The 57,671-nt window shown below is 44.2% G+C and carries 32 protein-coding genes (1 of these 32 only partly in view); 11 read left to right on the forward strand and 21 right to left on the reverse strand.

The window, feature by feature from the left end:
- The first annotated feature begins 193 nt into the window (after positions 1-193).
- Both AAFN85_RS12700 and AAFN85_RS12705 read left to right on the forward strand, forming a co-directional pair.
- The gene (locus AAFN85_RS12700; protein ID WP_347527699.1) at positions 194-1,804 is read left to right on the forward strand and encodes a Na+/H+ antiporter; all 1,611 of its coding nucleotides are present in this window, start codon (positions 194-196) and stop codon (positions 1,802-1,804) included.
- Positions 1,805-2,082: 278 nt separating this feature from the next.
- Positions 2,083-3,426 carry a deoxyguanosinetriphosphate triphosphohydrolase gene (locus AAFN85_RS12705; RefSeq protein ID WP_347527700.1) on the forward strand — a complete coding sequence of 448 codons (1,344 nt, stop codon included), beginning with the start codon at positions 2,083-2,085 and terminating at the stop codon, positions 3,424-3,426.
- Positions 3,427-3,615: 189 nt separating this feature from the next.
- Here AAFN85_RS12705 and rpiA read toward each other — a convergent pair whose 3' ends face one another.
- The 8 genes from rpiA to AAFN85_RS12745 all read right to left on the reverse strand — a co-directional run bounded on the left by rpiA (position 3,616) and on the right by AAFN85_RS12745 (position 14,531).
- Positions 3,616-4,305 (reverse strand): ribose 5-phosphate isomerase A, encoded by a 690-nt coding sequence (gene rpiA, locus AAFN85_RS12710; protein ID WP_347527701.1) that lies wholly within the window; start codon positions 4,303-4,305, stop codon positions 3,616-3,618.
- 308 nt (positions 4,306-4,613) lie between these two features.
- Positions 4,614-7,847, reverse strand: coding sequence for an error-prone DNA polymerase (locus AAFN85_RS12715; protein WP_347527702.1), 3,234 nt, complete (start codon positions 7,845-7,847; stop codon positions 4,614-4,616).
- 6 nt (positions 7,848-7,853) lie between these two features.
- Positions 7,854-9,353, reverse strand: a complete 1,500-nt coding sequence (locus tag AAFN85_RS12720) for a DNA polymerase Y family protein (RefSeq protein ID WP_347527703.1) — start codon at positions 9,351-9,353, stop codon at positions 7,854-7,856.
- A gap of 6 nt (positions 9,354-9,359) precedes the next feature.
- Positions 9,360-10,082, reverse strand: a complete 723-nt coding sequence (locus AAFN85_RS12725; RefSeq protein ID WP_347527704.1) for an Error-prone repair protein ImuA — start codon at positions 10,080-10,082, stop codon at positions 9,360-9,362.
- A 287-nt stretch (positions 10,083-10,369) separates the two neighbouring features.
- Positions 10,370-11,386, reverse strand: a complete 1,017-nt coding sequence (locus AAFN85_RS12730; RefSeq protein WP_347527705.1) for a DUF5050 domain-containing protein — start codon at positions 11,384-11,386, stop codon at positions 10,370-10,372.
- A 212-nt stretch (positions 11,387-11,598) separates the two neighbouring features.
- Positions 11,599-12,528 (reverse strand): hypothetical protein, encoded by a 930-nt coding sequence (locus AAFN85_RS12735; protein ID WP_347527706.1) that lies wholly within the window; start codon positions 12,526-12,528, stop codon positions 11,599-11,601.
- Between the two features lie 130 nt (positions 12,529-12,658).
- Complete coding sequence (locus AAFN85_RS12740) at positions 12,659-13,555, reverse strand: hypothetical protein (RefSeq protein WP_347527707.1); 897 nt, start codon at positions 13,553-13,555, stop codon at positions 12,659-12,661.
- A 46-nt stretch (positions 13,556-13,601) separates the two neighbouring features.
- Entirely contained in the window at positions 13,602-14,531 is a 930-nt protein-coding gene (locus AAFN85_RS12745; RefSeq protein WP_347527708.1) for a hypothetical protein, read from the reverse strand.
- Positions 14,532-14,733: 202 nt separating this feature from the next.
- Here AAFN85_RS12745 and AAFN85_RS12750 point away from each other — a divergent pair, with 202 nt between their 5' ends.
- The 3 genes from AAFN85_RS12750 (at position 14,734) to AAFN85_RS12760 (ending at position 19,616) form a co-directional block, all read left to right on the forward strand.
- Positions 14,734-16,875 (forward strand): TIM-barrel domain-containing protein, encoded by a 2,142-nt coding sequence (locus AAFN85_RS12750; RefSeq protein ID WP_347527709.1) that lies wholly within the window; start codon positions 14,734-14,736, stop codon positions 16,873-16,875.
- A gap of 266 nt (positions 16,876-17,141) precedes the next feature.
- Positions 17,142-18,581 (forward strand): sialate O-acetylesterase, encoded by a 1,440-nt coding sequence (locus AAFN85_RS12755; protein ID WP_347527710.1) that lies wholly within the window; start codon positions 17,142-17,144, stop codon positions 18,579-18,581.
- A 21-nt stretch (positions 18,582-18,602) separates the two neighbouring features.
- Complete coding sequence (locus AAFN85_RS12760) at positions 18,603-19,616, forward strand: hypothetical protein (protein ID WP_347527711.1); 1,014 nt, start codon at positions 18,603-18,605, stop codon at positions 19,614-19,616.
- Between the two features lie 239 nt (positions 19,617-19,855).
- Here AAFN85_RS12760 and AAFN85_RS12765 read toward each other — a convergent pair whose 3' ends face one another.
- The 5 genes from AAFN85_RS12765 to AAFN85_RS12785 form a co-directional block, all read right to left on the reverse strand.
- Positions 19,856-21,460 (reverse strand): RICIN domain-containing protein, encoded by a 1,605-nt coding sequence (locus AAFN85_RS12765; protein ID WP_347527712.1) that lies wholly within the window; start codon positions 21,458-21,460, stop codon positions 19,856-19,858.
- Positions 21,461-21,638: 178 nt separating this feature from the next.
- Positions 21,639-22,616, reverse strand: a complete 978-nt coding sequence (locus tag AAFN85_RS12770) for a DUF1735 domain-containing protein (RefSeq protein ID WP_347527713.1) — start codon at positions 22,614-22,616, stop codon at positions 21,639-21,641.
- Between the two features lie 30 nt (positions 22,617-22,646).
- Positions 22,647-24,437, reverse strand: a complete 1,791-nt coding sequence (locus AAFN85_RS12775; RefSeq protein ID WP_347527715.1) for a RagB/SusD family nutrient uptake outer membrane protein — start codon at positions 24,435-24,437, stop codon at positions 22,647-22,649.
- A 25-nt stretch (positions 24,438-24,462) separates the two neighbouring features.
- Positions 24,463-27,771 (reverse strand): TonB-dependent receptor, encoded by a 3,309-nt coding sequence (locus AAFN85_RS12780; protein ID WP_347527716.1) that lies wholly within the window; start codon positions 27,769-27,771, stop codon positions 24,463-24,465.
- A 213-nt stretch (positions 27,772-27,984) separates the two neighbouring features.
- The gene (locus AAFN85_RS12785; protein WP_347527717.1) at positions 27,985-29,142 is read right to left on the reverse strand and encodes a FecR domain-containing protein; all 1,158 of its coding nucleotides are present in this window, start codon (positions 29,140-29,142) and stop codon (positions 27,985-27,987) included.
- Between the two features lie 121 nt (positions 29,143-29,263).
- Between AAFN85_RS12785 and AAFN85_RS12790 the strand changes: the two genes are divergently transcribed.
- Positions 29,264-29,836, forward strand: a complete 573-nt coding sequence (locus AAFN85_RS12790; protein ID WP_347527719.1) for a sigma-70 family RNA polymerase sigma factor — start codon at positions 29,264-29,266, stop codon at positions 29,834-29,836.
- A 265-nt stretch (positions 29,837-30,101) separates the two neighbouring features.
- Here AAFN85_RS12790 and AAFN85_RS12795 read toward each other — a convergent pair whose 3' ends face one another.
- From AAFN85_RS12795 to AAFN85_RS12830, 8 genes are all read right to left on the reverse strand, one after another.
- Positions 30,102-31,343, reverse strand: coding sequence for a PQQ-dependent sugar dehydrogenase (locus AAFN85_RS12795; protein ID WP_347527720.1), 1,242 nt, complete (start codon positions 31,341-31,343; stop codon positions 30,102-30,104).
- Between the two features lie 35 nt (positions 31,344-31,378).
- Positions 31,379-34,135 carry a glycoside hydrolase family 2 TIM barrel-domain containing protein gene (locus AAFN85_RS12800; RefSeq protein ID WP_347527721.1) on the reverse strand — a complete coding sequence of 919 codons (2,757 nt, stop codon included), beginning with the start codon at positions 34,133-34,135 and terminating at the stop codon, positions 31,379-31,381.
- A 274-nt stretch (positions 34,136-34,409) separates the two neighbouring features.
- Complete coding sequence (locus AAFN85_RS12805) at positions 34,410-37,613, reverse strand: glycoside hydrolase family 2 TIM barrel-domain containing protein (protein ID WP_347527722.1); 3,204 nt, start codon at positions 37,611-37,613, stop codon at positions 34,410-34,412.
- A gap of 157 nt (positions 37,614-37,770) precedes the next feature.
- A complete protein-coding gene (locus AAFN85_RS12810) occupies positions 37,771-39,375 on the reverse strand; it encodes a VCBS repeat-containing protein (RefSeq protein ID WP_347527723.1) in 1,605 nt (534 codons plus the stop codon).
- A complete protein-coding gene (locus tag AAFN85_RS12815; RefSeq protein WP_347527724.1) occupies positions 39,375-40,697 on the reverse strand; it encodes a vanadium-dependent haloperoxidase in 1,323 nt (440 codons plus the stop codon). The genes AAFN85_RS12810 and AAFN85_RS12815 overlap by 1 nt, the downstream gene beginning before the upstream one ends.
- 8 nt (positions 40,698-40,705) lie before the next feature.
- Positions 40,706-44,059 carry a VCBS repeat-containing protein gene (locus tag AAFN85_RS12820; RefSeq protein WP_347527725.1) on the reverse strand — a complete coding sequence of 1,118 codons (3,354 nt, stop codon included), beginning with the start codon at positions 44,057-44,059 and terminating at the stop codon, positions 40,706-40,708.
- 458 nt (positions 44,060-44,517) lie between these two features.
- Positions 44,518-46,197, reverse strand: coding sequence for a RagB/SusD family nutrient uptake outer membrane protein (locus AAFN85_RS12825; RefSeq protein WP_347527727.1), 1,680 nt, complete (start codon positions 46,195-46,197; stop codon positions 44,518-44,520).
- An 11-nt stretch (positions 46,198-46,208) separates the two neighbouring features.
- Positions 46,209-49,415, reverse strand: coding sequence for a TonB-dependent receptor (locus tag AAFN85_RS12830; protein ID WP_347527729.1), 3,207 nt, complete (start codon positions 49,413-49,415; stop codon positions 46,209-46,211).
- A gap of 347 nt (positions 49,416-49,762) precedes the next feature.
- Between AAFN85_RS12830 and AAFN85_RS12835 the strand changes: the two genes are divergently transcribed.
- From AAFN85_RS12835 to AAFN85_RS12855, 5 genes are all read left to right on the forward strand, one after another.
- Positions 49,763-49,951, forward strand: coding sequence for a hypothetical protein (locus AAFN85_RS12835; protein WP_347527731.1), 189 nt, complete (start codon positions 49,763-49,765; stop codon positions 49,949-49,951).
- 583 nt (positions 49,952-50,534) lie between these two features.
- The gene (locus AAFN85_RS12840) at positions 50,535-54,704 is read left to right on the forward strand and encodes a two-component regulator propeller domain-containing protein (protein WP_347527732.1); all 4,170 of its coding nucleotides are present in this window, start codon (positions 50,535-50,537) and stop codon (positions 54,702-54,704) included.
- Positions 54,705-54,811: 107 nt separating this feature from the next.
- Entirely contained in the window at positions 54,812-56,968 is a 2,157-nt protein-coding gene (locus AAFN85_RS12845) for a GH92 family glycosyl hydrolase (RefSeq protein ID WP_347527734.1), read from the forward strand.
- Between the two features lie 248 nt (positions 56,969-57,216).
- On the forward strand, positions 57,217-57,456 hold the full coding sequence (locus AAFN85_RS12850; protein WP_347527735.1) for a hypothetical protein: 240 nt from the start codon (positions 57,217-57,219) through the stop codon (positions 57,454-57,456).
- 1 nt (position 57,457) lies between these two features.
- Positions 57,458-57,671 carry the start of a RibD family protein gene (locus AAFN85_RS12855; protein WP_347527736.1) on the forward strand. The gene runs 479 nt beyond the window's last position, so the window shows 214 of its 693 coding nt (coding positions 1-214); it begins with the start codon at positions 57,458-57,460; its stop codon lies beyond the right edge, outside the window.

Genomic DNA, 57,671 nt, shown 5'->3' on the forward strand with positions numbered 1-57,671 from the left:
TTTTCATCATTTAGTCCTGTTTTTTAGGATTTTAACTATTTGAATGTCATTTTTTGCTCCGAAACATTGCTGCATTCATTATAGCAACGACTAAATCGATTATTTGTTGAGTGAAAATGCAGGATACTGCAACAATTTTTTGTTCCGATTGCTTCCTAACCAATGCTTTAATTAATAATTGTATTTTAGCTATATGCACCACCTTATTATTCAATGCACCTGCCTGCTGGTTATTATCCTTTTTGTGGTAATGCTGGCGCAAAAAATTAAAATTGCTTATCCCATATTACTTGTACTGGTTGGTTTGCCATTGGGCTTTGTTCCGTTTTTAAAAGGCATCGAAATTCAACCCGATCTGATCTTTGTGATCTTTCTGCCACCACTGCTTTACGAAGCCGCCTGGTACACCTCATGGAAAGATTTTTGGAAGTGGCGACGGGTGATCTCGAGTTTCGCTTTCTTGATAGTGGTTTTAACGTCATGCGTTATTGCTTTTGTATCACATAGCTTAATACCTGGTTTTACTTTAGCATTGGGGTTTTTATTAGGCGGCATTATTTCACCTCCCGATGCGGTATCGGCAAGCGCTATCCTCAAAAATGTTAAAGTACCTAAAAGATTTGTTTCGATAGTAGAGGGTGAAAGTTTGCTTAATGACGCATCCAGTTTAGTGGTGTTCCGCTTTGCACTGGCGGCTGTTATTACCGGAAAATTTGCCCTTGGCGAGGCTACGTTAAGCTTTGTGTTGGTTATTGTGATGGGCGTGGTTATCGGCTTATTGGTGGCTTTGATCTTTTATGCCGTCCATCGATGGTTGCCTACTACCGCAAACATCGATATCATACTTACTTTTATCACGCCATATGTAATGTATATGGCTGCGGAAGAGTTTCATTTTTCGGGCGTGTTGGCCGTGGTGAGCGGCGGACTTTTCTTATCGTCGCAAAAGCATGTGATATTAAGTTATCGCAGCCGTTTGCAAGGTGTAAATGTTTGGGAAGCCGTCGCTTTTGTGCTGAATGGCTTTGTATTTATATTGATAGGACTGGAGTTTCCGGTAATCATTAAAGATCTTGGGCCAGATGGATTATCTACAGCAATTACCTACAGCTTGATCATTACCGGTGTACTGATATTAACCCGCTTAGCCAGTACTTTCGGAGCGTCTATCTTCACTGTATTCATTAGCAAATATATTACCACAGCCGACCCTAACCCCGGCTGGAAGGGGCCGCTGATGTTAGGTTGGGCAGGGATGCGTGGCGTAGTATCCCTCGCAGCGGCTTTAAGTATCCCCGAGTTATTGCCTTCAGGAGCGGCATTTCCGCAGCGTAATATGATCCTTTTTATTACCTTTTCGGTTATTATGGTTACGTTGGTTGTACAGGGATTAACTTTGCCATTGGTGGTCAGGTTGGTGAATATGCCCGATCCTGATTTCACCGTTTCGGCCGAGCAGCAACGGCAAATGGTTAGGAAAAAACTATCCAAACTGGCTTTACAATTACTTGATGATAAGTATGCCAATCATCTGGCTAACAATAATATGATCAAAGCACTTCAGTTGCGGCTTAGTGCTGATATGGAGTTGCTGAAAGATTGGGAAAAAGATTGCAGCGAACAACGCGCCGATAAATTTTATCATGATTACCGCATGATAATGGATGATGTAATGGCGCAGCAAAGGCAGCTATTGTTAACCCTCAATAAAAAAGAAAACATAAGCGATGAGATCATCAGGCACCAGTTGGAACTGCTTGACCTGGAGGAGGAGAAGTTTCGCCAGCATTTTGAGATAGGGTAAGCCTCAATGTCGTTCGGTTAAGGGAATCTCCCAGGGGGAGAACAGCTTTGTAGTAAAATATATTTAGCTTGATTAGCCGTGCCAGAGGTACGGAACATCGGCGTTGTGTACCTCTGGCACACAAAAATATCTTATTTAATTCCTACAAAGCTTTTGCACCTCAGTGCAGTTTGGGAAGCCTCATATGTAATGTTATTATGTAAGCCTCGCCTCCTAATGGAAAGTTTATTTATCCCACAAAATAGTTAGTTTTGCCGCCTATACATCATATGCCATCAATGAACTGGGATCAACTATTATCGGCCAAACGCTGGGGTTACGAACATAAATACATAGCCGATCATATTGATGCGCGCTCGGAGTTTCAGCGGGATTACGACCGGATAATATTTTCATCCCCCTTTAGGAGGCTACAGAACAAAACCCAGGTTTTCCCTTTGCCGGGCAGCGTGTTTGTGCATAACCGCCTTACCCATAGTTTGGAAGTAGCCAGCGTTGGCCGCTCATTAGGCCGGATGCATTTTAACAGGATGCTGAAAGAAGATGCCGAAGTAGAGCAAAAATATCCACTCATCAGCGAGATAGGGAATATGATAGCCGCGGCCTGCCTGGCGCATGATTTGGGCAACCCGGCATTTGGCCATTCCGGCGAATCTGCCATTTCCCATTATTTTGCTGAGGGCGATGGTAAGGTTTATAAGGACACGGTTACAGTTCAGCAATGGGAGGATCTAACTCATTTTGAAGGTAATGCCAACGCTTTGCGCATCCTAACCCACCAGTTTGCAGGCAAAGGTAAAGGCAGTTTGGCCTTAACCTATTCAACAATGGCTTCTATAGCCAAATATCCGTGCTCATCTGTAGCAGGGCACAACAAAAAGAATATCTACACCAAAAAATATGGCTTCTTCGCGTCAGAACAACAGGATTTTGAAAAGATAGCTAATGATCTTGGCCTAATTAAAGTAGAGGGCGATGAGCCTGTTTACAAAAGGCACCCTTTGGTGTACCTGGTCGAGGCTGCCGATGATATCTGCTACAACGTCGTCGACCTGGAAGATGCCCATCGCCTAAAAATACTCTCGTACCAGGAAGTAGAAGATTTGTTAATGCCATTGTGTAAGATCCCGAGAATGAACGAGCGCCTGGCCGAAATTGAGGATACAGATGCTAAAGTTGGTTATTTGAGGGCAATAGCGATCAATACTTTGGTAACGCAATGCTCAAATTTGTTTTATAGTGAACAGGAGCAGATATTAAACGGCGATTTTAATTCGGCTTTGATAGATAGGATAGAGGACGATTTTGTGGCAGCTATGAAAGCTATTGAAAAAGTATCGATAAAAAAGATCTACAACTATAGTTCAGTGGTACAAAAAGAAGTGGCTGGTTACAAAGTGATGGGTGGCTTGCTGGAAGAGTTTGTACCTGCTTACCTGAAAAATAATTCAAAGTATCACCAAAAGCTGATCGAGCTGATCCCTAAGCAGTTCCTCACCACGGCGACTGATGATTACTCGAAGATCCAAAGCATCCTTGATTTTGTTTCGGGGATGACCGATCTGTATGCGGTTGAGTTATTCAGGAAAATCAAGGGGATTTCATTCCCTTCGATGAGTTAAGAAATTCACTGACCATAAAATTATTCATTGCCGTTGGTTTTAACCAATGGTGGAAATTTTAATAGTTTCCGGGCTTTAGCCCAACTAAGCAAGTGGTATTTTGGCTAAAGCTCCTTTGTTGTGGCTCTGTATTCCGTTGGTTAAAACCAACGACAATGAATTATATAACACGCAAAAACACAATTCAATTTACCGCTTAGGTGTAATAGTACGGATTCCATTTTCGCCCGAAATGATCGCTTTTGTTGCCAGTTGATAAAACAGCGAATGCTCCACAACACCCGGTATCATTTTAACAAGCGTGTTTAGTTGTGCAGGGGGCGGCAACTCGGTGAACTGTACATCAACCAGCATATTGCCATTATCTGATATCAGGGCACAATCTTTTTGGGTGCTTATACGTTGGGTAAGCGTTGCTGATGGAAAAAGTTCCTTTAATTTAAAAAGAACTATTTGCAAAGCCTGTGGCAGAATCTCGATAACCAGAGGGTAAGTTTCATTAAGCTGATGTTCGAATTTGGCATCGTCACCAAGAATAATAAATTCTTTAGCCATCGAGGCTAATATCTTCTCGGTAGTATGGATACCTCCGCCGCTTTTCAATGCGTTTAACTCGCTGTCGAACTGGTCGCAGCCATCAAAGTAAATATCTAATTGATTGAGCAGGGCTGGTGATTGGATCCTTAAACCATGCTTGCTGAGCAGTTGGGTTGTTTTGAACGATGAAGAAGTAAATATCAGCGATGAGGCAAGCTCCGGGTTTTGAGCTATAATATTAACCAAATGTGCTATGGTGCTGCCTGCTCCTAAACCAATAGTTTGGCCAGAACTAATTAAGGTTGATGCCGCTTTTGCTGCTTCCAGTTTATGATCCGTCATGCGGCTAAGATACTGCAAGCCCCGTTAATATCCGGTCATTATTTTTTAGTCGTCGATGCCTTCCCAAGGTTGGCTGGCTGATTTTATTTGTGTGTTCATGTTATTTGATATTTTGATTGGTAGATGATCGCCTGTTTTATTGTCTCTTATTAATGCAGACGAATGAGAACTGAAAACATTTTAATATTTTTTCATTTTTTGTAGAGACGCATCACATGCGTCTCCCATAGGACAAGCGGCCTTGCAAGTTCTCTTGCCACCGTAAATTGCATGCGGGAGACGCAATTATGCGTCTCTACATTGATGATTTATTTGAAATTCCTTCCCTTATGAAACACTCCCGCAGCCGGTACATTTTCTGTTACTTTTTTTGCCGGATATGATGGTGGCGCTATGGTTTGATTAGGATAAGCTTCCGGCAAAAGCGACAACTGTTCGGGAGTAACTTCGGTAAGATCGCGAAGCAGGGGCGTTACATTAAAGCACTTGCGTACTACCACATGGATCACTTCCCGCTCAATTTGCAATTTACCCTCGGCCATAAACAGGCGCGATTGAATGATCTCTTTACGGTAACGATCAAACATCTTATCCCACACTACCAGGTTGGCTGCACCGGTTTCATCTTCAATGGTCATGAACAGCATGCCCTTGGCAGTGCCGGGTCGTTGGCGCACAGTGATCAAACCGGTAACCCTTACAAAATCGCCGTCCGTCATTTGTTTCAGGTTGCCGATTTGGGTGTTACGAAGTTGATTGAGCTTTTCGCGTACCAAGGCCACCGGGTGGTTTTTGAGCGAGAGGCCGGTAGATGCATAATCTTGTACCACGTGCTCGCCCTCCGTCATGAGTGGGAGCGATACCTGGATCTCTTTACTGGTTTCGGAGGGTTGACCGTTAAATAATTCTATTGGCCGATCACCCAAAGCGGATACTTCCCAAAGCGCCTTGCGACGGTCGGCTCCTAATGATCGGAATGCATCGGCATCTGTGAGATTTTCGAGCGCGGTTTCAGATATTCCAATAGCCCGTAGTTCATCAATATATTGGTAAGGTTTAATGCGGGAATTAACCAGTAGCAGCATTTCATCCTCCTTTAAACCTTTAACCTCCCTAAAGCCTAACCGAACGGCGAAATAGTTTCCTGTCTTTTCTTCCAGTACATTATCCCAATAAGAGTAATTTACATCCACAGGCAAAACAGTAACATCATGATCGCGGGCATCACGTACAATTTGCGCAGGTTGGTAAAAACCCATGGGCTGGCTGTTGAGTAATGCCGCGCAAAAAACATCAGGATAATAATATTTTAAGTACGAGGATATGTAAACCAGCAACGCGAATGAAGCCGCGTGGCTTTCAGGGAAACCATAACTTCCAAAACCTTCCAGCTGTTTAAATATCCTGTGGGCAAAATCTTCTTCATAACCCCTTGCTACCATGCCGTCAACCAGCTTTTGCCTGAAATTGCTCACTTTACCTACCGCTTTAAAGGTAGCCATGCTTCTTCGCAATTCATCTGCTTCCGATGGAGAAAATCCGGCTGCTTTTATTGCTATTTCCATAGCTTGTTCCTGAAATAAAGGAACGCCTAAAGTTCTTTTTAAAATTTCTTCTAATTCTGGTGATGGATAAGTAGGGGTTTCGATGTTATCCCGTCTTCTTAAATAAGGATGAACCATATCTCCCTGGATTGGCCCCGGCCTAACAATGGCCACTTCTATCACCAGATCATAAAATTCCTTTGGCCTTAACCGTGGAAGCATTGACATTTGCGCCCGACTCTCTATCTGGAAAACGCCGATAGTATCCGCCCGGCTTATCATTTCGTAAACTTCTTCATCTTTTTGCGGAATATTGGCTAATGTGAATTTCTTTCCGTAATGCTTATCAGCCATATCAAAAGCTTTACGGATCATGGTTAACATGCCTAAGCCCAGCACATCCACCTTCAAAATGCCCAATGCTTCCAGGTCATCTTTATTCCACTCCAAACAGGTGCGATTTTCCATGCGGGCATTCATTACAGGGCATAAGTCAGATAGTTTGCCATCGGTTATTACAAAGCCTCCTGTATGCTGGCCTAATTGGCGAGGAAAGCCGATAAGCAGCGAGGTTAACTCCAATACTTTAAACAGCATTGGTTCCTGCGGGTTTAGGCCCTGATCGCGTAAGCGTTTTTCGTCAAAACCTTCCTCGCTGAAACTCCAGATGGTGCCGCCGATGCGTTTGATGGTATCGTCGGATAAGCCCATGGCTTTGCCTATATCACGGATAGCTCCTTTATGTCGCTCCTGCGTTACGGTGGCTACAATGGCAGCCCGGTCGCGGCCATAATCTTCATAAATATATTGGATGATCTCTTCGCGGCGCTCGTGCTCAAAATCCACATCAATATCCGGCCATTCGTCCCGGGCGTCGGACATGAAGCGGGAAAATAGCAGCCTTGATTCCATCGGATCCACAGCTGTAATAGACAAGCAATAACAAACCGTTGAGTTAGCTGCCGAACCCCGGCCCTGGTACAATATGCCCAGTTCATATGCTTTACGGGTATATTTGTACACCCGCAAAAAGTATGGTGCCAGTTTACGCCGTTCTATAAAGGCCAGTTCAAAGTCAAGCTGATCAGAAACCTTATCGGGGATACCTGTAGGGTAGCGCTCGTGGGCACCCTGCCAGGTAAACTTGCTGAGGCGCTCTATAGGCGTTAGGCCATCGTAGTTTTTTTCTTCCGGTTCGATGTATTTGAGGGTGTCGAGCGAGAAATTGCAGGAAGCAGCAATGTGAAGTGAATTTGGTATTGCTTCGGGATAATCGCGCAGCAAGCGACCGAGTTCTTCAACCGGTTTTAGAAAGCGTTCGGCATTATGGTGAAGTTTGAAGCCTGCTGTATGGATGGTACATTTTTCGCGCACACAGGTCAATACATCCTGCAATTCGCGGCGGGCAGCTTCGTGGTAATGCACATCGTTGGTGGCGGCTAAAGGCACGCCTAAGCGCGAGAGGCGTTTTAATCGCTTAGCATCATCTCCATTGTAATAACGCGTGGCAGCCATGTAAAGGTTCCGGCCTAAAAAGTTTCGGTATTCAGCAACGTTGGTTTTAAAATCATCGTCAAAATCAAAGTTGCTATTCAAAGTATCGGGCGGTACAATGATAAAAATAATGCCTTCCTGGTGCTCATAAACATCAGCTTTGTATAAATGGCATTCGCCTTTTTCAGCACGCAGGTTACCTTTAGTAAGTAGAGCGGAAAGCCGCCCATATGCATCCCTATCGGTAGGGTAAGCCAGCAAACTTGGGCCATCTAACAGATCGAGGCGACAGGCGGGGATAAATTTGATTTTTGGGGTTCCATCATCGTACTTGGCTTTTTTAGCCACCAAATGCGCCCGCACAATACCCGCCAGCGTATTACGATCTGTTATGGCAACGGCCGTATAGCCGAGTTGGATGGCATGCGCTACCAACTCTTCGGGATGCGAACCGCCCCGTAAAAAGCTAAAATTGGATGTTACCTGTAATTCCGCGTATTCCATAATTCGTCAGGCAAAAAATCCATGAATAAACCATTCTACACCTTCGTTATCATAATGACCCGATCTGAACAACCAGTAGCGGCAACCATCGGTGTCTTCAACGGTATAATAATCGCGGTGGTCGCCCTGATCAAGCCACCATTCGCGTTCAATGCGTTCGGGGCCATCGGCCCTTTGTATAGTGTGGCGTTTGCCGCGGTACACAAATATTTTAGGGGGATAATCGGGTATGAGGGCCATTACCTCAACTTTTTCGGGCCGGGATAAAAGGCGTACAGGACGTTGCCTGTCGGTGCGCCACGAGGTTGGCGGTTGCTCTTGCAGAGATATGGCTTGCTTAACCGAGCGTTCGGGCCAGTAATGTTCAACAGGTAAATAACGACTGATAGTGTTTAGCCCAACTTTGCCCGCCAGTTTATCTAACAATTCGGCAAGCGTGGTATCTTCCAGGCCGGGTTGGTTGGCCCAAAGTTGTTCCGGTACCGGATCGATCTCCTCAACTTTGGGTGCTTCTAAAATAAAAAGCTCAATACCTAAAGCTGGCTCTATCTTATCAATTTGCAGGTTGAACAATTTAAATAAATGCGATACGCTGTGCGAGCCACGGTTAGTACTGATGCCCACCTGCACCATTTTACCATCTACCCGGTAACATTTTAATACAGCTTTCCGCACACCCATGCCCTCGCTTTGCAGGCGAGTGCAAAGCTGCTCTAAAAGTTGTTGGATAGCTACTTCAATACCTGTAGCCGTTTTGATAGGCTCCATGCAGGGAAGGCGTTCCTGGTAGGGTACAGGCGGAATTAGCGGCGTGATCACTTCTTTTTCAAAATCCAAAGCCTGCCTTAGCCTCACCAGTATTCCATTGCCAAAACGCCTGCGCAGTACCGAGCCGGGCATCGACATAAAACTACCTATAGTGCGGAACCCTAATTTCTTGAGGCGTTCCAATACATCCGCTTCCAGGCGCAATGCTTCAGGGGAGAGGGCGGTAATAGCAGCAGCCTGCATGCCTGCTGCAATAATAGGGCTTACCTTGCCGAAACGGGCTACAGCCCAGGCCGCACCAATTGTATCTGCAATGGCTCCGCGGGCATCAAAACCTTTAGCCCTTAGTTTGAGGATTATCTCTTTGAGATACTCCCGTTCGCCGCCCCACAAATGGGCGCATCCCGAAATATCGAGGATAAGCCCATCGGGCAGATCGATAGCTACGATGGGGGTGTAGCGGATGCAGCGTAAGCCCAGCAGGCGCAATAGTTTGGCGGCTTTACCGGGTTCATCATCCAGTACTTCTAAACCGGATGAGGCCGCGCGGGCATCGGCTACGGTAGTTCCTTTATAAATCCCCTGTTGCTCGGCTAATTGGTTCGCGGCAGTTATGATCATGCGGCCACGTTCGGGCGCTGCGATAACCAAAGCCGTATCCTTTAAATCGGGTTTACGGATAGTAACCCAATCGGTAAGCAAATGCCTGAACCATATGCACATAAAACGCTTTTGCATAACCCATTACCCCGCTTGTGTTAAAGTTTCATGATGCTGAATGGCCGGGTGCGTAATAAACTGTTCATTAGCCCATTCCATTACCCAGCTACCGGGTTTGCCGTTACGTACACGTAAAAGGTCTACCTGCCAGCGCGGGTGGCCGAGGCCTGGTAAATCATCTACCGGTTCGCTTGGCAGGGAGGTGACACGCCAACGTGCGGTGCATGCTGTGTTACCCAGCTGTCCGGCATCGCGCAGAATAAAACCTGTTACCCTGCTTTGTTCTACAGCCAGCTGTAAACGGCGCGATTGTTTAAAATCTATAGCTCGTACCTCGCCAATCACAGCTGCCAGTCCGCTGCATTTCAGTGCTTCTTCCATGGCCCATAGTACATCATGTTCGTGCATCAGGTTGATAAATATTACCCGGTGGGGCTGCACACCAAAAGCTTTTAAAGCAGGAGGGAACACGGTTTGCGCCATGCCTATCCACAAACAGGCCCCGCCATTACGCATCAACACCGAAAGCAATCCCGCGATGAACCCGCCCGAAGCTGCCGCCTGGCTTATATCTTCTGTTAAAAATTCATGAATATTACCCGTTGGGAAAACACCGTTAGGAAACGCCGCTTCAATCGGTCCCAGGCCAAAAGTTCCCCCCTCGTCTGCAGTCGGCGGCCTGAAGCCTTCCCATAGCAAAATATCTTTTTGCAACTGGCTAATGATATCTTTACGGGTATCGGGCATGGGCTAAAACTTATTTACATTAACAATAACAACCTTTATTACAGGGTATTCAATATACCCTTCAGTAATAACGTGCTACAAATTTAATGCTAAAAATATTAGTATTTTAAATCTTTTTGAAAAAAAGTTTAGAGCCTAATGTTTTGTTTATATGAAAGGTTGCTGTGTGTCCTGCTTCAGGATGTGGGTTTAGTTACGATCTGATGAATTGATCAAAAAACAAGGAGGCTGCCTTTTTCAGGACAGCCTCCTTGTTTTTGAAAATGTAATTAATAACCGGTTTTAACTTATTTCACAGTAATTGTTTTTACCGATTGTATGGCAATATAACTTCCGGTAGGAATTTGCTTTACTAAAGTTACACCGGTGCCATCAAGTTTTGATTTGTAAATAGCCTGGCTCGATCCATCTGAATTGGTGGTTGAAAAGATCAGGTTACCATCGCTGGTTGCTTTTGCCATTTCTTCATCTTGTAAAAACTGGCCAGATGGTAACGAAATATTGATTTTGTGTTTATCACTACCATCAAGCTTTACCGACCATAGTTCATCCGTATCATTTGTTTGTTTCCTGTATAGGGCCACACCATCGCTGGTTAAATCCTGTAATGCTATGCTTGCATCTGTAGCTTCATTAAGTACTAATTTTACACCGGTGCCATCAAGGTTACATTTGTAAATGGAGGGCGCTGAATTAGATGCGGTTTGAGTTAAAAAAACAATGCTTTTACCATCGGCCGTGATCTTTGCAAGTTCTTCATCGCCAAAAGTTTCGCCCGCAGGCAGGGCAATGTTGATCTTCTGTTTGTTTGAACCATCAAGATTTACCCTGTACAGTTCAAAATCATAGTTAGGTGTTGCCTGCCAAAATAAAACCGACGACTGATCAATAAAACCTTGCAAGGCTAAACCATCGCCACCCTGTGTTAAAACAGGTTGCACATGGGTTCCATCTGTAGTAGATGTATACATGCCGTACTTGCGCGGGTTTTCGGCAAAAACCAAAAAAGCAAGGTTTTTGCCATCTTTTGATACTTCGGCCATGTCTTCGTCATCAAGCTTCCAGCCGGATGGTAGCGAAATATTGATCTTATGATCATTAGTCCCACTGGCGTTTACAACCCATAATTCATCTTCAGCGGCATTGTTGGCACTTCGGCGATAATAGATCTGGGTACTTGAAGTTCCTCCGCCTTTTGGTGGGGTATTGGTGTTATCGTCCGATTTGGTGCAGCTGTTAAATGTTAATGCGCTGCTTAAAAAACATACCCCTAAAACTGATTTTGATAAGATGTTGGTTTTCATTTGTGTTATTATATGATTTAGATTACGCCGGTTGTTTTTCCTGTAGATACACCAAAAAAACTCCTTTTGCGGGGCGCAAGTTACATCATTGTTAAATATTAATCCCTACCCTGAATAAGGTATAATAAGCAAAACTGGTTTTGTAAAAAGGTTTAGCCGGTACATTAGGAGTTAAAGCATTATATCTCAGTAGCGTACTATAACAGCCTAAATTATTTATCATACCCCAAAAGCAACCCTTTGTAAATTTGAAGTTCTTTTTTCAAGGCTGCTTTTTGCAGGGGTGTAACGGTTACTACTTTGTAGTACTTATCGCCATTATATTTGGCCTGTATCTTTTTTGAAGTGGCTATTTTGATGAGCATGGGGAGCTGCGAATCGTCAAGTTGCTGATCGCTCCATTCCCATATCGCGCCCTTGCCGTTATCGGTTTTAAATATCGGTTGATAGTCAAAATTTTGGCCATCGGCATTGAAGGTTACGCTTTTTATAAACAGCCACTCATCGGCAGTGTATTGAATGCTGAACCGTAGTGAACTCCCCGCACTGCCTTTATCGATATAGGCATATATGGCGTTGTAATTTACATACTGGGGCGATGACCTATCGTAAATATAGGTACTACCCGAAAACTGGTCATGCTTTATGCGTGCGGCTTTGTAAAGGTTTTTAAACGTTGGTTTATCTACATTTATCGATGATAGTAATTTAATGTTGGCACCATTGGATGAATTGGTGATAGTACTGTCATGGCTTGAAGTATCATTTTTTGCCGACCGTGCAGAAGTATCAGCACTTGATGAACTGGTAGCAGATGAATGATCGTTATCAGTATTTCTTGTAAAATAATTTACAATCACCATAAATGAGATGACAATCAGTACAAATTTCCCGGCGGCGCGTGATCTCCTTTTACGTAGCTCCTCCACACTTGGGCCTCCACGGTTTAAGGAATCCATGTACCGTTTTTTAAATTCGGCCTCGCTGATATAGCCTGGTTGGGGCTCGGGGTGATACTCATCTTCTGTTTTAGTATCCAAATTAAATTTGCTGCCGCAGTAGGTACATTTAAGTGTATTGTTGTTTGCACGTTCAACCCCGGCACCGCAGTTAGGGCATTTGCTTAATATATTATTATCCATTTGACAGGAGTGTGTGTGAATTTAAATTAGGTATTGCCTGACCGAGGATAAACTATCGGCATAACCTCATATTTAAAGAATTGAAATATGATGCTTTTATTGTTGTTACATTAAGTGATGGAAATACGTTTTATTGATCATATCCCAAAAGAAGGCCTTTATAAATTCGCAATAGCCTTTTTAGTGCCGCTTTTGGGCGTGGGGGGACGGTTATTATTAAAGAGCGTTTTTTACCATTATACTGCATCGTTGTTTTTTTTGAGGTAGCGATATGGGCAAGCATCAGCAAATCGGCATTACCGGCTATCTCATCGCTTTTTTCCCAGGCTATAGTATCCTCATCCACAGTACTGAAGGTTGGAGCGTAGTTATAGATTTTGCCATCTACGTTAAATGTTATGCTTTTTATATACAGCAATTCTTGGGCAGTATAATCTATTTTAAGGTGAAATGATCTTTCGGTTTCACCTTTATAAATATAGTAATCGATCGCGTCAAAATTCCCTTTTTCAAACCTTGTCTGGTCGTAAATAAAGGTCTGATAGTTAACGTCTTTGTCTTTGTTTGCTGCTTTATAAAGTTTTTTAAATGTTAGGCTATCTACATTTATCAGCGATAGCTTTTTGATTTTGTCTTTTTTAACATTATCCAAAGCTAAGCTATCGGCCAGTCGTTCTTGTTTTGCCTTTGCGGCATTTAACGAATCGACAGCAGCTGCTTCTTTTTTTTCATCAGTACGGCGGTTTGCAATGCCTATCAGTACAGCTACCAATAAAATAGCAAATACAACAAATACTACAACGCAGCCCGATCCCGCTTCATCTGGCGGAGGAGTAGCTGATGAAGCAGGAGTATTGGCATCAGTGTTATTATTATCAGGAATTGCGCTTTCGGCACTATGTGTTTCTCCAACCGGGGAGTTTAAATTAACCAGGCTGCCACAGTAGGAACATTTAAGCGAATTATTTCCTGCAGGTACTAATCCTGCACCGCAATTGACACATTTACTTGGTATATTATTGTTCATTTGATGAGGCGCGATAGTTCTTTTTTAAGTTTAGCTTGAACGGTTTTTATTTATCATACCCCAAAAGCAATCCTTTATAAATTTGCAATTCCTTTTTTACCGCTGCTTTCTGTAGGGGAGTAACGGTTACGATTTTATAGTACTTATCGCCATTGTACTTGACCCGTACTTTTTTTGCGGAAGATATCTTAATCAACATTGGCAGGTATGAATCATCCAGTTCCTGGTCGCTCCATTCCCATATCGCTCCATTGCCATTATCTGTTTGAAATGTTGGTTGGTAATCAAAATTTTCACCATCGGCATTAAAGGTGACGCTTTTTATAAACAACCAATCATCTGCAGTATATTGAATGCTAAATCGGAGCGAACTTCCCACGCTTATTTTATCGATATAAGCGTATATGGCATTATAGTTTACATATTGAGGGGATGACCTATCATAAATATAGGTACTGCCCGAAAACTGGTCGCGCTTTTTACGGGCTGCTTTGTAAAGTTTGGCAAAAGTTACCTTATCTACGTTTATTTGTGATAGTTGCCTGATTAAACCTGCGTTTGTATGATCGGGGGCACTGGTGTCGGATTTTAAACTATCGGTTTGGGCAGCCTTAGTTGATGTATCTATAGCTAACGAATCGGCATAAGGTGAACTGCTGCTATCGCCGTGGTGATTTGCTATAATAACAATTGTTATTATCAATAAAGCAAAAAAGAAAAACAATGCAATGCCTGTGCCTTTTGCCTCATCCGATTGACCTGACTGATTTTCCTGTTCTCTGTTGCTTAACGAATCCTGGTGTCTTTTTTTTGCTTCGTCATCATTATTATTTACCGGTTCGGGGCGGTAGGGATCTTTGGGCGTAGAACTTAAATCGAATGTGCTGCCGCAATAAGTGCATTTAAATGCATCGTTGTTTGTTCGTTCTATCCCGGCACCACAGTTAGGGCATTGATTTGATAAGTTATAGCTCATTTGCTCAGATACCTCCGTGTAAATAAAAATTTGGAATGATAAAGTATCTGGTGTTTGGAGACTTAAGAGAGTTAAGTAACATGATAAAGTTTAAATCAACAGCAAATATTAATTAATTATTTGAAATGTACGTAGCAGGGATAAATAATGTTGCATTAAAAGCCGCTGATGTTAACTTTGAAATTTGCATCGCTAATTCAATATGAAAAGATCTTTTGCCTATACCATTGCCCTGATTGTTTTTAGTCAGTTACTTATTTTAAATGCCCATAGCCAAACCATACTACCGGCAGCAGGCGTACAAAAAATAACGGTAGGTACAGTTGACAAGTTTACGCCCTACAGCTTTTGTGCTGAGCAGCCCATGGTTAATGCCCTAAGCGCGTTGCCTGCCGGTAAGTTGCCTTTTAATACTGATGATATTAGGATCACCATCAACAACAGGGGAGTAGTGGTTGAAATTCCGTTAGATGATACCGAGCAATTATATGGCTTTGGGATGCAGATAGGCTCATTTAATCAACGTGGTTTAAAGAAACGGCCGATAGTTAATGATAACCCGCTTAATGATCTGGGCTACACCCACGGCCCAACAACTTTTTATGTATCAAATAAAGGTTATGGTGTTCTGATCAATACATCGCGGTACACTACTTTTTACTGTGGCAGCACCGAAAAGAATGCTAAAAGCAAAACGGAAGCGAAGAGCAATAATGGCGGAAGCTCTGTAGAAGAATTATATAAGAACGATGGAAAAGCCTCGGGCTATGTAACCGCTGATATTCCCGGAGCAAAAGGAATTGAGGTATTTGTATTTGCAGGCCCCGATCTTAAAACGGTTATGCAACGTTATAACCTGTTTTCGGGAGGCGGCGCTTTACCCGCCATTTGGGGGCTTGGTGTAAAATACCGGGTAAAGGCCGATTTTAACCAGTACCAGGTTGATAAAATGGCCGCCTATTTTCGCGATAATCATATCCCCTGCGATGTTTTGGGTTTAGAGCCGCGCTGGCAAACCGCCGCTTATTCCTGCTCATACGTATGGAACAAAAGCTTTTTCCCTACACCTAATGAGTTTATCGATTCGATGAAGAACAAAGGTTTCCATATCAATTTATGGGAGCATGCCTTTGTATCGCCTAAATCTCCTATATATCAGCCTTTACAAAATAAAGCCGGGAATTATTTGGTGTGGAATGGCTTAGTGCCGGATTTTGCCGATACCTCCGCGGCCAACATTTTTGCCAATTATCATCAGCAAACTTTTGTAAACGAGGGTATCTCAGGCTTTAAAATGGATGAGTGCGATAACTCGAATATCGCTTTCGGTAGTGATACCTGGAGTTTCCCGGAACTTAGCCAGTTTCCTTCGGGAATTGATGGCGAACAGATGCACCAGTTGTTCGGCCTGCTTTATCAAAAAACTATCTATGGTATTTATAAAAAACTGAACAGGCGTACTTATCTTGATGTACGGGCGTCAAACGCTTTCGCTTCATCATACCCCGCCGCTTTATACAGCGATACCTATTTGCATGAGGAGTATATCCGGATGATCCTGAACTCGGGTTTCGCGGGGATGATCTGGTCGCCGGAGGTAAGGGAATCCAATACCATTAAAGATTTTATGCGCCGTAGCCAAACGGCAGTGCTTTCAGCTCAAACGCTTTATAACTCGTGGTATTTGCAGAACCCGCCATGGCTGCAGATCAACAAAGAAAAAAATAATAAAGGCGAGTTGATGGAAAATGCCAAAGAAATAGAGGCCGATATCCGTAAGCTACTCAACTTCAGGATGAGCCTCATCCCATACCTGTACAACGCCTTTGCCGATTATCATTTTAAAGGTATCCCGCCATTCAGGGCTTTGGTGATGGATTATCCGCAGGATAAAAACACGTTTAACCTGTCGGATGAGTACATGATAGGTAACAGCATCCTCGCCGCGCCATTAACCGAAAAAGTAGATGAGCGCAAGGTTTATTTACCAGAGGGCTTATGGTATGATTATAACACCAATCAAAAATACGAAGGCGGTAAATACTACACTATTAAACCCGATCTGAACCAGTTACCCATATTTATCAAAGCCGGGACTATTTTACCGCTGGCCAAGCCTGTTGAGTTTGTAGCCTCAGATACCAGGTTTGAAATTACCTGTTACGTGTATGGCAATGCTAACAGGGCTACTTTATTTGAGGATGATGGGGTTACTTTTAACTACGATAGTGGCGCTTTCAATACCGTGAACTTGCTATGGAATAAAAACAAAGGCGATGTTAAGCGGGTAGGTAAGTTTAAGGGGAGCAGGTATGTTATTAAGAAGTGGCAGGTTGTTGATTAGAAGAAAAAATCGTCGTGCTGAATTTATTTTAGCATCCACAGGACAGGCAGACGATTTACTTAGCAGGCAGATTAGCGCGTGGGATGCTGAAACAAGTTCAGCACGACGGACTGAGTGTTAATTGAATAATCAACCTCATTAAATGCACGCAGGGTTAAAAAATATGTACACCCTGAAAAGGGCTAAAATTATAGTTTAAGGTTATTTGTAATACCATTTATCAATCACAAATAACCAAACGCTATAACCAATTTTACCCGCTATTAATGAGAAGATCGTTATTTATTTTAATTGCAATTGCTTTAGGGCAATGCGCGTTTTCGGTTGCGCCTTCCTCAAAAAAATCCCTTACCATTTCAAATCTTTTTTCGGATCATATGGTGATGCAGCAAAAACAAAAGGCTGCATTTTGGGGAGAGGCAGCGCCTGGAGCAAAGTTATTGATCTCTGCCTCATGGGGGCGACAAGTATCTATAATCGCCGATGATAAGGGTAAGTGGGCCGCTAAATTATCTACTCCCGGCGCCGGTGGTCCGTACAACATCAGCATAAAAACTGCGGATACAACTATCAGTATCACAGATGTATTTATTGGCGAAGTATGGCTGGCTTCCGGCCAATCAAATATGGATATCTCAGTAAGCGGATGGCCGCCGGGTGATACCATAGCAAACTCAAAACAGGAGATAGCTAACGCCAATTATCCTGAGATCCGTTTTTTTAAAGTACCGTTCGGGATTTCAGCAAAGCTTTCCGATTCTACCGGTGGAAAATGGATCGCGTCATCTCCCCAAACTGCAGGAAACTTTAGCGCCACCGCTTATTTTTATGCCCGGCAACTTTATCAAAAACTACACGTACCTATCGGCATCATTCAATCATCTATAGGAGGTACCCCGGCCGAGGCCTGGACAAGCAAAGCTGGACTGGAAAAATTGGGTGATTTTAATGAAGTGATAAACAACCTGGATACACTGCAGCGTGCTAAAAAACTAAACAGCAACACGCCAACCGTTTTATTTAACGCCATGATCAACCCGCTGATCCCATACACCATAAAAGGAGTGATCTGGTACCAGGGTGAATCGAATGTTGGCCGGGCCGAACAGTATAAAAAGCTGTTCCCGCTGATGATTGAAGACTGGCGAAATCAATGGGGTGATAAACTACCATTTTACTATGTACAAATAGCACCATATCTTTATCCTGCGGCTGATCAGAAAGAGCAATCGCAAAAGCTTCGCGATGCCCAGCGCTACGCTTTAAAGCTACCTAAAACCGGTATGGTAACCACATTGGATATTGGTTACCTGAAAACGGCCCATCCGCCATATAAACAGGAAGTGGGTAAACGCCTGGCAGCATTCGCGCTTAAAAATGAATATGGAGAGCGTGACCTTGTGGTATCTGGTCCGTTGTATAAAAAAACAACCGTAAAAGGCAATGAAATTATAATTGATTTTGAATCGACAGGGAGCGGGTTGCTTGCATCTGATAAGGGACTTTTTAACTTTGAAATAGCAGGTGCCGACAAGGTTTACCATAAAGCCAATGCAAAAATAAAGGACAATAAGGTGGTTGTTAGTAATGATGCTATTCCAAACCCGGTTTATGTGCGTTATGCCTGGAGTGATGGTAGCAGCGCCAGTTTATTTAATAAAGAAGGTTTGCCAGCCGCTACCTTTACCAGCGAGGGTGGTTTATAAATTATTGAACAATTATTACCTATGAAAGATATCAATTTAAATACCTGTAAACACCTCCGTTTGGCTTTGCTTGCCATATTGGTGTTAGGCAGCAGTGTGGGCAACACCGCCAAAGCACAACAAGCACCCGCCGCACCCGAAGTTTTACCGGGAAAAGGGCTTAAACAATACGACTTTTTTTATGCCGGAGAGGCAAAAGCCCGCAATATGTATATTGTAAAAGGAGGTAAAATAACTTGGCAATACATTGATACCACCGGCAAAGGCGAAATAAGTGATGCCATACTCATGAAAAACGGTAATATATTGTTTGCCCATCAATTTGGCGTCACGTTAATTAACCGCGATAAAAAAGTATTATGGCATTACGACGCACCCGAAGGTTTTGAAACCCATACCGCTCAGCTCATCGGCAAAAATCATGTTGTGATTGTGCAAAATGGTAACCCGGCCAAAGTAATGGTTATTAATATCACCACTAATAAGGTTGAAAGGGAATTTAAATTGCCATTTATAAGCGGTACCCACGGACAAATACGGCATGCCCGCCTTACACCTGCCGGAACGTTGCTTGTAGCCCATATGGATCTGGGCAAGGTTTGTGAGTACGATGTTAACGGTAAAGAGTTATCATCAATTGAAGTGCCTGGTATTTGGTCGGCAGTTCCATTAAAAAGCGGGAACATACTGGTTGCGAGTAATGGTAATTTTGTGCGGGAATATACGCGCGATGGTAAGCTGGTATGGGACTGTCCATTGGCTAATATTGCCGGGTATACAATAACTAATCCGCAATTGGCAGTGCGTTTACCTAATGGTAATACCCTGATCAATAATTGGTTTAACCAATGGAACGGAAAAGTAAATGCTAATAATCCGCCCATACAGGCTATTGAAATTACGCCTGGTAAAAAAGTTGTTTGGGCGCTGCGATCATGGGCTGAACCTGTTAACCTTGGGCCGTCAACAACAATTCAGCTGCTTGATGGATTGGATAGTAGTATAGAAAGCGCTCATTTCGGGGAGTTTAAGTAAGATTTTTAAAATAAGTAGGGTGCGTGCATTATAATGTACGCACCCTACTTATTTTACTACTCGCAAGTTCAAGCGTCTACGCTTGAATTATTTGAAATGAGAGCGTCTACGCTCCCGAATTATGGCAAGCGTCCACGCTTACCATAGTTAAAGTTCAAGCGTAGACGCTTAAACTTGCACAAAATAAATAAGGCGCATACACCAATCGGTACGCGCCTTACTTATTTAATTGAGTTGCCTTATTGCAATAACCAACGTTGCTGCGGGCCTCCGTTCCATCCCCATTGCACCAATTTGTAACCATTTACCGATTGGCTTGAGTTATCTAAAGCCCCACTGGTTGCCTGGCTCCAGATCTTGAAAGTACCGTCAGATTGCTTATCAACCCACCAGCGTTGATTGTTGGCGCGTGTTGGTGTCCACTGGTCCAGTTGCAGGCCGTTGGTTGTGGCTCCGCCCGGCACATCCAGTGCCAACCAGCTTGATTGACTTACAATGTTCCATGAGCTATCTTCATTCTGGGTGAAATTCCATTTTTGAGTTTGCCCATGGTTTAAGCCCCATTGCACCACGCCTGCGCCGTTGGTGGCGGTGTTATTGTTATCAACTGCTACACCGTTTTGATTGCTTACAATATAGTGCATACCGGCAATTTCGTCGGGTTGCGCACCTGGAGTATATTGAAGCCATGCTACCGCGCTGGCAAACTTGCTGGTGGTTAAAGTATTATCGGTAGGCGTGGCCTGGTTCCAGCCGTTCCAGGTAATGTTGTAATCGGTACGGCGGTTGGCCCAAATAGCATTGGCGTTTTGCACCATCCACGGGTAGTAGGTAGCCCACTGGCGGTTATCTCTAACAAAATGCCCCAGTCCGCGGGCAAATTCATCGGCCCAGGTATTCAGATAACCGGCGTTATTGGTAATAATGCCATTGGTCGTCATGTTGTTTTTTACATAGTCGATTGATCGTTTGGCATCGTTGTAATAATTCACGTTGCCGGTTATCTGGTAAAGTAAATTGGCAAAATCAACAAAAGTACCCTGGTTATATACTGCCGAACCCGTATTAACTACATTATTACGATCGATACCTGTATAAACCTGTCCGGTTGTTGAATTGTAAATATGATGCCATACCCAATCGTATATCTGGATGGCCTTGTTCAGGTAATTTTGATCGTGTGTGCTTTGATAAATATAGCAGGCTACCTTACCCAAGCTATTGTTGGATAAAGCTTCTTTGCCTATAGGTTCGCCGGCCGGGGTCATGTTAGGTTGTTGCTCCCATATACCGCCGCCGTTGTATTGAGTATCCCAGCCGCGGGCAAAAGCCATATCAAAGCCATACTTGGCCTGCGTTAAAAAGTTGGAGGTGCCTGTGATCTGGTAGCCGCGGATCAGCGCCAGCGAAAACCAGCCGATGTCGTCGTTCCATCCATCCCAGGTCCATGGTACGGGGGTGTTTTGCAGCCAGGTGGTACAAAGGTTGTTTACCAATGTTTTGTGCGCGGCGCTGCCTGTGCGCTCGTAAGCATCTTCGGCCACCAAAATATCCAGCGAGGCTACCCAGGTACCATCGGCAGTACCATCGTTGATTGATTTTTTGTAATACGTTTGCCCGCCCGAGTTTACCAAAAAGGCGTTATTGTAGGCGTTAAAAGCCAGATCGGCATTGCCGGGGTTTACCACATTATGGGTATCTACCTTTTGTGTGGTGGTTTTTTGATCGGTGTTAAGCTTTACAAAATCATTCTTTTTACAGGCCGAGAATGTTAACGCCAGTCCGGCGGCAAGCGGCAGAAAAAGCCGCGATGAGGTGTTGTTTTTCAAATGGTTCTTCTTCATGGTTTGTTGTTTTTGTTTATAGATTGATAAATTGATTGGTGTGCAGGTGCTATCGGGAACCGGCAATTATGGGCAAGGGGATCCCATGCCGGGTATTTCCCGGAAAAAATATGTTTTCAGTATAATGTAGGGTATTAATCAACAGGCGGTTAGGTTGCCGCCTGTTGATGGTGTATTTTTAGAAAGCGTTAAACTCTGCTACTTGCGTATAGGAGCCATTATACGCCGAATTAATAATGGCCTTGATGTACCTTGCACTTTTAAACCCATTGGGCAAAAACTGCTTTTGCAGGTCTTTGTTGTTCAATAGGTTGAAGGTTCCGGCATCTGTCCATGTAGTGTTATCAAGGCTTACCTGGATGTTCACCTCGTTGGGTTTACCGCCGCCATCAGCCTGCCTGCCAACAAATGATACGCCGTGCAGAGTTTTAACCTCCTTCATATCAATGATGATATAATGCGGTGGTCCTGGCGAACCGCCCTGCCATTGGGTATGCCAATACGTTGATGTATTGCCATCCAGCGCGAATATAGCCCGACCGTTATTAGGCCCTTCGCCATTGGCTTCCTGCGATGAAAAACCGATAATAGCCCAATTGGCACGATCATAATTAGGGTAGTCGTTAAAATCGGGCTGTGCTTTAAGGATATAGAAGGTTGTACGTAAAGCTTCCCGAACTTTTAACGGATTGCCGCTGATACCAACAGGCAAAATATAGGTTTTTAAAGCATCCATTGCGCCTGCGCCACTGGTTTTTACGCTGATGGTTAAAGGCGTAGTGCTTACCTTGCCTTTAGGGATCACTGCCGAATTAGCCGAGAGTGTATAAGCGCCATCTGGCAAAATTGGGTAGTTGGTTTTGTTGGCCACATTAAAGCTATCAACCAGTGTTTTATTAACGGTGAAGTTAACGGAGATATCGCTGCCCGGATAGCCCTGGCCGCCATAATTAGCGCCATAGATCAACGTTTGCGCGCTATCGGTTATTTTGAGGGTTTTCACTACCAGACCGTTAACGGCTTCGGGCATGTAGATCTGGTTGTAGCTGTCTATCGGTTGATAAGGCAATACTACATTATCCTTACAGCCCGATAAAAAAGCACTTTGAACAAGGGCCATCAAGCCCATGAACTTTAAAATATGTTGAGTTTTCATACTTCTTTTACTGAATAATTAATCAATTGCTTACCATCCCGGGTTTTGAACAACCAGTTTTGAGCGGTCCATATCGTACTGGCTTATCGGGAACCAATAGGAGGCAGGCGACCTGAACAGGTGATTGCTCACCACGGTACGTTTATAAAAATCGTCGCCATCTTTGTTCATGTTCATGCCATGTACATCGCCCATTACCTGCGCGGCAATTTTCCACCTGCGAATATCAAACCACCTGTTCGATTCGAAGGCCAGCTCAACCCTGCGCTCCTGGCGGATGCGGGTACGCATATCTGATTGACTTGGCGGAACAGGCAGATCGGTAGTGCCATACTGCGGCACACCGGCCCGCTCCCTGATCAGGTTCAGGTATTTTACGATATCTGCATCGCCAGGGCTGAACTCGTTTAACGCCTCGGCGTAATTCAAGTAGATCTCGCCCAGCCTGAATAAAGCCAGGGGCCGCGCTTGTTGCGCACCGTTACCGCCCGAACCCGCGTTGGTTTGCGTGCCTACGTTTTTACGGACTAAATACCCTGTCTTGGTAAAATCGGTAGGGTGGCCGTTTTTGCCGTTAGGCCCGCTTACAAAAAAACTGATAGGCGCGGCAGCCTGCATATTGCCTCCCTGGAAAACTGAATTGTTATAAGTTACCGAAGCATAAAACCTCGGCTCGCGATTGATGTACATATTATAAACCTGCACGCCGTTCACGCTGGTATAACCAGCTTCGGAGTATAATGACGATTCGGTGATAGGCTTGCCATCCTTCATAAAATAAGCGTCAACCTGTTCCTGCGTAACGCCGATACCATCCCAGCCACCAGCCTGGCGCGGCATACAATGGGTATCCCAGGTAGGTAAGCTGTTTGATTTACGGTTGAAGATCTGCTCGGAATTCCATTGCTGTAAAAACACGCCTTGGTATGATTTTACCGGGTCGCCGCTGGCATCTTTGTATAGCTGATATAAGCCCAAATCAATAACCGCTTTGGCCGCATCAGCAGCTTTTTTCCATTTCTGCAGATCATAGGTCTGGTTGATGAGTTGCTTACCATCTTGCCCTTTAAACGAGGCATATTCAGTATTGCCGTTATACAAGGGACTGGCGGCGTAAAGCAACAGCCTCGATTTTACAGCCAAAGCCATCCCAATAGTAGCGCGGCCCGCCTGCACATCGCTGGCCTGCCCGTTATTGGATGCAACAGGAGGCAAAACAGCCGCTGCTTTATCCAACTCGCTGTTTACGTAGTTCACGCAGTCATCGTATGAACTGCGAGGTAGCTGCATGGCATCGGCAGTAGCATCGGCAGGGATCTCTTTTTCTCCAACCAAAACTACCGGGCCATACTGGCGCATCAGCAGAAAATAAAAATAGGCACGTAAAAAGCGGGCTTCGGCTTTATATTGATCAATTAGTTGCTGGCCGTTCAAAGCCAATATCTCGGCATTGCCATCAATATGATTTAAAAAGTAGGTAGCTGCGCGGATGCCGTTGTAATAGTAATTCCACCTGTCGAATATCGCGTTGCTGGGGCCGATATTACCGATGTTCAGATCGTAAATGGTGTATTTAGACCAGGTTACATCCACCTCATCGGCATTGCCGAGCCATGGGTTTTGTGTCCATTGTTCGGATAGGTCATCTACATAACTGTAAATATTGGCCAGGTATTGCTCGGAAGGGCCTTTCTTTTGAAATACCTGTTCAATAGTGATCCTGTCGTTCGGCACCTGGTCCAGGTATTTTTTACAGCTGCTGCTAAATAGCAGGGTTACTGTTAGTATTACAGCGCTGCACTTTATGATAGTATTTTTCATATTTATTATATGTTGTATGATCAAATTATTTAAAGGTGCATTTGATGCCCATGTTATAAGTTTTAAGCAGCGGGTACTGTGCGCCACGGCCGTCGCCAAGCTCCACATCCCAAAGCTTAAAGCCGCTCACTGTCCATAAGTTATAGCCAATAAAGTAGATGTTGAAGTTTGACATCCCTACCGAACGCAGCCATTTAGCCCCGGCAAAATCATAGCTAAGCTGCAAGGTTTGCAAACGCATAAAAGCGCCGTTTTTAACCCACCAGGTGCTATTGGCATAGTTCATATTATCATTGCCGTAAGTAAGGCGAGGATAAAACGGACGTGGGTTAGTGCTGTTAGGCGTCCATCTGTCGGTGATCTGTGTAAGGAGGTTACCGCGTTCGCCGCCCTGGCTAAAGGGTTGCAGGCCATCGCCGTTTAAGGATACATCAACATTGCTGATGCCTTTAAACCATCCCGCAACTGAGAAACCTTTGTAGCTGATGGTAGGGCCAAAGCCGTAAACAATTTCCGGGATGCTGCCATAGCCGATCGGACCCTGATCGAAGTTGTCGATCTTGCCATCGCCATTCAGGTCTTTGTATTTGATATCGCCGGGTTTGTTGGTGCCCGTTTGGTAAGGGCTGTTCAATACATCAGCCTCGCTTTGAAACAAGCCCAGATCGGTATAACCAAACCGCTGACCAAGCTTGCGCCCAATGCGCTGCTGCCATGGGTATGGCCATGGGGCATTGGCATCATTAATAACCTTAGCCCTGTTCCAGGTAAAGTTACCTCTGAAAGCAATGTTCCAGTTAGTACTAACGCGCTTGTTGATATCAAGCGTTGCATCGATACCCCGGTTATGTACTTCGCCAAGGTTGGCGTAAGGTAGGGTGCGGATACCGGTATAGGTAGGCACATCGCCGCGCTGCCTGAAAATACCGGTGCGGTTTTCCTGGAAAACATCGGCAGTTAAGGATAACGCGTTATCCAGCATTTTAAACTCGATACCCAGGTTTTGCTTTTTAGCTTTTTCCCAGGTTACACTTACGGCATAATCGCCAATATCCAAACCGCCTACACTTTGATCTGTTCCGTTTTGACCGTATGAGTAACCTCCGTTGCCACCGCCAACGGTTGAGATATAAGCAAACCTGCGACCGCCGATATTGCTGTTACCCACCACACCGTACGAATACCTTAATTTCAAAAACTGGAAGGTATTGGCCAGCGGTTTAAAGAATGGCTCTTCCGATATCACCCATCCTAAACCAAACGAAGGGAAGAAACCAAAACGATGATCAGGCGCGAAAGTTTCTGAACCATTGTAGCCAAAGTTGGCTTCGGCCAGGTACCTGTTATTGTAGGCGTAGGTAGCACGGCCAGCCAAACCCATATAACGATAGGGGATGGAGCTGATAAAATCATTGGCAAAAGCATCCTCTCTGTCCGATTGATTGTACAGGATGAGGCCCGTAACCGCATGTTTACCAAAAGTATTATTATAGTTAATGGCAGCCTCGGTATAAAACTGGCGGGTGCCACCGTTTGAACGGTTGTAACCTAAAAAGCTGGTGCCGATAGAGGTTTTATCCAACATCAGTTTGCCATCGGCATCCCGGCCGGTAGCCAGGTAACCATCAACCGTTTTTGTACGGCTTATGGTGTGGGTATTATAATTATCAAACGAGTACATAGCTGTAGCCGAAAGGCCTTTTAATATCTTACCCAGATCCTGCGTTACCCGGATATTGCTCCATAACTGGCTCCTGAATTCGTTTACGTAACCGCTTTGGGTGAGCAGGTTATAGGGGTTGAGCACATCGCCTGTACGGATTTGTGAGTGCAGCCCATTAGAATATACCGGCGGAATCACGATTGGCGGCATAATATAGGCCGAACTCCAGATAGCATCAACCGAACTGCCGGGATAGTTACCATTACTGATCCAGCCCGAAGCGCCGAAATCAACCTTAGTGGTTTTGGTTACGTTGAGGGTTAAGTTTGATGTAAAGTTGTATCTATCAAACTTAATGGCCGAATTGTAATTCGCCAGTTGATCGGTTTTATATAAGCCGTTCTCATTATAATATCCTACAGATAAATAATACTGTGCATTGTCCGAGCCGCCGTTGGCATTAACCCTTGCACGGCGGTTTTGACCAAATTTGTTGAAGAGCACTTTAAACCAATCAACATTTGGGTAAAGGTCGGGGTCGGTTCCGGCGGCTGTTTTCTGGATGCGATCGTCGCTGTATTTAGGTACGGGATCGTTAGGGTTACTGCTTTTATAGGCTTCGTTTGCCATTTGCATATAGGTAACACCATCGGCAAATTTGGGGATGCGGGTAAATTGGGTAATACCCTGGTCGTATTGGGCATTAATAGTGGCTTTGCCGGGCTTCCCTTTTTTTGTTTGGATGATGATAACGCCGTTGGCACCACGTACACCGTAAACCGCCGTGGCCGATGCATCCTTTAAAATACTAAAGCTGGCAATATCTTCAGGATCAACGTTAGCAAGGTCTCTTTCCACACCATCAACCAACACCAGCGGACTGCTGCTGGTAAATGTAGCGATACCGCGGATATAGATCTCGGCATTGTCATACCCTGGCTGCCCGCTACGCTGCACGCCAATAACACCCGCTACTCGACCAGCGATCAGGTCCGACAGGTTGGCTACCGGCTGTTTCAGGTCTTCGGCTTTGATGGTACTGATTGCACCGATCATACTAACCTTTTTTTGCTGTCCGTAGGCTACTACCACTACGTCATTTAATCCGGTAGCCGTTTCCGCTAATACCACATTGATCTCGCGTTTATTATTTACCGGAACTTCCTGCGTGGCGAAGCCTATAAAAGTAAATACCAGCGTACCATTACCATCGGGCAGTTTAATGGAATATGACCCATCCTTACGCGTTGAGGTACTTGCTGAGCCTTCTTTCAATTTCACAGTTACGCCGGGTAGGGGGACGCCTTTATCATCCGTTACTTTACCTGTCACTGTTATGGCAACAGGCTTATTATTAGCGATAATATTATTATCGGCAGGTTTGCGTTTAATAACGATCATGTTCTGGATGATCTCGTAGGTGAGGGGCTGTTGGGAAAAACACCTGTCGAGCACTGCGGATAAAGGCTCGTTTTCGGCGTTGACGCTTACATTTTTCGCCTCTTTCAGCATTTTGTTATCGTACACAAACTCCACACCGCTTTGCCGGTGCAGCTGCTTAAAAACATCTAAAAGTGAAACATCTTTTACCTTTAAACTGATGTTTTGCGAATAGGTGGCCGCGCTTACATGGAGCAAGGCAACCAGCAATAAAACAAACGTGAGCTTCATTATCAGCAAAATTTTGAACAGGACACGCCGGTCCCAGTTGCATGGGAATGCAATGAAAAATTTATACATTTGGTTAGGGTTAGTAAATAATTGGTTGTAAGAAAATAATCGGTTGTTAACCCTTATGCCGAAAGGTATTTGACCGGGGGCGCTCCGACCTGCTCCTGGTCTCTTTTTACATAAGGGTTTTGTAATGAGATTTTTAAGTAGCCGTTAATCCATCACTGTAACTCTCCTTCCTGTAATTTTAAAGTGAACTGATCCTGTTGCTTCGAGTGCTTTTAGCACCATATCGATATTTTTATGCCGTGAAATTGTACCGCCGAAACTGTGCTGGTTTTGCAGGCTTTTTTTATTCTCAAACACTACTTCAACATTGTACCAGCGGCTTATTTTTTGCATGGTGCTTTCAACGCTTTCATTATCAAATACAAAAAAACCTTCCTTCCAGGCTACCACATCATCGGTGTTTACTGTGGCTACGGTAAAGCTTGTGCTATTGAATACCCCTTGTTGCCCTGGAATTAACCGTGTGCTACTATTGGCCGAATGCAGCTTTACCGAACCCTCTAAAAGGGTGGTTTTAATCTCTTTATCTTCCGGATACCCCATCACATTAAAGTGCGTACCTAATACCTGTACGTCCATGCCGTTAACGGCCACTTTAAAAGGCATTTTCCTGTTTTTGGCTACCTCAAAATAAGCCTCGCCGCTAAGCACCACCCGGCGTTCCTTGCCCGCAAAAGCTACCGGATACTTAATAGATGAAGCCGAATTAAGCCACACCTTTGTACCATCAGATAGGATAGTTTGATAGATGCCTCCGCGTGGTACAGTAAGCGAGTTACTATCTGGAATAATGTTATTTTTAATAGTATTATTTGAATTATTATTTTTTGAATAAGAGAGTATGCTGTCGTTTATTTTTTGAATAATAACTCCGGAAGTGCCGCTGATCTGCCCATTTTTTGTGTTGTTCAGGATGATGGATTGACCGTTTGATAAGGTTAGATAAGCTTGATTTTTACCCGGTAAAATGTTATTTGCCGATTGGTTTTCCCGCTTTTTTAAATCCCAGTAATGCCATGAAATTAACCCTGCCGAGAGCAGAAAAACTATACTGGCGGCATACTTTAACCATACTTTAGGCCGCTTCCCGCCAATGCCTACCGGTTGCTTAAAACCCAGCTCCGAGTGCATTTTGGCCATGATTTGTGCTTTTATAGCTTCTTCATCGCCCAGGGTATTATCCCACTGGTTGTCCATGAGTTTTATTTCGGAGTAGTGGGCCTCCAAAAGTTTCTTTTCTTCGTCGGTACATTGCCCGGAAAGGAACTTCTCGTAAAGTGAAATAAAATCCTGTTTCGACATTTTGTGGTTTATACAGATATAGTACTCAACTGACCAAAAAGCTCACATACTTTTTTGATATTTTTTTAGCTTTTATTGTGTTTCTGACATTTTTTAATTATTTTTATTATAACCAGTTATAATGTTAAAACACCCAAAAACAGATAGTGAACTGTGGCACGCTGTACGCCATGATGATCAAACCGCATTCAATTTGCTGTTCGATCGTTATTGGATCAGCCTCTACAAAACGGCCCATTATTACCTCGACGATGATGAGGTTTGTGCCGAAGCGGTGAACGATGTTTTTGTGAGTATCTGGAACCGGAGGAAAGAACTTGATATCGCTTCTTTCTCCAACTTTATGCAAACCTCAGTCCGCTTCCAGATCTATAAACGTCGCAAAGCGGTTAAGCTGGAAATTGTTTTTAAAGAGGATATTGTTGCCGATGGCTGGCACGAAAATAACGATGGCGAAACCCGAATCAGGCAAAGTGAAATTGATAACCTGTTAAGCGGTCACCTGGATCAGCTCCCTAAACGTTGCCAGGAAATTTTTGAACTAAGCCGCTTTGATAATCTCTCCAACTCAGAAATTGCCGAGCGGCTGAATATCTCAAAACGCACCGTAGAAAATCAACTGGCTTTAGCGGTTAAGCACCTGAAGGTTTGCTTTAAGCATATTTATCTTTTGGTGGTGTTTTATTTTATGTGAGGATGAAGGATCAATACATAACAAAAAAAGGTGATTGCGAGAATACGAGCAATCACCTTTTTTATTTGCTTACTGCCGCGGGTTTAGCGCAGCGTAACCCGTGGTTTATAATGGTTTGAGTTTTCAACTCAACCAATCTGCCTTTGTCCGGATCCTCTGACTTCGATCAGCGGTAGTGGTGTAGAGGGGACTAAAGTTGAAAACGTTAGCGATGGTTCACCACGGGTTACGCTGCGCTAAACCCGCGGCAGATGATTTTATATTCTTAATTCTTTACAATTTTATAAATCGCCCCATTAGCATTCTCCGGTCCTGTATCCGAGTTAGTCAACACATAAACCTCGCCAGCCGGATCCTCTCCAAAACCGATGATCTTTAAGTTAGCCGGGATATTTTGAAAGGTGATCTTTCCACGCTGCCATTGAGCTCCTGTTTTTTGCAGATAGAACATTTTACCAACCCAATCGGCAAATACATATTTGCTTTTTAAAATGGGTACTTGTTTGCCGTTGTACACGTAACCACCTATAACAGAAACTCCTTCGGTATGGCTGTACTCGGCAATAGGCATCGTGATTCCTTTAATGTCGCAACCGTTGGCAGGGTTGTAGCAATGTGTGCCCTCGGTTAAACGCCAGCCGTAGTTGGCACCTTTGGTTACAATATCTACCTCTTCCCAAAGATCTTGCCCAACATCGCCTGCAAATAACTGGCCCGATGCTTTATCGAACGAAAAACGGTAGGGGTTACGGAAACCGTAAGCCCAGATCTCGGGCGCTGCATCTTTTTTGCCTACAAAAGGGTTGGTTTTAGGGATGCTGTAAGGCGATTTGCCATTAACATCAACCCGCAAAATTTTACCAAGCAGGTTGCTTAAATTTTGACCGTTACCTATTTCGCCATGTTTGTCGCCCTGGCCACCACCATCTCCAAACGAAATATACAGATAACCATCCTTACCAAACTGTACACAGCCGCCGTCGTGGTTACCATCGGGTTTATCCTGCTCCAAAATCACGCGGCCGCTATTTGGATCGATCGTGTTTGAATTGGGTGATAACTTATACTCGGCAATCACATCTTTATGGTTGAATTTGCCGGTGGTGTTAGCGCTGTAAAAAACATAGAATTTTTTGTTCAATTTAAATTGCGGGTGCAGGCAAATGCCCAGCAGGCCGCGCTCTTCATAGCCTTTGTTTACTTTCAGCATTTTGCTTCGCAGATCAAGCAGCGGCTCATCAAGTAATTTGCCATTTCTAACTATCCTGATCTTGCCGGGTTGCTCGGTTACCCAGATATCGCCATTACCCGGAAAAGTTAAAGCCGTTGGTGATTGCAAATTTGAACTAACCGGCTGAACTTTCAGGGTGATCAAAGGTGGTTCGGCCACATTAGGTGATTGGGGACTATGAAGAACGTACGACGAGCACACGAGCGCTACAGCGCCCATCACCATCGTAGCCCAGGTAGCACCACGTTTTTTATTTTTAAATAATGATTGTTTCATAAGGGTTTTATTGGTTGGTTTAATCTGTTTATTATTCAATGGCCGAAATCGAACCAAAGTGTTCCGCTTACCGGTTCTCCATCAGAATGGTTGGTTTGGCTTTGCGGCCCCATTACTTTTGCCGATTGAAATTTAGTACCAATAGGGCTGATAGCGTTTAAAAAACCGATGCTGCCTTCCGGGAAGGCCGGTTCAACATTATTGTTATCCAGCGCGGCCTGTTCCCTGGCCGGGCGCAACATTTGTAGATAGATGTTTTTATCTGCCGTGTAAACTGTAAAAGCGGATTCTTTATTTTCAATAACCACCCAGTTAAGCTCGGAGTGGTAACCTTTAAACTCAGGATAATCCCAGGTTTGGCCGGTGATGGTATTGTTGTAGGCTTTGTGCCAAACACCAAATTGCTGGCCTTTTAACCTGTTTTTCCAAACCCGGTAAGGGCCACGACCAAGCCATTTCATACCGGTTATTTTATCTTCCGGGTAATTGAAAGTGATGCCCATAAAATCGGCATCGCCTTTTTGGCTGTACTGATATTCCAGTTTAGCCGGTTGGCCTGAGGTGAAAGTCCATTTCACATGCAGGGTTGCCGCGCTATCATAATCGGCTTCAACAACATGGCCGCCTTTAATGGCCTTATTTGTAAACTGTTTTAATGATGTGTTTACACCAGCTAAAACAGGGCCGCCGGATAACGAAACTATGCCTGATGGTTTAGCCACTTTTTGGATATAGCCCGTAGCTTTATCAAAGTAATAGCTTATGCCATCGGATATCACTACGAGGTGTTGATCATCCTCCGTAATTTTAACTGCTGATTTAGCAGGCGAGGAAGTGATTTTATTAAACTCGGCAGGCGTTTTCATCGCCCAGCTCCAAGTGAAAAGTTCTTTTTTATCGGGGCCGTAAGCGGTTAAATACAATGCATCATTTTTTGCCCAGGATGCAGGAAGGTGCAAATCCAGTACACCTTTTTCGCCTGGTTTAAGATCGAACTTTGCAAGCGGGGCAGTGGCGATTACAATAGGCTTAGTTCCATTAGCTTTGGCTACCGGCAGCTTAGCCAATTGCCACTTAAAGCTGCACTGGTTTAGATTGGTAAAACTATACCTGTTTTCTACCGGGATTTTACCGTTAAAAGTTTTATCGATAGGCTGCGGCTCAATATACACCGGCGACCAGATCTCTTTGATCGCATAAAAGCTGCCTTCCTTTTCGCGGTGTGGGCCAACAATGCCGTCGGGAGCATGATTACCATCCGAATCATAGATGTTGTTTTTATCGGTGCGGATCACAGCCTCATCCAAAAACGCCCAGATAAAACCACCTGCACCATGAGGGTGCTTCACCATCTGCGCCCAGAAATCATCCAGCGCGGCACCCGCGCCACCATCATACAGGCCGTGCATAAATTCGGTAGGGAAAAATACTTCTTTCCCGTTGGCTGCGGCATTAACCATGTAATTATAATCGGGATAATGCTTGGTATCGGTACCGTTAAATTTTTCCCATGGGTGGATCACGGTACGTTTTTGCGGATCATAAAGACCGTAATCATTATCCAGCTCGCGGTTAAAGCCGCCTTCGTTGCCGTTATCCCAAAATAGGATAGAGGGGTGGTTAACATCGCGCAGCACTAATTCTTTAACCAGCTTTTTGCCGGTTGGGGTATCATAATTGGCTTGCCAGCCGGTAAGTTCGTCCAAAACATAAACACCCAGCGAATCGCATACATCCAGGAAATCTGCATCCGGCGGATAATGCGACATACGCACCGCATTCATGTTCATCTCCTTCATCAGCTTAACATCCATAACCTGGATAGCGTGGCTTAAAGTACGACCGGTTTCCGGCCAAAAGCTATGCCTGTCGCTGCCCTTCATCACTATCTTAGCGCCATTCACATACAAGCCGTCGTTAAAACGTACTTCCACCGTGCGGAAACCGAATTTCTGTTTTACCTGGTGAACAACGCCCTGTTTGTTTTTTATAGAGATGGCAACCTGGTACAGGTTAGGAAACTCGGCGCTCCACAATAAAGGTTTATTGAATTGCGCTTTTAATTCGAGATGATCATCAGTAGTATTTGCTTTTACAGCAAACGGCTGACCGACTTTTTCGCCGTTTAATTTCAGCACCTGCGCTTCGATACTTTCATTACCTTTCAAATTCTGCGCATAAACATCTGCTTGAAATGAACCGTCAGCTTTAGCATTAATGGCCATACGTTCGATGTAAGTTTCAGGAACTATCTCCAAATAAACCGGGCGGTAAATCCCCCCAAATACCCAGAAATCGCTATTGCGGCGTTCAGCATCATTTACCGAAGCGTTTGCCGATGTTTTGTCAACAGTAACTTCGAGCAGGTTTTTGGCGTTTGATTTTACCAGGTCGGTGATATCGTACTTAAACCTGTAGAAGCTGCCCTGGTGCACCGGACCGGCCTGTTTGCCGTTTACCATTACTTTGGTATCCGTCATGGAGCCTTCAAAAACTATCAGCACCCTTTTGTTTTGCCAATTGCCGGCGGTAAACTCATGCTTATACTGGCCTTGCTCGTTGCTTTTTACCTTATCGTGCCCGTAATTGTAGCTACCGAAACCTTGCAACTCCCAGTTGGATGGGACAGGGATTTTTGTCCACTGGCCGCTTTTGCGTCCATCGGTACAAAAAAAGTCCCATTGTATGGTATGATCTTTACCCGTACCCGATAGGTATTTGATAATGGTTTCCTGTCCGAAGGTTTGGAAGCAGGATGCGATGAATACTAATTGCAGAAATACTTTTTTCATTACTGGTTGTTTATGGGCTGATGCTAAACGTGAATTGGTTGTTTTATTGGGGTATGATAAATCCCATTAACAAGATTACTCAACCTTAAACTGCAAAAAAAGAATATGGCCAATTAAAACCATGCAATCGTTTCCGGAAAGGGTTTATGCTGATGCAACTAACCAAAAAAACGTGATTGCGAGGCACGAAGCAATCGCGAACTATGCAGGGTGGCCCGCTTGACAAAAGACTTACGAAGTTTTTAAAACTTCGTAAGTCTGGTTTGATTCAAAATTATTTCTTACCCAACAACTGGATCTGGTAACTAAACGATGTAGGCTTAGCATACACGCGATATTGCTCTAAAGGCCGCGGTCCGCAACCATAAGAGCCTACGCCCAAAGTTTTATGGCTTACGCATAACACGGTGCCTTTGCTTTTTGGCAGATCGATCTTGTATTCAACATCGGTCATTTCTTCATCGCTATAAGGCAATGCTGTAACCTGGAACAGCTCATCAGTTTGCTTAACTGCAATGCCCGATCCGTTGGTGGTAAATACTTTTGCCCAGCGTACATCCTCGTGGTTGCCGTTATCCATCGGTTTTTCATAAGGTGTCATTTGTTGCGCAATGGTGCTTGAATAATGACCGACATCAAAACCACTTTTCCTATCGGCATAATTTTCCATAGGGCCGCGACCAAAGTATTCAAACTGGTCGAGGTCTTTTTTCAAGAAAAGGCGTACACCTAATCGGCCGAATACGATCTTATCGTTACCATTAAAGCTTACATTGTTATCAGCTTTGATATTGCCATTGCCATTAATAGTGTAAACCGCCTGGTGATGCACTACAAAATCATGTTTGCCGGTACCGGTGAGGCTAACTTTTATCTCCACCTCGCCGCCGGCAAGTTGGGTGGCTTTCACCTCATCTGTTTTCCAGGCCAATTCTTTTAAGCCATATTTAAGCCAGTAATCATCATAAGCCCACATATCATCCTTACGGTGAGGGGCGCGCCATAAATGTAGCGCGGGGCCTCCGGCATCTTGCAAAACATTTTCGCCATCTTTTTCCAGTTTGGAGAAAGTGCCTTTCGCTTTATCAAATTCCAGGCTAAACCCGCTGCCTTTTACTTTGATCTCATCTTTACCATCAGCTAAAGTCAATTTACCGGTTGCAGGTTGTTCTTTAACAGCTGGTATGGCTATAGGTAATTCTAACTGCTGAGCGGCAACTTCAAAGCCCTTTTTTGCCCATAAGTTATCGGCTGCCTGGTCAAATGAAACCCTCAGAAAGTATTCTGCACCTGGTTTTGGAGTAATGTTATAAGGGATTTTTACATCTTGTTCTGTGCCCGGTTTAATTTCTTTTAATGCCAGGTTGCCTGATGAAATAAGGTCACCATTTTCGCTGATTTCCCATTTGGCGGTAAAGCTATTCAGGGTGATGAACTGGTAACGATTTTTAATGGTTACGATGCCGTTTTTCAGGTCTTTAGGATGTATGCTGATCCACTGGTAGGCGTGTTTTAACTCAGGGTAGTGTGGTTTCAATGAACGATCAGAAAACACAACGCCTTTATGAATGAAGTATTGATCGTTCGGGTATTCGCCAAAACCACCACCAAAGGCCGTGATAGGATGTTTAGGGTCGCGGTTATTGTAAACGCCCTGATCCTGCCATTCCCAGATAGCACCACCCAATAACTGCGGATATTTATCAAACAGATCGTTATAAATATCTACCGAACCCATTGAGTTGAACATGGCATGCGCGTACTCGCACAGGTAAAACGGCTTGGTTAAAGTATTATCGTTAGCATGTTTTTCGAGGTTTTCTACATCGGTGTACATCTCGCTGTCCATATCGGCAGGGTTGTTTTTGCCGATGCCGAAACCCTGATAATGTGTAGGCCGGCTTGAATCGATATCTTTAATTACCTTCAAAACAGCCCTGAAATTTGAACCACCGCTGCCGCACTCGTTACCTAAACTCCAGATCACAACCGAAGGATGGTTTTTAAAATTCTCAACGTTGGCTACGTTCCTGTCAATTAAAGCAGCTTTAATTCTTGGCTCTTCGTTAAACTCGTCCCATGCGCCATGGTTTTCTAAATTGGCTTCGGCAACAAGGTAAATACCGTACTGATCGCAAAGTTCATACCAGCGTGGATCGTCAGAATAGTGGCAGGTACGCACGTGGTTACAGTTGGCTTGTTTGATCAATACGATATCTCTGATCATTTGCTCTTCAGTCACCGCGTGACCATCATTTGGCCAGTTTTCGTGGCGGTTTACACCTTTTAGTTTGATAGGTACACCATTAACCAAAAACAAACGGCCTTTAATTTCGATGCTCCTGAAGCCTGTGCGCGATGAAAGCGTTTCAACCGCATTAGCTCCATCATTAATTTTAACAACGGTTGTATAAAGCTTCGGCGTTTCCGCAGTCCATTTTTGCGGATTGTTTACGTGGAAACTGGTCTCAACGGTAACTTCTTCGCCGGGTTTAAGAGCAGGTATTGCTTTTTTCGCGGTCGCTCCGGGAACGGCTATGCTACCATTGTATAAGGCTACATCAAGTACACGTGCTTTAACCGCGGCCGTACCGTAGTTTTTAATTTTGGTTGATACCGATACATCAGCGTTTTTATATTCCTTATCGAGGTTAGTTTTTACAAAATAATCCCTGATGTGCTCCTGCGGACTGCTCCACAAAGTCACATTCCTAAAAATGCCGCTTAAACGCCACATATCCTGATCTTCCAGGTAGCTGCCTGTGGTGAAGCGATAAACTTCAACCGCTAAAGTGTTTTTGCCAGGTTTGATGTATTTGGTGAGATCAAATTCGGCGGCGTTGCGGCTGTTTACGCTATAGCCTACCTTTTTGCCGTTAACCCAGATAAAGAAACCTGCATCAACACCATCAAAAGTGATGAAAATACGACGACCGCTCCATTCTGCAGGTACCGTAAAATCGCGACGGTAGCTACCTACCGGGTTACGCTCGGTGTAGGCGGTATATTTTTCGGGCGGGGTACTCATTACCCTCGGGAAATCTTTTTGAAAGATGTAGGTGAAATTGCTGTAGTAAGGCGTACCGTAGCCTTCAATTTGCCAGTTAGATGGCACTTTGATGTCCTTCCATTTAGATACATCATAATTGGTTTTATAAAAGTTAACCGGACGCTTTTGCGGCCAGTCGACCCAGTTAAACTTCCAAAGGCCATTCAGACTGCGGCTAAATGATGATGCATGGCGGTTTGCCGCGAGGGCTTCTTTTAACGAAGCATATGGCATCAATGTAGCATGGCTGGCTTCCTTATTGATACCAATGTTTTCAGGGTCTTCAATCTCTTTGGGTACAGAAGCCGTGTCCGTTGCGGTTAGTCTGCTCCCTGCAGGTGCCTGGAAACCGAAGCTCATCTTGTAACAGGAAACAAGGCTGAGCGTTAATAGAACAATTGTCTTTTTTGAGAAAAGGGTTTTACTCATAGATGTTTATAATTTGGATTTTTTGGGCGATTGATAATTGTATAATTCCAATACAAATAAATGTAAATTTTACAGCTGTAAATTGTCATACTGTACATTTTTATTGGCAAAATGTACGGTAAACACGCAAATAGGGGTAATAGAGGCGGTTTCGCTATTATCGAATCTTGTTCTTTAAAACAAAAAAGAGCGGCTCGTTACCATTGGCTTTAAATGGGCCGAAATCAAAAAACGCATTCCCAATTAGCAGGTCAGGTTTTCCATCAGCATCAAGGTCGCCTTCATCCATGGTTACGCATCTTTCAATTTTTACATCCGCTGGGAGTGAATGCGGCTCGAAGTTTAATCCTCCTTTGTTTTTTAAGAATACAAAACCTTCTTCGGGTTGGCGCGAATCGGTAAAGAGACCGATGGTTGCGATATCTACTTTGCCGTCGCCATAAAAATCGCGGGCGATGGCTTTATAGCAACCATTTATAGGGTAAAAGTAACGTTGATTAAATCCGTCGCGCTTATCGTTCAAAAAAATATAAACTCCATGGTAAGGTTTCAAAATAGCGGTAGCGTTTCCATTATCGCCGCAGGTATAAACAATGTCTTTGTGCCCATCGTTATCAATGTCTATCATTTCAAAAGATGAAGAACCGTAAACCGGAGGGAACCGCAATACTTGTTTTACATTAAACTGCCCTTTGCCATTGTTGCTGAAATGGTAAATGCCCTCCTCTGCCTGGGCAAACAGCACCCAGATATCCGGTGCGGTTTTGTTTTTTGAGTAATCGAAATAAGCTTTAATAGCGCCAGGCAAACCGCTGATGCTATGTTTTACAAAGCCGCCGTTGCCCTGGTTTTCCATCCAACTTAAGCCGCCATTTAAATTGCCAAATTCGCAGAGCAAATAATCAGTACGGTCATCACCATTAATATCAGCGGCCTGGATCTGCACAGGCCTTGCCAACTTGTTAAACAGCGGTTTTACGCTTAAGCTCATTTTACCGGGCGGTGATATCTGCAGCTCATTAACAGCACCCAGTTTATCGCTGTTGGCATCGAGTACTTTGCCGATGGTGCAAACATACACAGCACCTTTATCAAAAAGCATATCAACCACAGGCCCTGTAGTGGTTACCGAATCAATAACTTTTACTTGATTATTGAACAAATAAAGTTTATTTGAACGCCCATTGGCAACAAAGATCCTCGCAGGTTTTACTGAATTATCAATTTTTACGTAAGTGCCCAACACCTGTTTACCGGCAAAAGCATCGGCTGGAGATTTAAATGCGAAAAACGGCATCTTGCGGATAATTTGAGCCGGTTTATTTTGTACGGCCAACCTGATCGGGGCTGTGTTCAGGTAGTAATCTAAGATATGCTGCCAATCGGTTTGGGTTAGTGTAGGTCGGTCGGGCGCGGTAAAATCGGGGGCTTTTATAGCCGGGGTATAATCAACCCCGGCATGTTGTTTAATACCCAGCCGCAAGCCCATTTGCGGTAGCAGCGTATGCCATTTATCGCGATTAAGCAATTCTGGCCCGGGGTACATATGGCATGACCGGCAGTATCGTTGCGATAATATTTTACCATCGGCTATTGTAGCAGGAGTTGCCTGCGGATAAGTAGCCGCGTTATCCGTGCTTTCTGCTTGCGGATTACCACACCCAATGCCGATCGTTACAGCAATAGCCCAAGCTATGGATAACCAAATTATTGTTTTCAGATTTGTGAATTGTTTAGCATACCGATGCTTGTCCGCTTTCATCACAATGCCCTGGTGCCCTTTAATTTATCCAGCACGCGGTTGCCAACTTTATTGCCCTGGATGATACCGTTATCAATAGCATCCATAAAATGGATTCCGCCCCAAAAGCGTGAGATGGCAGCTTCTTTAGCTGCTTGTGTGAACGAAGTAAAATGCCTTGGTGGTACGCCGTAGCTAACTTCCACACTATCGGTATATCTAAAATTATCGCCAAAATAATGTGTAAGGATCACTGCGGACGTGGTTGACGCTACCGAGTGCCCGCTAATGTACTCCGGAAATGGTGGGGTTTGCAACAGTGGTTTCCAATGCGGATCGATGTATTGGCGGATAGCTGTTTCCGGGCGGATGCGGTTGGTGCGGTATTTATCGTCCCAGCAGCAAATAAAGGCATCTGTTAAGCCAACTGCTATCGCGGTATTTACCTCCATTGTTTTTGCGAAGCTGGCGTTACTTTGTTTACAGGCAATATTAGTAATACCCATCCAATGCGCTCCCGGCGAGATTTTTTTTAAGCCAATGAGCATATGTCCGTCGTTTTGAACCGCAAAAGGGTTGCAGTCCCAAAAGTTAGCGATATCTTTTTCTTCCTGTGTTAAGCCGCTGCCGCTTTTGGCATAGCTTAACTGCAGAAATTTATAAAAAGCCGAATTTTTATCGGTAGAAAAGGAGATAGGCGGATCAGGAACAAACTGTGCCGCCGAATCGAGCGTGAATGGCCTTACGGTATTGAAATAAGGCTCTACCGGCAGCATATAAGCCGGAGGGGTAAGGTCCCAGCTCCCGGGAGTACCCTTAAGCTTATACCGCGGAAGTGCGCTTATTTTTCGGTAGTTATCGGCTTTGGCATATGCGAGGATCTTTTTGCTAATGAATTTGGCGTAGCTTTTTGAGCTATCGATCATTTCATCGCTGAAGCCGATCTTTCTGCATGAATCTAAAAAAGCACCCTCATTTTTGAGCATTAAACTACCCGAAGGCTGAAGCTTGCCAGCCGTCTCATACATGGCCAATACAGCACTTAGTTTATCATTATAGCCCGAAATTTGTTTTGGAACTTTAATGGCCGGGTAATCATTCAGCGCACCATGCATACTTTTAGCCTGTTTATCATTCTGGCTCACTACTTCGTACCCCGCTAAACAAGTGTAGGCAAAAAAACGCGATGCCAAAGGCGGATTAGTAACATCATGGATCATTACATCAGCCATCTGGTTAATTACCCTGGCAATATCTTTATGCCCCAGTTGAGGCGGCGGTGTTTTGTGGCAGCCGGTTATCGCCAATAAACCAAACAGCGCTATTAATAAATTTCTTTTCATTGTTTTGATCACTGTGGTTTATATGCTTTGAGTTTGCCTTTATCCATGCTAAAAAGTAATACGTCATTTAATTGAAGTACGCCCCGAACATCGCCTTTTAAACAAAATCCCGATTGTCGCTGATTTACATAGCTGTAGCCGCCTTTACCATCGCCTTTAAGCAATACGCCGTAATTGGCATCGTACTTACCAAAGCGGATGCGGGCGTGGCTCAGGTTACCGCAAAGTAACAGATCGGCTTTGCCATCGTGGTCATAATCCAGCTGGTTTATGGTGTAAATCGGTGCGTATTGCGCCTGTGATGGCAATGCTACTTCATGAAGTTTGCCTTGCGCGTTGCTCAGAAAAAGGGTAGTAGCAAGGTGGTTTGCACTAAGTTTTTTTACATCTTTCAATTCTTCGGCGGTAAAAATCTTATCCACCGTGGCATCGGCATAGCTTTTATAATCGGGGAAACGGGTGCGCATGATGCTCATCTGATCAAGCATTTCATCGCGGGTTACATAAGGGTAACTGGTATGCTGGATGTAAAAGCATAGGATCGGGTCGATCGAACCGTTATCGTCAAAATCTTTGTATAACATTTCGGCGGGTTCGGCATCGCTGGCTTTGCATTGGGTGTTGAGGCCAATGTTACCTGCGATAATATCCGGGTGACCATCATGGTTAATATCGCTTACATTGATGCAGTTCCACCAGCCCGTGTATTTTTTATCGAAGTATTTTGTTGTGGCATTGGTTAATTTCCCGTTGCTGTTTTCAAAAACAGTGATCGGCATCCATTCGCCGGCAATGATCAGGTCAGGCTTTTTATCGCCGTTCAGATCTGCCCAGGCCGCATCAGTTACCATACCTATGTTTTTTATCGCCGGATTATAATTATCTGTTTGATTACTGAAATGCCCTTTACCATCGTTAATGAGGATATAGCTTTCTGGCGTTTCGGGATATTGACCCGGAATTACACGGCCTCCCACGAAAAGATCAGCAAAGCCATCACCATTAATATCGGCAACCTTCACACAGCTTTTACTGCAGGTCATTTTAGGTAAGGCACCTGTTGCTTTGCTGAAGTTTCCTTTGCCATCGTTAAGATAAAGCCTGTCCTGCAATAAAACGTTATCCTGCTTATAATCGGCGTATCCGCCAGAGGCCACGTACAGATCGGCTTTGCCATCGCCATTGGCATCAAAGAAAACGGCCGCGGCATCGGTACTTTTTTTATCAGCATCAAAAGCGGCTTCTGGATTAGAAGCGAACTTGCCGCCGCTTTGTTTTAGATATAAAACTCCTGCTTTTTCATCGTGGCCTCCAACGTAAATATCTTCAAGCCCATCGCCGTTAACATCGGCCTTGGCCAAACATGATCCGGAGAATGAAATGGAATTAATCAGTAAAGGCTGGCGTTTAAAATCGTTAGTAGTATTTTCGCTTTCGCGGGATGTAATTGGTGAGGCAATTTCCTGGAATATCGGTTTAATTGGTTTTTGCGCCGGATTGCTACCAGTGGCATCCTTCTCATTTAGCGTGATCTGCTTATCCGCCTTTACATCAGTAAGCAGTTGTGAACCGCCGCGTAGCCAGGTTATCCTTAATGAATCAACCTGCTTATCCTTACCTAAACCAAAATGCAGTACTGATGATACTGTTGATTGAAACCCACGGGTTGGCATTTGTTCAAGCAGTTGCTGTTTGCCTTTACTGTAGATAGTAACCTTAGCGCCTATACCTTGCGTATTGCCACCTGCACCTTTCAGGTTGATGGATAAATAGTGATTGCTGTTTTGTGTAGAGGCCTGGTTTTCATAAACAAAGGCTGGCTGGTTGATATTGTTTACTACCAGGTCAAGGTCGCCGTCATTATCCAGGTCTACATAGGCTGCTCCATTGCTGTTTGATGGCAGTGTGATTCCCCATTGCTGGCTTACGTTGGTAAACATGGCATTGCCGTTGTTTTTAAACAGGTAGCTTTTAACCTGCGATGATGGCATCTCGTTTACAATTTTCAGGAGGTCTTCACGCATCACCCGGCGATCTTTCAGGTTATCGCCCATAAATTTCAGGAAGTCCATATTGGTGTAGTCGCGGGTGTAGCCGTTGCTTACAAAAAGGTCTTTCCAGCCGTCGTTATCATAATCGGCAAAAAGAGGAGCCCAGCTCCAGTCTGTATTGGAAACACCTGCCAGTTGACCAACCTCGCTAAACGTATTATCGCCGTTATTGATCTGCATCATATTCCGCATGTATTGGTAGTAAAAACCCACACGCAGGTTCAGATCAAAAGCCTCATAATTATCAATACCGAAGAGTAATTTTTGGCGTTTATTATCCTCCGGAAGCATATCCAGCGTATAAATATCCGGCTTGCCATCGTTGTTGATATCTGTTACATCATTTCCCATCGAGTAGAAGGATGTATGGCCTATTTGCTTTTGCAATTCATCGGTAAAGGCTCCTTTAGCATTATTGATATACAGCCTGTCGGGAACGCTGTAATCGTTTGATACATAAATATCCGGCCAGCCATCGCCATTAATATCGGCAATGCCTGCCGCTAAGCCATAGGATAGTGGATTGTTTACAATGCCTGCCTTTTCGGTAATATCAACAAAGCGGTTATTATCATTCTTTAACAAACGAATGCCAGATTCTGCATCTCTTTTCGCGGCCATATCTTTCACAAAGGCATCATCCATAATACTGATGCGACCGGGGTTGTGGTTTATCAGCAACAGGTCGAGATCGCCATCCTTATCATAATCAAAAAAATAAGCTTGTGTGCTGAAGGATGGGAAATCGAGCCCGTAATCGGCGGTCATATCTTTGAATGATGGGATCCCGTTCGCATCGTTACCTTGGTTTATAAAAAGCTGATTAACGCGTTTTTCCGCCCGTACTTTACCCGAGTAGCAAACATACAAGTCGAGCTTGCCGTCGCCGTTTACATCGGCCATAGTTACGCCCGTTTTCCAGGGGCCGGGGCGGCCTGTTACGCCTGCTTCGGCGGTAATATCTTTAAACTGCATTTTGCCCTGGTTCAGGTACAGTTTATTATCGGTCATGTTGCCGGTAAAATATACATCGGGCAGGCCATCACCATTCAGATCGCCGGTGGCTACGCCGCCGCCATTGTAAAAATACTCGTACATTAATACGTTGGTGTTCAGGCCTTCGGTTAGCGTATTGGCAAAATCAATATGGGTTTGTTCTGGCTGTAATAATTTGAACAGTGGCTGACTGCTATCCTCGGCGGATTGCTTATCGCCGCATCCGGCAATTATAATGGTACATAAAAGCCCAGGCAATAACAAGGCCTGTTTTTTGCGCTTTTTAAGCGACGGAGAGCTCCGGAATATCTTCATTTTTGGTTTAATATGGCTTACGGAGCAGGGTTTCCGTAAAATTGTTGTCAAGATAACAATTATTCTATATTTGGTAACAATGTTGTGATATTTATTGATGGTCTGCTTTAGGTTTAATTTCTCTCCTTATAAAATCGTCATTGCGAGGTACGAAGCAATCGCGAACTATACAGGGCGGATTTGCATAGTCCTCCTGCTTCCGTGCGATTGCTTCGTACCTACCCATGACAAGTTTAAATTGGGTGTCATGCTGAGCCTGTCGAAGCATGGCGGGTAGGGCCTCTGCGCACGACTCTTCGACAAGCTCAGAGTGACAGGCCTGCCCGCAAATGTCATATCTCCTTCAGATGCCTCGGCTTTTACTTACTCGCAATGACGTGGTTGGATATTTGGCTAAACTAAAAATCACGGCCCCGGATCAAGGGGCCGTGAAACCAATTAATAAACCGGATCAAGAGTTAATTATAGCCCGGGTTTTGTGTGAGCTTAGGGTTTTGGTTGGTTATCCTTAATGGTAACGGCAACCAGTTCATATGCTCAGAGAATGTATTTTTAAATATCGGCACTGGTGTATAGGTTAACTTACCCGCGCCATCGGCTGTTATTTTCATACCATATTCCTGCTCTTGCAATACAGCAGGTCCTTTGGTGGTGATATCCCAACGCCTGATATCATACCAGCGTTTATCTTCAAACACAAACTCAATACGGCGTTCGCGCCTGATAACATCACGCATCTGGCTTTGATTTAAACCGGCCGGGAGTGCTGGCAGGGCCGAACCCGCACGTTGCCTAACCTGGTTAACGGCTGCGTAAACAGATGCATCAGGGCCAACAGCCTCATTTTGAGCTTCAGCATAGCTAAGCAATACTTCGGCATACCTGAAAATGATATAGTTAGAGGTGCCCTGCGTAGTATTTAAACTTGTTTGGCCACGGATAGATTCATCCAGCGTTTTCTTGCCGTTGTAACCCGTGTTAGTGATATCGCTTGATGAACCAAGATCGATCTCGTTATTACCACCTATGCGAGATTTGAAGGTATCGCCCTGCCAGGTTGATCCATCATATACGATAGATTGATAAAACCTCGGCTCGCGGTGTACATAAGGGTTTTGCGGATCGTAACCCGATGTTGGATCGGTAATAGGTTTACCGTTATCCATCTCGTAATCATCAATCAGGTTTTGCGTAGGGGCAAGGTTACCCCAGGCTTGCTGGCCTCCATTTACAATTACCGGCCCCAAAATACCTTCGCGTTTGTGGCCGCGGTTCGGCGCTGCATAGCCACGGGCAAAAATGGTTTCTTTATTCCAATTGTTCAGCGATAAAAACTGCCCGGCATAATCGCCAAAAATGATATACTGCCCAAGGCCCATTACCTGTTGATTGGTGGCGGCGGCCTTAGCCCATTTAGCGGCATCATTGGTTGTATTACTTAGCGGACTTGCAGCAAACAGTTCTATCCAGCCTTTAAGCGTTAAAGCAGCACCTTTAGTGGCCCGGCCATTATCTGATGTTAATGGCAAAGCAGCAGCTGCAGCATCGCAATCAGCTTCGATAAATGCTACAGTCTGGTCGGCCGTACCGCGTGCTACGAAGATATCGTCCCCTGTGCGGTTGTCAAGTGGTTTTGAAATGAGGGGCACACCGCCGTAGTTGGTGTACAGCAATGAATAATAGTACGCACGCATAAACGTAGCTTCGCCTACACGTTTGGTGTACCAGGCATCGCTGTATTTGCCTTTGTTAGCGGCTGTGTTTTGTAGAAATACGTTACACTTACGGATATTGGCATAAACGGTTTCCCATTTCCAAGAACCCGCCGGACCATCAATAGCGTTTGATGGGTTAAGCGAATTAGCACGGATAACGGATTGTCCGGTTTCCCACGATGCACCGCAGGCGCTGTTATCAGTGTATTGATCCGAATTTTGGGTTTCGTTGTTGATATCGGGCAGGTTGGCGTAAATATCGTTTAGTACCAGGTCGGCATTGGCTTCCGACGAAAATGCTGCCGCATCTGTCAGGAAACCTTTGGGTGGTACATCTAAGGCGTCTTTTTTACAGGCGCTTACACTTGCAACAAGCAAAGCGAGAAAAAATACTTGTCCTTTTTTTAAATATGTTGATCTCATCTTGTTATAGTTTAAAATGTTGCATTAACTCCTATTGAAAGCACGCGCTGCTGGAAATAATTTTCGTTACTTCCGCTGTTTTCCGGGTCGATAGTTTCCTTAACCGATGGTGTCCAGGTAAACACGTTCTGGCCTGCAGCGTAAACCCTTAGGGAGCGCATGGCTTTACCCAATAGTTTGCTTGAGAAGGTATAACCTAATTCAAAGCTCCTGAGGCGCAGGTACGAATTGTTCCTGATCCACCAGCTTGATGATTGCGTGTTGTTTGATTTTGGCGTACCATACAAGCGTGGGTACAGGGCATCGGTATTTGATGGCGTCCAGTGGTCTTTGTAAGTAAGTTCGGTTGCCGAACCTGATGCCTGGAAGGGCCATGCGAAATAGTTATTTAGTGCCATGTTGCTGTTGCCCGACCCCTGGATCAAAATATCTACATCAAAGTTTTTGTAGGTTAAGCGTGGTTCTAAACCATAAATAATTTCCGGAGTATTTGGGTGACCAATAACCGTTTGGTCGTTACCATTAATCTTGCCATCGCCATTTAAATCGGCATATTTTAAATCGCCTGGGCGTACCGCACCAAATTGCGGAATCGGAACACCTGGTTTAAGCGTTTTACCATCAGATTCAAAATCAGCAGGAGTAAAGTAGCCCAAAGCCTGTAGGCCGAATTGCGTACCGTTAGGCCTGCCGGTACGGCGGGTGTTAGGGTTGGCGTAAGTACCTGCATCTTCATAAACTTTAACCAGTTTGTTGCGGGCAAAGGTGAAAGTACCTTTAATATCCAAACGCAGATCTTTATTAAAGCTTTTTGAGCTGGTAATGGTTACGTCAACGCCGTGGTTTTGCATGTTGGCACCATTTACCAACCCCAAACCGATACCATACTCAGGCGGAAGAGAAGCCGCGATCTGCGCTAACAGGTTCGATCTTTTTTCGCTGAAGTAATCAACCTCAAAACCTAAGGCTCCGTTCCATAAAGTAGCTTCTAAACCCACATCAATTTTGGTCGCTTTTTCCCAGGTGATATCGGGGTTACCCTGTAAACCTTCGTAAACGCCTTGAGTTGTGGTATTGTTCAATACTGCCGAACTGCCTGAAATGCGGTAAGGGCTTAAATATTGATAGGTAAGAATATTACCTCCGCTTGCCGGGTAAGCACCCGATTGACCCCATGATCCCCTCAGTTTCAGGTTATCGACCCAATCAAGACTTTTCATGAATTTCTCTTCAGAGATGCGCCATCCCGCAGAAAACGCCGGGAAGAAACCCCAACGGTGACCGGGAGCAAACAGGTAACTTCCATCATACCTGCCGGTAGCTTCTAACAGATATTTTTTATCATAAGCATAACCTAAACGGTAAACGTAACCGATCTGTTTTTGCCCGTCCGAGTGGCCAGAGTTGGTTGCATCAGAAGGAGCGGGGCCGCCGAAATCAAGCTCATCGATATCGAGGTTATAGTTGATTTTTTTTGCCGAGAAGGTCTTGTATTTTACTGTACGGTTTTCAACTACCAATAAGCCTGTGATATCGCTTTTTCCGAATGATCCTGAGTAATTCAATAACCCTTGCGCTGTAATTGAATGCGTTTGGTTATAAGTTTCGGAATAAGATGGATACTGACTACCCTGGATGCTTTGCACAAACGTGTAAGGCTTTTTAGTTTTATCGGCTACACTATAAAATGGAATAGGTGTACGGTACGAGCGTTGAAACGATGTTTGTGTATTAAACAAAGGTTCAGGCCCGTTATCGTAACTGATGATACCTTTAATGCTTAAACCTTTGATAGGCAATTTTTGATCGATAGATAATTGCGACATTAAAGCCGAATTTTCGTTGATGTCATAACCGCTATGATAGATCTCGCCCACTAATGATTGACCGATATAGCCGCCCCATAAACCGTTGGTGAAATACACCGGCGTATAAGGAGCGGTACGCTGCGCCTGATCTAAAATACTACCGGCACCGGTACCTGGGTAATGCCCGTCTTCCACGTAGCTATTTACCGAAAAGTTCACCGTGGTGCTTTTGGTAGCGTTAGCCGTTAAGTTTAACGATCCGTTGTATTTGTTTAGATAGGTGGTGCTCCACATACCATCCTGGTGGGTATAACCAACCGAAGCGAAATACTTGATATCATCACTACCGCCCGATAAGGTAATATTATGCGCAGTGATTAGCCTGTTTTTCAGGATGATATCATGCAGCGGATCGCTATCGCCATGTACATCAAGGTCTGAATGATCTTTGTATTTCTGCAGATCATCGTCGGTAGCGAAAGGGGTGTATTGTGTACCCGCATCAGCCGCGTCGTTAGCGTTAGCTTCGTTACGCATCAGCGCGTATTGGTACGAGTTGGTGTACTGCGGTATAAAAGTTGGGTTTTGGAAACCTACATATCCATTGTACGTTAACGAAGCCTTGCCGTTGCGGCCTTGCTTGGTGGTAACCAAAATTACACCGTTGGCACCGGCCACACCGTAGGGAGCTACCGCCGCGGCATCTTTCAGTACCGTAAAGGTGGCGATGGTGTTAGGATCAAGGCGGCTGAAATCTCGCGGAACACCGTCAACAATCAGCAATGCTGACGAACGGTTAAATGATCCTTGTCCACGTATCTGAATGTTCGAAGCGTCGAAACCCGGCTCGCCGCTACCCTGGGTTACAATTAAACCCGAGGCACGGCCTACCAAACTGTTGGTTAAGTTTACCACCGGTTTTTGAGCGATCTCGGCTGTGTTGATGGTAGCTACCGCCGCGGTAGATGAAGTTTTCTTTTGCGAACCGTAGCCTATCACCACAACTTCGTTAAGGTTTTGAGCGGCGGGTTGTAACCTTACAGTTAAGGTGCTTTGGCTGTCAATGGGCACATCGAGTGTATCATAACCAATATAGGTAAAAACCAATACAGCGTTGTTGGCTGCCTGTATCGTAAAATTACCGTTTACATCGGTCACGGTACCGCTTGTGCTGCCTTTTACTCTTACGGATACACCGGGAATGGTTTGCCCGGTAACTTTGTCAACAACACGGCCCTTTATAGTTTCGGCATTAAGCTTTGTATTTACAGCCGCGTTCCCGGTGGTGGCGGGAACGCTTTTTAAAGGTGCTGCAAAACTTAGATCAGAAACAAATAAAAGGACTATGCCGCCCAGGTAAAACCCGGACTTTTTAATGTGAACATACTTTTTAAGTAAAGTCTTTTTCATAATTAAGGTTTAATTACACATAGTTTAGGGGTTGATTTGAATTGGTTTGGGGTTGTTGTCTGGTTTTTACTTTCATTGGTTTTTTTGAGGGTTATTGAATGGTTTAATTGTTGGTTTAAATTGAACGCACTATCAAATCCATATGCCGCCCGCCAGAGCATGCATTAATTAGTATTGATTTGAATGGTTGTTAGTTGCGTTAATTGGTTGGAACAAATAACCTGTTTAATTGAGGCGGGAGATTGCCAAAACATACATATTTATTGACCAAAAGTGCATTTGTGGAGAGGAGAGAGCGAATAGGAGTAAAAATGCCGTTTAGCTATATAATATAGGAAGTAGGAGGATTGCATATAGCACTCCCCGTCAGCAGGGAAGCTTCGGGCGAAAGCGGGCAGAACAATGGTAGCCTTGAGCGCGGGACGGGGCATAGCTACTTTTTGCAGAAGCGGGGGCTATGGGCGAACGTAGTAGGGCAAAATTTAGCAGCCCGTGGTTCTGCCCGCTTTGCAGGGCAATGGCAAGCGACAGGATAGTGCGCAGGTCAGCAGGCAAAGAAGCCTCCTGCTGACTTGATTTTTTGGTTACTTTTTTATCAAGAAAAAAGTAACTGGCCCCGCCCGGCCAAGAGGGCGACGATGTTTGTTATAGGGATATATTTGTTGTGAACTTTCGCTTTAGGTGAGTAGCACGAGGCTTGCGTTATTCACGTTAAGAAACGGGATTTGATTCAATACCGAGAGCATTGGCCGCTCATTTGCCGTGGCGGCTGTTCCTTTTGTCTTGACACAAAAGGAACCAAAAAGTCAGAAAAAAGCTTCAGCGCACAAGGCCTGCCCCGAAGCCCATCGGGGGCCATACGCTTGGCCCGCTTTTCTGTCAGGCCACCGCTCACTCATTTCATAAACTTGTTGTGGATTGATAACGAGGAAGTTTTTATTAAACATCAAAACGTACATTTTTTTTAACATCGCGTACTTTTTAAAACCGCAATGTTAAATTATCCGGTATATAAAATTCATTTTTGTTTATGATATCGTTCAAACTCGAAACCTCTTTTAATGAATTCATTCAGCACCATATCATAAACCAATTATTAAAATAAACTATCCGCATCAAATGAGCATCAAAAACCTTTTGGGTTTAAACAGGTACGCGTTTATCAAAACACTGTGCGTTTACATTTTGGTAAACTGCATTAGTGCTATTGCCGCTCATTCACAACCATATCCTTATAAATTCAATTACCTTACGGTTGATGAAGGTCTGTCGCATACCGATGCCAATTACATTGTACAGGATAAACAAGGTTACATTTGGGTAGCTACTTTTTTTGGCCTCGACCGGTATGATGGTTATTCGATAAAAAAGTTTTACAATAGCAACGTTCCGCTTAACAATGCTTTCAAAAACAGGCTGATCTGTCTTTACCCCGATAACGACGGCAATATCTGGCTTGGCACCGAAGGCGGATTACAATGCTTTAACGCCCGGTTGGAAAAATATACCGATTTTACTGAAGCAGGCGGAAGTAAAACAAGCTTTCAAAAAGTAATCAAGCCTGCCGGCGATCTGCTATATGTTTATACCGGTAGTCAGCTCAAAATATTTCGCGTTAAGGGGAGTACGGTCGTGCTTCAAAAGTTGGATACCCCCGCAGGTCTTCACGTAAATGATATTGCCGCAGATAAAAGCGGAACACTTTATCTATCAGGTAATTTAGGCCTATGGCGATTGGATAAGGGTAACAAACTGTTTAAAGTGGCAATTAACGGTCTGGCCGACCAGGAATTTACTCATGTTTTTTTTGACAGATGGAATAACCTGATGGTATCAGCCAAAAACGTTTTATGGCTATCGGATAAAAACGGAGGTTTGTTTTCTGTAGATAAACAGTTTGTTGGCCAGGGTTATTCGGATATTAGAGGAATGGCGCAAAGCAGCAAGGGCGATTATTGGATAAGCACGCCCGGCGCGGTTTTAAGGTTAGATAGTAAGCTTAATTTTATCCAGGCGGTAAGCGACAAAACATCGCCGCATGGCTTAAACTCAAATTCACTGAGCAAAATTTTTATCGATCGTACCGATTGTCTCTGGATCTGTACTTTTGGTGGCGGTGTTAATTATTGCGATTTAAATAAAAAACTGTTTTATACGCTACAGCATAATCCCGAGGTGCCCAATTCGTTGGCGGGTAACCACATCCGCTCGGTATTGGCCAATGGCGATGATATTTGGGTGGGTACTACAGCCAACGGATTAAACCGTTATAACTTAAAAACGCAGAAATTCAGTTATTATAATACATACAACTCGCCCATAAAGTTAAAAAGCGATGCCGTTACTGCCTTAGTGTTTGATAACGACCATAACCTTTGGATAGGCAGTTCATCCGGCATTGATATCCTAAAACCTGATGGCACATTATGGAAACCCATCGGCTCTGAACTTTTTCCAACCCATGTAATTGATTGCTTTACTAAAGATTATTACGGTAACATATGGTTTGGCAACCATCAGGATAACGTGGGCGTGATATGGAAGGATGCTTCAAATCGCTACCGCATAAAATACTACGGCGAAGGTTATTTTATTTATGCCGATAAAAACCGCCCGCAATTGATGGTTTCCAGCATCCACGGTTTAAAGCGGATGATCATTGATAGGGAGGGCAATGTTTTAAAAAGCTTTTCATATAATGCCTCGGCAACTAAGGCCAATTCGCTAAGCTCAGATTATACCTATCCCATAGATAAACAAAACGATAGTACTTATTGGATAGGCACAATCGGCGGGGGGCTTAACAAACTGGTGCTGCGTGAAAAAAACGATACCTATGCCATCACTACCTATGCGGGTAACTATGGCATATTTAACGATGTGGAAAGCCTGGAGGTTGATGATGCCGGTAACGTTTGGATGGGCGGTAACGGGCTGGAATGTTTTAATCCCATTACCGGTAAACTGATCCGTTATGATAAAAACGATGGGCTGCAGGGCAATAGCTTTAAAGTAGGCGCATCGTACAAAGGAGATGACGGTCGTTTATATTTTGGTGGGATTAAAGGCCTCAATTATTTTTATCCCAACCAGATCAAGGCTAACGAGATAGCCGCGCAACCGGTTTTTACCGATATCCTGATCAATAACCAGCGACCGGTTTATGGCGACAGCGATTCATCAAAAAACGCTATCCCGCAGGCTATAGGTTACTGTGATAAGCTTAACCTTAATTACCTGCAAAATAACTTCGTGATCTCGTTCTCGTCCATGCATTTTGCAAATCCGTTAAAATGCAGGTTCAGGTACAAGCTTGAGGGGTTTGATAAGGATTGGAAATATACCGATGGTAAAAATCCAACAGCGGCTTATAGTAACCTTGATTACGCCGGTTATAAATTTGTGGTTGAGGCTACCAATAACGATGGTGTATGGAGCAAAGCCAAAGCAGAAATGACAGTTACGGTAACTCCGCCATGGTGGAAATCTGGCCTGGCCAAGCTTGTTTATGCGATTTTGTTTTTATCTGGGTTGGTAGGTATTTACATATACCAGGCACGCTGGTACCGCCTGAAACGCGAAATGGAAGTACGCGCCATTAATGAGAACAAGCGCGAAGAAATGCACCAGCAGCGCGAAGAACTTTACCAGCAACAGCTGATGTTTTTTACCAATGTATCGCACGAGTTCCGCACGCCATTAACGCTGATATTAGGCCCGCTTGAAAGCCTCATCGGGCAAAATAAAAACCCCGCGCTCGATTATTCGTACCAGCTAATGTACCGGAATGCCAAACGGCTAATGAACCTGATTAGCGAGCTAATGAACTTTAAAAAAGTTGCGGATAGTATTATCAAGCTCCAGGTTCAGCCTTTATTGATCAGCCAGTTTTGCAAAGATCTTACCTGGGAGTTCCAAAATCTTGCTATCAACAAAAGCATCAGTTTTGAAGTGAATGATCAAACAGAAAACCAGGCTGTTGAGGCAGCTCCGTTTGATGTTCAGGTATTGGAAAAGATATTGTTTAACCTGCTCAATAATTCGTTCAAGTACACCAATGCAGGCGGGAAAGTATCGTTCGATGTGTTTTTTGACATCGACAAATTCAAGCCATCGTTCAATACAGGTTTTGAATTGCTGAACAAAGACCACCGGGCAAAAAAATATATCTATTTCAGGGTTGCCGATACAGGGATAGGAATTTCCGGCGAGTCGATCACGCGCATTTTTGATAGATACTACCGCATTAGTAAAAATCACCTCGGCTCGGGCGTGGGGCTGGCACTGGTAAAAAGCCTTACGCAACTGCACAAAGGCGATATTTACGTTTACAGCGAGCGATATAAGGGCACGGAAATTATCATTGGCATTCCTTGGGGCGAGGAAAATTACGAGGTTACGGAAAAGGTAGCCATCAGCGGGGCTGAGGCGCAATTGGAAACGATAGATAATGCTATAATGATCCCATTACCGGAGGGGGAACAATCAGCAAGTACAGGTATTCCTGTTAAAAGCCGCAAACATTTGTTGCTGGTTGAGGATAATCATGAGCTGCGGGCCTTCTTAAAACAATCGTTCGAGAACTATTACGTAGTGCACGAGGCAGAAGATGGCAAACAGGGGTTTGATATTGCCACCAAAACGGTACCCGATCTTATTATTAGCGATGTGATGATGCCCGGTATGAACGGTATTGAGCTTTGTAAACTACTTAAAGAACAGTTTGAAACCAGCCACATCCCATTCGTTATTTTATCCGCAAAAGATGCTTTGGATACTAAAATTGAGGGGATGGAATCGGGTGCGGATTTTTATTTCGCTAAACCTTTAAGTATTGATCTGCTGTTGTTAACGGTAAGCAACATATTTGAGCAGGCCGAAAAGCTAAAGCAGCGGTACACTAAAGATTATTTATCGGAAGCTACCGAACTGGTACACTCCGAAAAGGACAAAGAGTTTTTTCAAAAGCTGATCAATGTGATTGAAGATAATATCCAGGATCTGAACCTCGACGTGGATTTTTTGTGCAGGCATTTGTACATCAGCCGTACCAAATTATATCAAAAAATAAAAGGCATCTCAGATCAATCAGTCGGCGAGTTTATCCGTACTGTGCGGCTTAAACGCGCTATCCAGATCATGACGCACGAGGATGTTTCGATGAATGAAGTGGCCGATAGGATAGGTTTGCAAAGCAATTCTAATTTTTCGAGGGCGTTTAAAAAGGAGTATGGCAAATCGCCTTTGCAGTTTATGCAATCGTTAAAAAAAAACCAGACACAAGCTTAGGCCGATATTCAAAAAAATGAACGGAACGTCAACAAAAATGTATAATTTGCCACGTCCCTAAATCAATTTAGCGGGTAATTTGTAACGCTATTTATATAAACCTATCAATGAACAATCCAATTAAAAACCTGATCAGTTTAACGTTATTAATTTTTTTTACGGTTGGCACATTAAGCGCCCAAACCAAACCACAGTACACGAAATACGTAAATACATTTATCGGTACCGCTCCGCTTAATGATCCTAAAGTTTTGGGCTATAAACTACCCGACGGATGGCGCTCATGGGCAGGCCTTACCTTTCCGGGCAGTTCGCTGCCAAATGCAATGGTGCAACTAAGTCCGATGACAGCTTACGGCTCGGGTGCGGGCTATCAATACGAAGATTCGGTGATATTGGGCTTTACCCATACCAACAAAGGGCACTGGAACCTTTGTAATATTCCGATCCTCCCGGTATCAAATCCTAAAGGCGATAAGTTCGGCTCTAAATTTTCGCATAAAAAAGAAAGCTCAGCGCCCGGTTTTTACCAGGTATATCTTGAGGATTACGATGTAAACGTTAACCTTACCAGCACGCTAAGGTGCGGTTACCATCAATACCAGTTTAAAAACAACACCAACAGGCAAATCCTTTTTGATCTGGGTAAAGCCAACAGCAGGGTATCAACCTGGCGCATTGAACAGGCCGGGTCAAATGCGGTGCAAGGTTTTCAGGGCGGTGAGAATGTTTATTTCTATGCTACGATAAATACAAGGATCAATAAGTTAGAGAAAACAGAAGAAGGCCAGCGTAGCGGCCATGCTATGTTATATTTAGCTGATGGCGGCACAGGTCCGGTTGAAATAAAGATCGGTTTATCTTTTGTAAGCGAGAAGAACGCGAAGGAAAACCTCGAAAAAGAGATCGGCAATAAAAGCTTTGACGTGATCCGCGCCGAAGCATCACAAACCTGGGAAAAGCTGCTTTCAAACATCCAGGTAAAAGGCGGTACCGAGAAGCAAAAACGCATGTTTTATTCAAGCCTGTACCGCTCGTTCCTGTGGCCTGCATTACGCAGCGATGTAAACGGCGAATTTACCGATGCCAAAAAGAATGTAGTTAAAACCGGCTTCAGATATTACACAGAACCTTCGCTTTGGGATACCTATCGTAATAAAGATGTTTTATTGGGATTGATAACACCCGATGTTACGCTGGATGTAATTAAATCCCTGAAAAATGTTGGTGATAACACAGGCTTTATCCCTACGTTTTTCCACGGTGACCATGGGGCATCATCTATCGCCGGCGCTTACCTGCGTGGAATCGATCAGTTTGATGTGGAAGGCACGTACAAGCTATTGTTAAGGAATGCCAATGTTGAAGGTGGCCCAAGGCCTTACATCACCGAGTATATCCAAAAAGGTTATATCTCTGATCCGGATATCGCTAAACCCGAGGTAGAAACTAAAGCCAAAGCAGGTGTTTCAAAAACTTTAGAGTATTCATATGATGATTATTCGGTTGCGCAGATAGCCAAAAAATTGGGGGATACGGCCAACTATCGCATTTTGATGGCCCGTTCAAAAAACTATAAAAACATGTTCGATCCGTCAACCCGCTTTATGCGCGGCAGGTTGGAAAATGGCGATTGGATCAAAAATTTCGATCCGCAACATCCGTACTATGAGTACATGTACCGGGAAGCTAACGCCTGGCAGGTTTCATTTTTCGCTCCTCACGATATGCCAGGATTGATCAAATTATATGGCGGCCCTAAAGGTTTTGAATCCAAACTCGATTCGCTGTTCACCCTGCCATGGAACCCTAATTATATAGCCCGAAACGTAGAGACCATGATAGGCCAATACTGCCAGGGTAACCAGCCCGATCACGAAGCGCCATTTGCTTACATCTTCATCAATAAGCCAGCAAAATCGCAAAAAATGATCGATTATATTTTGAATAACCTGTACGGTATAGGAGATGAGGGGCTGGAACTGAGTGGTATGGATGACGCGGGCGAAATGTCGTCATGGTATGTTTTCAGTGCTTTGGGCTTATATCCGTTCTCAGCAACTGATCCGAAATACATTGTTACCGCGCCGCTGTTTGATGAGGTAAAATGGACAACCAGCAATGGCAAAACCATTACCATCAGCAAACCAGGTAAAGGCAGGGCGGTTACATCGGTGCTGGTAAACGGAAAGGTTAATCCGGGCTATTTTGTATCGCATGACCTGTTTAAAACAGGAGGGAAAATTAATATTGTTACGAAGTAAAGCAATTTAATAGTCTACAAGCATTTAATAAATATCGCAATTGCTTCGTACCTACCCGTAACAAGTTGGCGACTCCAGACTTACGAAGTTTTAAAAACTTCGTAAGTCTTACCTGCTTAGTCATATCCTCCTTCAAAACCTTCGACTGTTATTACTCGCAATAACGATCTGATAATGTCACGATTTTCTCCGGTCAGCATTTTGCGATTTTTCTTCCAACAATTCCCGGCATAAGGTGTTACTCTATCATGAAAAATCCATTCAAAAAAGAAGATAACACAGCATTAATCATTGCAATTGCAGCAGGTGCCGCATTAGCAGGTGTAACAGCTTATTTGTTTTTAACAGAAAGCGGGAGCGAGGTGATCAGTTCGATCAAACACAAGTTTAAAGATGAGGCAAAAGACCTTGCATCAGATATAGTGAGCAACAAAACCGGTATCAAGAAAAAGACCGTAAAAAAGGTAGCGGATCATATTGCTGAGTAATATGCCTTCGAGATCAAAAAAGCCTTACGTTATCTGCCATATGATGAGTTCGGTAGATGGTAAAATTTTAACCAAAAACTGGACCGGCACCAAAACCGGAGAAAAATCGACCGGCCTCTACGAAAAATACCATAAAAAGTATGATAGCCAGGCCTGGATGTGCGGCAGGGTAACAATGGAGCGTGATTTTGCCGACGGATTATACACCCACAAAG

It is taken from the genome of Mucilaginibacter sp. CAU 1740, from assembly GCF_039839285.1.
Lineage (GTDB): Bacteria > Bacteroidota > Bacteroidia > Sphingobacteriales > Sphingobacteriaceae > Mucilaginibacter.

What these genes read in the sequence shown, in the direction of transcription:
- AAFN85_RS12780 (WP_347527716.1), bottom strand. Translation starts at nt 27,771, where the DNA reads ATGAAGCTCACGTTTGTTTTATTGCTGGTTGCCTTGCTCCATGTAAGC.
- AAFN85_RS12810 (WP_347527723.1), bottom strand. Translation starts at nt 39,375, where the DNA reads ATGAAAGCGGACAAGCATCGGTATGCTAAACAATTCACAAATCTGAAA.
- AAFN85_RS12825 (WP_347527727.1), bottom strand. Translation starts at nt 46,197, where the DNA reads ATGAGATCAACATATTTAAAAAAAGGACAAGTATTTTTTCTCGCTTTG.
- rpiA (WP_347527701.1), bottom strand. Translation starts at nt 4,305, where the DNA reads ATGACGGATCATAAACTGGAAGCAGCAAAAGCGGCATCAACCTTAATT.
- AAFN85_RS12770 (WP_347527713.1), bottom strand. Translation starts at nt 22,616, where the DNA reads ATGAAAACTCAACATATTTTAAAGTTCATGGGCTTGATGGCCCTTGTT.
- AAFN85_RS12775 (WP_347527715.1), bottom strand. Translation starts at nt 24,437, where the DNA reads ATGAAAAATACTATCATAAAGTGCAGCGCTGTAATACTAACAGTAACC.
- AAFN85_RS12805 (WP_347527722.1), bottom strand. Translation starts at nt 37,613, where the DNA reads ATGAGTAAAACCCTTTTCTCAAAAAAGACAATTGTTCTATTAACGCTC.
- AAFN85_RS12845 (WP_347527734.1), top strand. Translation starts at nt 54,812, where the DNA reads ATGAACAATCCAATTAAAAACCTGATCAGTTTAACGTTATTAATTTTT.
- AAFN85_RS12745 (WP_347527708.1), bottom strand. Translation starts at nt 14,531, where the DNA reads ATGAGCTATAACTTATCAAATCAATGCCCTAACTGTGGTGCCGGGATA.
- AAFN85_RS12755 (WP_347527710.1), top strand. Translation starts at nt 17,142, where the DNA reads ATGAGAAGATCGTTATTTATTTTAATTGCAATTGCTTTAGGGCAATGC.
- AAFN85_RS12730 (WP_347527705.1), bottom strand. Translation starts at nt 11,386, where the DNA reads ATGAAAACCAACATCTTATCAAAATCAGTTTTAGGGGTATGTTTTTTA.
- AAFN85_RS12720 (WP_347527703.1), bottom strand. Translation starts at nt 9,353, where the DNA reads ATGCAAAAGCGTTTTATGTGCATATGGTTCAGGCATTTGCTTACCGAT.
- AAFN85_RS12850 (WP_347527735.1), top strand. Translation starts at nt 57,217, where the DNA reads ATGAAAAATCCATTCAAAAAAGAAGATAACACAGCATTAATCATTGCA.
- AAFN85_RS12800 (WP_347527721.1), bottom strand. Translation starts at nt 34,135, where the DNA reads ATGAAAAAAGTATTTCTGCAATTAGTATTCATCGCATCCTGCTTCCAA.
- AAFN85_RS12760 (WP_347527711.1), top strand. Translation starts at nt 18,603, where the DNA reads ATGAAAGATATCAATTTAAATACCTGTAAACACCTCCGTTTGGCTTTG.
- AAFN85_RS12840 (WP_347527732.1), top strand. Translation starts at nt 50,535, where the DNA reads ATGAGCATCAAAAACCTTTTGGGTTTAAACAGGTACGCGTTTATCAAA.
- AAFN85_RS12700 (WP_347527699.1), top strand. Translation starts at nt 194, where the DNA reads ATGCACCACCTTATTATTCAATGCACCTGCCTGCTGGTTATTATCCTT.
- AAFN85_RS12785 (WP_347527717.1), bottom strand. Translation starts at nt 29,142, where the DNA reads ATGTCGAAACAGGATTTTATTTCACTTTACGAGAAGTTCCTTTCCGGG.
- AAFN85_RS12735 (WP_347527706.1), bottom strand. Translation starts at nt 12,528, where the DNA reads ATGGATAATAATATATTAAGCAAATGCCCTAACTGCGGTGCCGGGGTT.
- AAFN85_RS12795 (WP_347527720.1), bottom strand. Translation starts at nt 31,343, where the DNA reads ATGAAACAATCATTATTTAAAAATAAAAAACGTGGTGCTACCTGGGCT.
- AAFN85_RS12830 (WP_347527729.1), bottom strand. Translation starts at nt 49,415, where the DNA reads ATGAAAAAGACTTTACTTAAAAAGTATGTTCACATTAAAAAGTCCGGG.
- AAFN85_RS12815 (WP_347527724.1), bottom strand. Translation starts at nt 40,697, where the DNA reads ATGAAAAGAAATTTATTAATAGCGCTGTTTGGTTTATTGGCGATAACC.
- AAFN85_RS12725 (WP_347527704.1), bottom strand. Translation starts at nt 10,082, where the DNA reads ATGCCCGATACCCGTAAAGATATCATTAGCCAGTTGCAAAAAGATATT.
- AAFN85_RS12740 (WP_347527707.1), bottom strand. Translation starts at nt 13,555, where the DNA reads ATGAACAATAATATACCAAGTAAATGTGTCAATTGCGGTGCAGGATTA.
- AAFN85_RS12750 (WP_347527709.1), top strand. Translation starts at nt 14,734, where the DNA reads ATGAAAAGATCTTTTGCCTATACCATTGCCCTGATTGTTTTTAGTCAG.
- AAFN85_RS12790 (WP_347527719.1), top strand. Translation starts at nt 29,264, where the DNA reads ATGTTAAAACACCCAAAAACAGATAGTGAACTGTGGCACGCTGTACGC.
- AAFN85_RS12715 (WP_347527702.1), bottom strand. Translation starts at nt 7,847, where the DNA reads ATGGAATACGCGGAATTACAGGTAACATCCAATTTTAGCTTTTTACGG.
- AAFN85_RS12820 (WP_347527725.1), bottom strand. Translation starts at nt 44,059, where the DNA reads ATGAAGATATTCCGGAGCTCTCCGTCGCTTAAAAAGCGCAAAAAACAG.
- AAFN85_RS12705 (WP_347527700.1), top strand. Translation starts at nt 2,083, where the DNA reads ATGAACTGGGATCAACTATTATCGGCCAAACGCTGGGGTTACGAACAT.
- AAFN85_RS12765 (WP_347527712.1), bottom strand. Translation starts at nt 21,460, where the DNA reads ATGAAGAAGAACCATTTGAAAAACAACACCTCATCGCGGCTTTTTCTG.